Source organism: Streptomyces sp. NPDC041784 (assembly GCF_055591025.1).
This window is the reverse complement of record NZ_JBVJAB010000004.1, coordinates 257292-312341: the sequence shown is the minus strand read 5'-3', so window position 1 is coordinate 312341 and position 55050 is coordinate 257292. Positions and strand designations below refer to the sequence as shown.

Here is a 55050-nt window from a genome sequence, read left to right as displayed (position 1 = left end):
GAAGGGGGGGGGTTTCTTTTACTGGGGTGCCTTTGGGGGGGTGGGGCCGGGGCGGGGGGGACGGGGGGCGGGGGGGGAAGGGCGGGGGGGGGGGCGCCCCCGGGGCCCCCCCCACCTCTCAGGTGTGGATCAGGACTTGACGTACAGCTTGTAGAGCATGCAGCCGTCGAAGTTCGGGTCCATCTTCACGTTGCCGAGCTTGGAGCCGTGCATGTAGATGCGCTTCATGTACACGTCGGGGATGAAGGCGCCGGTCTCGGTGACCTGCTTGTCCAGGGCGGCCCACATCTTGTTGGCCTTGTCCTGGTCGGGCTCGGCGGTGGCGGCCTTGATCGCCGCGTCGACCGCCGGGTCCTTCAGGTGCGAGTAGTTCTGGCCCTGGTCGACGACGTTCTTGCTGGCGAACAGCGGGTCGAAGACCGAGTAGCCGGTCGGCCAGTCGGAGGACCAGCCGCCCCAGTAGATGTCGAACGGGTTGTCCAGCTTGCCGATCTGGTCGTACCAGGTGGTGGAGTCGACCGGCTTGGTCACGACGTCGAAGCCGGCCGCCTTCAGGGCGTTCTCGATGACGACGGTGATCTTCGACTGGGTGTCGTCCTGCTGGTAGGCGTAGACGACCTTGGCACCGGACTTGCCGGCCTTCTCCAGGATCTTCTTCGCGGCCGCCGGGTCGCCCGCCGGGTTCTTCAGCTTGCCCCAGACGTCCTGCGACTCGTAGCCGGCGACGAGCGGGCTCATGATGCCGGTCGCGTAGTCACCGCGGACCGAACCACCCTGCAGCTGACGGATCGCGGCGGTCGGCCAGGCCTTGATGAGGGCTTCGCGGACAGCCTTGTCCGTGACGCGGGAGGTGTTGATCCAGTAGCAGCTGACGCCGCTGCCCAGGGCCGAGAACACGCGGTCCTTGGCCTCGGTCTGCGCCTTCTGGACGCGCTCCTGCGGGATGGTGCGCCAGCTGACGGCGTACTGGTCGTTGCCCGTGTCGGCCAGCAGACGGTCGATGGCCGTCAGCTGCTCGATGCCGAAGCTGAACTGGAAGGTGTCCGGGTAGGCATTGCGGATCGGGTCGGTGGCCGCGTCCCAGTTGGTGTTGCGGACCAGGACCATCGCCTTGTCGGTGGTGTGCGACTGGACCTTGTAAGGACCGTTGGAGACCGGCTTCTTGTCGTACTTCTCCTTGGTGTCCTTCTTCACCGGGGTGGGCGCGTAGGTGTGCATCGCGACCACGTAGTTGAAGTCGGGGCGCGCCTCGGAGAGGCGGAAGGTGATGGTCTTGCCGCTGGTCTCGATGGACTTCAGGTGCTTGTTGCCGTACGGGCCGGGGTAGGCCTTGCGGTACTCGGCGCTGCCCGTCAGCCACTGCTGGACGTAGTTGGCGCCCTCGGTGATGAAGCTGGCGAAAGCGCGCTCGAAGCCGTGGCGGACGTCGTCGACGGTGACGTCGGAGCCGTCCTCCCACTTGACGCCGTCCTTCAGCGTGAAGGACCAGGTCTTGCCGCCGTCCTTCATGGTGCCCGTGTCGGTGGCGAGGTCGCCGACCAGGGTCATCGAGCCGTCGTCCGCGACCTTGTAGCCGGTCAGGGTGCGGGAGAGGACGATCGCCGCGAGCGAGTTCCAGGCGTAGTAGATGCGCTGCGGGTCGAGGTGCGAGAAGTCGTCGTCGTTCAGCAGGTAGACGGTGCCACCCTTCTTCGCGCCGGAGACCTCGGGGGCCGGACCCTTGGAGTCCTCGGCCGTACCGATCTTCACCGTGGTCGCGTTGGCCTTGGCGGCCTCCTGCTTGCCACCGGAACCGGTGTTGCTGCTGGAGTCACCGCTGCTGCACGCGGTCAGCACGGAGCCCGCGGCGGCGGCCACACCGGTGGCTATCAGGAAGTTTCTGCGCGAGAAGGACATCGCATCCTGCCTTGGAGTGAGAGTGATGAGAGAGAGGGTTCCGGCACCCCGGCGCCTTTGCCGTGGTTCTGAAAGGGCCGGAGTCAGCGCTTGGTCTTCGGGTCGAGCGCGTCGCGCACCGAGTCGCCGAGGAGGTTGAACGCCAGTACGAAGATCACCATGGCCAGGCCCGGGAAGAGCAGGAAGGTGATGTCGTCCTGGTAGACCTGGGCGGCGCGTCCGATCATGACGCCCCAGTCGGGGGTCGGATCCTTGATGCCGACGCCGAGGAACGCGAGACCCGCTTCCGTGGTGACCATCAGCGGCAGGTTGAGCGTCGCCTGAATGAGGATCGGAGTCCACAGGTTGGGCAGCAGTTCCTTGAAGATGATGCGTGCCGGAGACGCTCCCGTGACCTTGGCGGCCTCGACGAACTCCCGCTCGCGCAGGGCGAGTACCTGGCCACGCAGCAGTCGGGCGATGGAGGCCCAGCCGAAGACGGTGAGCAGCAGGATGAGGGAGCCGACCGTCAGCCACATCGGCGTGTTCTCGTCGGGCGCGACGAAGAGAGCGAGCACCACGGGCGTGAAGGCGACGAAGAACAGCTGCGACGGGAAGGCCAGCAGGATGTCGATGACCCGGCCGATGAACCAGTCCGTCTTGCCGCCCACGTAGCCGGCGGTGACGCCGAGCACGACACCGATGATCACCACGAGCAGCGTGATGGCGGTGGCGATCAGCAGCGAGTTGCGGATCGCGTAGAGCAGGAACGTGAACACGTCACGGCCGAGGCCGGGCTCGATGCCGAACCAGAACTCGCCGTCGATGCCGCCGTTGGGCTTCACCGGGTAACTGTTGTCGCCGAGCAGGCCCGGCGTGTTGAGCCCGTAGGTGGTGTACGGGTCCTTGCCGTACAGGCTCGCGATGAGCGGCGCCGCCAACGCGATCACAAAGAAGAAGATCACGATGAACGCCGATATGACGCCCGTACGGTCCCGCTTGAACCTGCGCCAAGCGAGCTGCCCGGGGGAGCGGCTCTCGTTGGCCTTCGGGGCGTCAGAAGTGGTCGACTTCTCGACGCTCTCGTCGGTCACCTCAAGCGGGGCAGCCGCTGATGGAGTTGGGGGGGTCATGGTGCTCCTGGCCCAAGGGAGGGTCTGATGACTCCGCAGGGCACTCCCCTACGGGCTACGCGGGACTTTTTCAACGCAATTCGTTCAAGGTCAATAAATTCTGGTCTCCCTTGGTCTTCTCTTTACCTTCTTTACCCCTGCTTGACCGTACCGTAGCTACGCGTGTAGCGCGCCGTAATCGTTCCGTGTCCGAACTCGGACCAACTGGGCAAAACGGGCAACGAGTTCGATATGCGGACGCCTCAGTGTCGGAATGCGTACATCTCGGGGTCACAATCCAACGGTTCCGCATCGGATGCCGGTGATCCGTTGCATCCGGCACCCAAGATCCATTGTGACCTGCGAAGAAGATCCTTTTCGACCCCCCAGCAGCAAGTTGCATCCGGAGTCGATCACTTTCGCGCCACTCCGCTCATGTCCCTCCAACGGCCGTCGAACGGACGCCGAACGGGCGCGGTGCGCATGCGGTATGGGCCTATTGCCTCGATATTGACCGGTAAAGGATCAGTGCTTCGGTCCGGTCGGCCCGGCGCTCAGGTAAAGAGCAAGCAAGAGGAGGCATCCATGCGTGGAGCCACGCACGCCAAGTGGGCCGCATGCGCGGCGGCGGTCGCCCTCGTGGCGACGGCCTGCGGGGGCGGGGGCGACAGTGGCGGCGGTGGCGATGCCGGTGGCGCGACGCTCAGCTCCTCCTGGGGGGACCCGCAGAACCCGCTGGAGCCGGCCAACACCAACGAGGTGCAGGGCGGCAAGGTACTCAGCATGATCTTCCGCAGCCTCAAGCGGTACAACCCGGAGAGCGGCCAGGCCGAGGACTGGCTCGCCGAGAAGATCGACACCACCGACTCGCAGAACTTCACCATCACCGTCAAGGACGGCTGGACGTTCAGCAATGGCGAGAAAGTGACGGCCCAGTCGTTCGTCGACGCCTGGAACTACGGCGCCAGCCTGAAGAACGGCCAGAAGAACGCGTACTTCTTCGAGTACATCGACGGCTACACCAAGACCCACCCGGACGACGGCAGTGCACAGAGCGCCGACACTCTCTCCGGACTGAAGGTCGTCGACGAGATGACCTTCACCGTCAAGCTCAAGCAGAAGTTCTCGACGTTCCCCGACACCCTCGGCTACCCCGCCTTCGCCCCGCTGCCCCAGACCTTCTTCACCGACCACGCGGGCTGGCTCCAGAAACCTGTCGGAAACGGGCCGTACACGATCGACTCCTACACCAAGGGCTCCCAGATGGTCCTGAAGAAGTGGGACGGCTACCCCGGTGAGGACAAGGCGCAGAACGGCGGCGTGACCCTGAAGGTCTACACCGACAACAACACCGCCTACACCGACCTCATGGCCGGCAACCTCGATCTGGTCGACGACGTGCCCGCCGCCCAGCTCAAGAACGTCAAGAACGACCTCGGCGACCGCTACCTCAACACCCCCGCCGGCATCATCCAGACCCTGGCCTTCCCCTTCTACGACCCGGACTGGAACAAGAGCGGCTCCGACAAGGTCCGCACCGGACTCTCCCGGGCGATCGACCGCGAGCAGATCACCAAGACGATCTTCCAGGACACCCGCACCCCCGCCACCGACTGGACCTCCCCGGTGCTCGGCGTGGAAGGCGGCTTCAAGGAAGGCCTGTGCGGGGACGCCTGCGACTACGACCCGGAGGAGGCCAAGAAGCTCATCCAGGAGGGCGGCGGCCTGCCCGGCGGACAGGTCAAGATCACATACAACGCGGACACCGGATCCCACAAACAGTGGGTCGACGCGGTCTGCAACTCCATCAACAACGCCCTCGACAACGAGACAGCCTGCGTCGGCAACCCCGTCGGCACCTTCGCCGACTTCCGCGCCCAGATCAGCGACCGGAAGATGAGCGGCCCGTTCCGCGCGGGCTGGCAGATGGACTACCCGCTCATCCAGAACTTCCTCCAGCCGCTCTACTACACCAACGCCTCCTCCAACGACGGCAAGTGGTCCAACGAGGACTTCGACAAGCTCGTCGACCAGGCCAACGCCGAGACCGACACCGCCCAGGCCGTCGAGACCTTCCAGCAGGCCGAGGAGGTCGTCCGGGACAACATGGCCGCCATCCCGCTCTGGTACCAGAACGGCAGCGCCGGCTACTCGGAGCGCCTCTCGGACGTCCGGCTCAACCCGTTCTCCGTCCCGGTCTACGAAGAGATCAAGGTCAGCTGACCCGCCATGGGGCGGTATGTGATCCGGCGGCTGCTCCAGATGATCCCGGTGTTCATCGGGGCCACGCTGCTGATCTTCCTGATGGTGAACGTGATGGGCGACCCCATCGCGGGCCTGTGCGGCGACCGGGAGTGCGACCCGGCGACCGCCGCCCAGCTGGAGAAGGAGTTCGGCCTCGACAAGCCCGTCTGGCAGCAGTACCTGACCTACATGGGGAACGTCTTCACCGGAGACTTCGGTACGGCGTTCAACGGCCAGCCGGTCACCGAGCTGATGGCGTCGGCGTTCCCGGTCACCATCCGGCTGACGATCGTCGCCATCTTCTTCGAGATCGTCATCGGCATCACCCTGGGCGTCGTCACGGGCCTCAAGCGGGGCCGCCCCGTGGACACCGGCGTCCTCGTGCTCACCCTCGTGGTGATCTCCGTCCCCACCTTCGTCACCGGTCTGCTGCTCCAGCTGCTGCTCGGCGTCGAGTGGGGGTGGATCAAGCCGTCGGTCTCCACCGACGCCACCTTCGGCGAGCTGATCGTGCCCGGTCTGGTGCTGGCCTCGGTCTCCCTCGCCTACGTCACCCGCCTCACCCGGACCTCCATCGCGGAGAACAAACGGTCCGACTACGTCCGTACCGCCGTCGCCAAGGGCCTGCCGCACCACCGGGTCGTCACCCGGCACCTGCTGCGCAACTCCCTCATCCCCGTGGTCACCTTCATCGGCACCGACATCGGCGCCCTGATGGGCGGCGCGATCGTCACCGAGCGCATCTTCAACATCCACGGCGTCGGCTACCAGCTCTACCAGGGCATCCTCCGGCAGAACACCCAGACGGTGGTCGGCTTCGTGACCGTCCTCGTCCTGGTCTTCCTGGTCGCCAACCTGCTCGTCGACCTCCTCTACGCCGTACTCGACCCGAGGATCCGCTATGCCTGAGCCGACCCCGGAGCCGCGCCTTCCGCAGCCGCATCTGCCGGGCCCGGCCCGCACCCCGGAGGAGGGCGTCATCGCCGACACGGGCGCGGGCGGCGCGATGGACCTGGCCACGTCGGAGGGGGAGACGCTGGAGAAGACCCCGAGCGGATCCTGGGGCGCGGGCCCCACGGAGAAGCCGCGGTCCCTCTGGTCCGACGCGTGGCGCGACCTGCGCCGCAACCCCGTCTTCATCATCTCCGGCCTGATCATCCTCTTCCTGGTCTTCATCTCCCTGTGGCCCGGGGCCATCACCTGGATGAGCCCCCTGCAGTGCGACCTCGCCAAGGCCCAGGAGGGCTCCCAGCCCGGCCACCCCTTCGGCTTCGACGGCCAGGGCTGCGACGTCTACACCCGCACCGTCTACGGCGCCCGGACGTCCGTCTCGGTCGGCGTCTGCGCCTCGCTCGGCGTGGCCCTGCTCGGCAGCGTGCTCGGCGGTCTGGCCGGCTTCTTCGGGGGCGCCGGGGACTCGGTCCTGTCCCGGATCACCGACATCTTCTTCGCGATCCCGGTCGTCCTCGGCGGTCTGGTCCTCCTCTCCGTGGTGACCAGCAATACGATCTGGCCGGTCATCGGGTTCATGGTGCTGCTCGGCTGGCCCCAGATCTCCCGTATCGCCCGTGGCTCGGTCATCACCGCCAAGCAGAACGACTACGTCCAGGCGGCCCGCGCCCTCGGCGCCTCCCACTCCCGGATCCTGCTGCGGCACATCGCCCCGAACGCCGTCGCCCCCGTGATCGTCGTGGCGACCATCGCGCTCGGCACCTACATCGCCCTGGAGGCGACCCTGTCCTACCTCGGCGTCGGCCTCAAACCACCCAGCGTCTCCTGGGGCATCGACATCTCCGCCGCCTCCCCGTACATCCGCAACGCCCCCCACGCCCTCCTGTGGCCCTCGGGCGCCCTGGCCGTCACCGTCCTGGCGTTCATCATGCTCGGCGACGCGGTCCGCGACGCCCTCGACCCGAAGCTGAGGTGAGGGGCGGATGCTGCTCGAAGTGCGTGATCTCCAGGTGGAGTTCAGGACGCGGGACGGGATCGCCAAGGCGGTCAACGGGGTGAGCTACGCGGTGGACGAGGGGGAGACCCTCGCGGTGCTCGGGGAGTCCGGGTCCGGGAAGTCCGTCACCGCGCAGGCGGTCATGGGGATCCTCGACATGCCGCCCGGGCGGATCACCGGCGGCGAGATCCTCTTCCAGGGCCGCGACCTGCTGAAGCTGAAGGAGGACGAACGGCGCAAGGTCCGCGGCGCCGAGATGGCGATGATCTTCCAGGACGCGCTGTCCTCCCTGAACCCCGTGCTCTCCGTCGGCGACCAGCTCGGCGAGATGTTCGTGGTGCACCGGGGCATGTCCCGCAAGGACGCGCGGACGAAGGCCGTGGAGCTGATGGACCACGTCCGCATCCCGGCCGCGCGGGAACGGGTCAAGGACTACCCGCACCAGTTCTCCGGCGGGATGCGCCAGCGCATCATGATCGCCATGGCGCTGGCCCTGGAACCGGCCCTCATCATCGCCGACGAGCCCACCACCGCCCTCGACGTCACCGTCCAGGCCCAGGTCATGGACCTGCTCGCGGAACTCCAGCGCGAGTACCACATGGGGCTCGTCCTCATCACCCACGACCTCGGCGTGGTCGCCGACGTCGCCGACCGCATCGCGGTGATGTACGCGGGCCGGATCGTCGAGTCGGCCCCCGTCCACGACATCTACAAGGCCCCGGCCCACCCGTACACCCGCGGTCTGCTCGACTCCATCCCCCGCCTCGACCAGAAGGGCCAGGAGCTCTACGCCATCAAGGGCCTGCCGCCCAACCTGTTGAACATCCCGCCCGGCTGCGCCTTCAACCCGCGCTGCCCGATGGCCCAGGACGTCTGCCGGACGGACGTACCGCCCCTGTACGAGGTGTCCGACGACCGCAGGAGCGCCTGCCACTTCTGGAGGGAGTGCCTGCATGACGACTGAGCCGATCCTGGAGGTGACCGGGCTGGTCAAGCACTACCCCTTGACCCAGGGCATCCTCTTCAAGAAGCAGGTCGGGTCGGTGAAGGCCGTCGACGGCGTCGACTTCACGCTCGGCCGCGGCGAGACCCTCGGCATCGTGGGCGAGTCCGGCTGCGGCAAGTCCACGGTCGCCAAGATGCTGGTCAACCTGGAGCGGCCGACGGAAGGGCGGATCCGCTACAAGGGCGAGGACATCACCCAGCTGTCGGGCAAGGCCCTGCGAACCGTGCGCCGCAACATCCAGATGGTCTTCCAGGACCCGTACACCTCCCTCAACCCCCGGATGACGGTCGGCGACATCATCGGCGAGCCCTACGAGATCCACCCCGAGGTGGCCCCCAAGGGCGACCGGCGGAGGCGGGTCCAGGAGCTGCTGGACGTCGTCGGGCTCAACCCCGAGTACGTCAACCGCTACCCGCACCAGTTCTCCGGCGGCCAGCGCCAGCGCATCGGCATCGCCCGCGGCCTCGCCCTGCGCCCCGAGGTGATCGTCGCCGACGAACCGGTGTCGGCGCTGGACGTCTCCGTCCAGGCCCAGGTCATCAACCTCCTCGACCGGCTCCAGGCCGAGTTCGAACTGTCGTACCTCTTCATCGCGCACGACCTGTCGATCGTCCGCCACATCTCGGACCGGGTCGGGGTGATGTACCTCGGACGGATCGTCGAGATCGGCCGGGACGCCGAGATCTACGACCATCCCACCCACCCCTACACCCAGGCGCTGCTCTCCGCGGTACCGGTGCCGGACCCGGAGGCGCGCGAGCACCGGGAGCGGATCATCCTCGCCGGTGACGTCCCGTCCCCGACGAACATCCCCTCCGGCTGCCGCTTCCGCACCCGGTGCTGGAAGGCCCAGGAGCGGTGCGCGGTGGAGGTGCCGCTGCTCGCGGTCCCGGAGGTGTTCCGGCATGTGAGCGGGCCGGCGGCGCACGACTCGGCATGTCACTTCGCGGAGGAGAAGCGGGTGGTCCCGCCGGACGATCACCCGGAAGGGCGGGAATAACGGCACAAACGCGCAGCAAATGCGTTAACACGCAGGCAACTTGACCGACCCGATTCCGATATACGGACGCGTCAGGGTGTACAGCGTACGGCCGTGCGGGTGCCGTAAACGGGCCGGGGCGCGCCATGTCGCCCCGGCCCGTTGCCTGCCCCCGTCACTGCCGGGCGAGCCCCAGCGACCGCTTCAGGAAGTCCACCTGGAGCAGCAGCAGGTTCTCCGCGACCTGCTCCTGCGGGGTCATGTGCGTGACGCCGGACAGCGGCAGCACCTCGTGCGGCCGGCCGGCGGAGAGCAGCGCGGACGACAGCCGCAGCGCGTGCGCGACCACCACGTTGTCGTCGGCCAGGCCGTGCACGATCATCAGCGGCCGGTGCGGCTCGGCGGGTGCGGAGAGCCCCTCGTCGGTGACGAGCGAACTCCTCGCGTACGCCTCCGGATGGGCCGCCGGGTCGCCGAGGTAGCGCTCGGTGTAGTGGGTGTCGTACAGCCGCCAGTCGGTCACCGGGGCGCCCGCGATGCCCGCGTGGAAGACGTCGGGGCGGCGCAGCACCGCGAGGCCGGCCAGCCAGCCGCCGTAGGACCAGCCGCGGATCGCCACCCGGGTCAGGTCCAGCGGGTAGGTCTTCGCGAGGTCCTGGAGCGCCTCGATCTGGTCGTCCAGGCTGACCGTGAAGTCCTGGTGGATCGCCTTCTCCCAGGCGGGGGAGCGGCCCGGGGTGCCCCGCCCGTCGGCGACCACCACCGCGAAGCCCTGGTCGGCGAACCACTGCGAGGTGAGGTGCGCGTTGTGCGCGGCGAGCACCCGGGGGCCGTGGGGGCCGCCGTAGGGGTCGAGCAGGACGGGCAGCAGGGGCTGTGCGGGCTGCGAGGCGTCACCGGGGTAGTCCGTAGGCATAAGCACGGCGCACGGGATCCGCCGTGCGCCCCCCTCGACGAGCGATACGCGCGGGGACAGACCGGGATCTTCCGCGTACGACCGGACAGTCGCCGCCGTCCCCCAGCCTCCGGCCGGGGGGACCCCCATCTCCCTGCGGTCGCCGTCCCGCAGGACCCGCGCCACGCTCCCCGGCCGGTCCGGCACCGAGGACACCAGCACGGTCACGCCCCCGGCGCGCACCGCCGCGTGCACGCCGGGTTCCTGGGAGATGCGCTCGACCCCCAGTTCGTTGACCCGGTAGACGTGCACCTCGCCGATTTCCGGGCGTTCCGCGTCCTGGCCGGCCGAGGCCGCGACCAGCACGTCGTCCGCCGTGACGTCCAGCACCGCCCGCACGTGCAACTGGGCTCCGGTCAGCGGCCGTTCGCCCACCGCGAGGACCCGGGCACCCCCCTCGTCGGCGATCCGCACCAGCTGTCCCGAGGGGCTCCAGCACGGCACCCCAGGGAAAAGATCCAGCCAAATCGGATCTTCGTCGGCGTGCACCATCCGGGTCGCCCCGGTGTCGGTGTCCACGGCCAGGAACAGCTGGCTTCGCTGATCGCGCGCCTGGACGAGCAGCAGCGGTGCCCCCGCCCCTGACCAGTGCACTCGCGCCAGATACGGGTAGCGCGCCCGGTCCCAGACGACCTCCGTGCGCACCCCGTCCAGGCCGAACACGAACAGCCGGACCTCCGCGTTGGCCGTCCCGGCAGCCGGATACGGCACGTGTTGTGGGTCACGTTTCGGCTGGGCCGGATCGGAGATCCACCACCGCTCCACCGGCGTGTCGTCCACGCGCGCGACGAGCAGCCGGTCCGACTCCGGAGCCCACCAGAAACCCCGCGAACGGTCCATCTCCTCGGCCGCGATGAACTCGGCCAATCCATAGGAAACCGACTCCGACTCGGGCTCCGCCACCGCCCGGTCGTCCTCGCCCTCGGCACCAACGACCCGCAGCGCACCCCCCGCGACATACGCGACGAGCCGCCCGTCGGGGGACGGACGGGGGTCGATCACCGGCCCCGGAACGGTCAGTCCACGCGCCGTCCCGGCCCGCAGCTCGGCCGTGAAAAGCCGCCCTGACAAGGCGAAAGACGCCAGCTCCACGGCCTCGTCGGTGGCGTACCCGACGATCCCCGCACCCCCCTCGCGGCTGCGTTCGCGGCGCGCCCGCTCCTCGGGCGAGAGGTCCTCCGAGGCGCCGCCCAGGAGGGCGCGCGGGTCGGCGGCCAGGCGCTCGGTGCCGTCCACGGGGTCGAGCACCCAGAGGGAGTTGGCACGGTCCGTGCCGGAGCCGGAGCGCAGGAACGCGACCCGGGAGCCGTCGGGAGCCACCGTGAACGAACGCGGCGCGCCGAGCGTGAAACGCTGGGTGCGCGCGTGCCGGCGGGGGAAGGAGTCGGACTCGGTCGTCATCCCCCGACCATATTGGCCATGCGCCCCCTTGTGCGGCCGTGCGCCGAGAGATGCGCACGCACTCATAGTTATGATCACTAGCGCTGTGTGGGTATGAACCTGCTGGCAGTTGTATGGATTTACAAGTTCCCTCGCTCTGTTTTCCCCCACGTTCCCGGGTTCTTGGAGGTGAGCCGCCGTGGCACTCTCGATTTCGGCGGTGGTGCTGCTGGCGATCATCGTCTTCTTGTTGATCAAGAAGTCAGGCCTGAAGGGCGGTCACGCGGTTGTCTGCATCCTGTTCGGCTTCTACCTCGCGTCCTCGACGATCGCGCCGACGATCAGCGACCTGACGACCAGCGTGGCGAGCATGATCGGCAGCATCAAGTTCTGACGCGTGCCGTCGCGGGGGCTCCGGTGGGTGGTTGACCGGGGCTCACCCCTCGCCGCCATAATCCGCGCCTTCCCCGCATCCGGATCCGTAAGCTTGACGGAGCTGGGACAAGTGCACGGCGGGAGCGGGGGCGCGTGAACGGACACAACGCTGACGATCGGCTGCGCGAGCTGGCGAAGGCCTCGCCCAACTTCGGGCGTCTCCAGGGGTAAGCCCCTTCTCGCCGTCTCGCCATCTCGCCACCGGCGGCGGGTGTGCTCAAGGAGCACGCGGTGGCTGTGTGGCGCCGGGAGGAGCCCTTCGCGTTCCGCTACGTCGGCACGGCTGCGGAAACGTACTTCCTGAACCGGGTCGACCCCGAGGCCCGCTCCCGAGGTTTCTTGTTCCATCGCCCCTAGATCGGACTCATTCATCTAGACCGTCGCCGCGTGGATGAAGCGGGCCGATGAGGAACCGGACGCGCCCCCTTCCGTGCGGCCCTCCGTGCGAGCCAGCCGCTGCTGGAGACCCACGGTCTGCGCATGGCACAGGTCGATGCCATCACGGGCCTGGAGGACTCTCTGGCGGCCGATCGGCCGCGTGCCCTCATCCAGGGGCCGCGGGCGCCGGAAAGACGTTCACGGGCCGACGCACCGGAGGCCGAGGTCGAGTAGACCGTCAGCCCTCGGACGCGTACGGCACGAAGTCGGCCCAGGCCTTTGGCGAGAGCTGGAGGCGGGGGCCGGCGGTGTGCTTGGAGTCGCGGACGTGGATGGTGCCGGGGGTGGTGGCGACTTCGACGCAGTCGCTCGGGTTGCTGGTGTCGCTGTAGCTGCTCTTGAACCACACCAGGTCCTGCATCATGTCTCTCCCAGTAGTTGTTTGATGAAGGCCACTGACTCCCGTGCGGCCAGGGCCTCGGCCCGGATGATGCCATAGCGGAGTTCGAGGATCCGGAGCTGCCTCGGGTCGTGGACAGGGCGGCCGTTGAACTCGTCGTCCATGCGCCGGACAGCCGTGCCGTCCCCGAACTTCAGCACCTGGATCCGTCCTCCCGTCCCAGGGTGGTCCCAGCGGTCCATCGGCATCACCTGAATTTCGACGTTCCGCAACTGTGCCACCTCCAGCAGGTGTTCGAGCTGCCCTCGCCACACCATCTTGCCGCCGACCGGCCGCCTGAGCGTCATCTCTTCCAGCACGAAGCTGAGTTCAGGACCGGGTGAGCGGTCGAAGACCGTTTTTCGGGCCATGCGTGCCGCCACCGCCTGCTCCAGTTGCTCCTCCGGAGGGACTGGTCGTCGTGTCCCCAGCAACGCCCACGCGTACTCCTGTGTCTGGAGCAGACCGTGCAGGGCATGGCTGCCGTACGAAAGCAACTCGACCGCCTTCGCTTCCAGGTCGGCCAGGTCCCGCACCTTCTTCGGATACCGGACCTTCTCCACGTCCTCCTTCATCGCCGAGAGCAACCCACCCGCCCCCAACACCTCGTCCGCCCGGTCCAGATACTCGGGCCGGGGGATCCGCTTCCCACTCTCGATCTTGTAGACCATGTCCTCCCCGTATCCCACGGCCTCACCGAACTCGGCCGCCCGCATCCCCACCGCCTCCCGCCGCAGCTTCAACTGCCGTCCCACGGTGGTGACGACCGCGATACCCCAGTCGTCGTCCGGGTCCACCTCCCACCCCGGCTCGTCCGCCTCGCCCGTGCTGAGCCGTCCCGCGACACTGTCCACACTCACTCCGCGCCCTCCCGTCGTACGACTTGGCAACGACGCCCCACCCGTTCGCAGCGCGTCGACCGGCCCGGGCAGCGCTGGACAAAGCCTGGACGGTCACCATGCGTGGTCGCGTCGTTACTTTCACGGTAAGCAGGCGTCGATACTCTGCGTGACGTAATCCACGAAACCGGCGCCGATGAAGGTTTCTGACGCATCTGGCTCCTTCCTGCATGGCCGAGCCCGTACGCACCGTTGAACACCCCTGTTGGGCCGCCTCGGAAGATGGTCACGAGCGGATGACGAGATGCCGGTCTTCTGGGGTCGGTGAGACGGGGGCTGAGCGGTGCTTACACGTGGCGACATGATCGCGAGTGGTGCCCGATGAGGAACGGTGTCCGTGTGCCACCGGAACCCGCCTTCTCGTGTTCCGGTGCGAGGGGCGGTCTTCTTTCCCAAGGACTACGACGGTGAAAGAACCCGACCAAGCCCCACCCCTCCCGCCCGTCGCCCAAACTCACTCCCGCGAGTGAATATGCCCAACTCCACTGGATTTGGGCCGGGTTGCCTGCCTTAGTCTCAGCGCGACAGCCGCAGAAATGCGACGGCCCCCGCCGGGACGGCAATCCCAGTGCGAGGGCCTGACCACCGAGGAAGTAGGAGCTTCCCGATGGGTACGCAGAACCCTAGCGTGCCCCCGCGCGCCCAGTCAGGCCATGCCGCCGACAACCACCCGATCCGGCGGCAGACCGCCCGCTCCGGACACGGCGGCCTCACCCACGACAACGCCCGCCACACCACCCGCTTCACGGTGATCGGCAACCACCTCGCCCAGCACGAGGAGCTGTCCCTCCTGGCGATCGGGCTCGGCGTCCACATCCAGTCCCTGCCGAAGGGCGCCCAGGTCGACATCAAGTCCCTCGCCGCCCGCTTCCCCGAGGGCGCGACCCGTATCGCCGCTGCCCTGCGCGAACTGGAGTCCCACGGCTACCTCCGTCGCGAGCGCGAACGCGTCCCCGGCGGCCGTATCGTCACTCGCACGGTCTCCTGCAACCAGCCCGGCCATCACCGCCGTACGGCTGCCGCCGGGCCCGCCCCCGAGGTGCCTGACAGGCCGAAGCGGCGCACTCCCCGCAAGCCCCTCCCCGCCGTCCCGCGCCCCGGGTACGCCGCCCCTGCCCTCCTTCAGGCGGCCACCGACCTCCTCGCCGGTCTCCGCGGCCACGACCCCCGCCTCCTGCTCTCCGCCTGCGACACGGCCCACCTCGCCCCCGGTGTCGCCGCCTGGCTGGAGCGGGACGTCAGCCCCGCCGCCGTACGCCAGGCCCTGACCGCGGACCTCCCGCCCGAGGGTCCGCGCCGCCCCGCCGCCCTTCTGGCGCACCGCCTCGCGGCGCTGCTGCCGCCCCCACCGCCGTTCCGGACCTCTGCCGCCGCCCCGCCGCCGGCCGTCCGGCACCCCGTCCGCAACTGCGACGGATGCGACCGCGGCTTCCGCTCGCCCGAGCCGGGCGGCCGCTGCCGCGACTGCCGGGCGCTGTCGGCGGCGGCTGTCTGAAGACCCGATCAAGAAAAGGTGGCCGTGGACCTCTCCTTCTACAAGTCGTCCATTTCTGAAGAGATCCGTGACGAGGGCCGAGCCCAGGGGGCTGCCGAGGACATCCTGCTTGTCCTCGAGACCCGCGGCCTCGACGTCCCCGACGAGATCCGCGAGCGCGTCACCGGCTGCGACGACCCCGGCCTCCTGCGCCACTGGCTCACCCGTGCCGTCACCGTGCCGTCCGCCGGAGACATCTTCACGGAGCCGGAAGGCGACGCCTGAGCCCAGCGGGAGCCGTCGAGCCCGAAGCCGCCCGGCTCGGCGGTTCCCAGGTCACCGGAGTGGTGCGATCCGGAAACCGAAGGACCGGAATCGGTCACCTTCCTCTGAGCAGCCTCTTCTCGCTGGGCTGACCCCGCGCCGCTCGGGAATCGTGCACGTGGATCGTGACGGAGAGTTCCCCGGAGTTACCCACGGGTGTGCCCGGACCGCAGACACGCCCGACTGTCGTCGAGCACCTGCGCGACAGACTTGGCGTTCTTCCAGGGGGCGCACCTCGCTGAACGAGAAACTCTTCGCAGTCGCTATCTGGAGATCACTCAGCGGCGCAACAAGATCGCCCACGACGCCGACCTGATCGACGGTGATCTCGAGCAGCGCCGTCCCATCGACGAGGCGGCTGTCAATGACGCCATCGACTGGATCGAGCGCATCGCGCTCGCCATCGCCCACGTACTCGACGACGAGGGATGACGGCGAGGCGGGGAGGTGACCGGACGGCGGTCGGCGCCTCGTAGGGTTGGCCCCATGACGGAACTGCCCGCCCGGCGTCTGCTGCTGGTGCACGCGCACCCGGACGACGAGTCGATCAACAACGGCGCGACCATGGCCCGCTACGCGGCCGAGGGTGCCCATGTGACCCTGGTCACCTGCACCCTCGGTGAGCGCGGCGAGGTCATCCCGCCGGAGCTGCGGCACCTGACCGGTGCCGCCCTGGGCGAGCACCGCCTGCGCGAGCTCACCGACGCCATGGCCGTCCTCGGCGTCGGTGACGTCCGGCTGCTCGGCGGCGCCGGCCGCTACGGCGACTCCGGGATGATGGGCATCCCCGACAACGACGACCCCCACTGCTTCTGGCAGGCCGACGTCGACCAGGCCGCCGGGCCGCTGACCGAGGTGATCCTGGAGGTACGGCCCCAGGTCGTCGTGGCGTACGACGACAACGGCGGCTACGGCCACCCCGACCACATCCAGGCCCACCGCGTCGCCCTGCGCGCCGTGGAGCGCGCGGCCGGAGCCGGGTGGACGGTCCCCAAGGTCTACTTCAACCGCGTCCCGCGCTCCGTCGCCGAGGCCGCCTTCGCCCGGCTCCGGGAGGAGCTGCCCGGCCTGCCCTTCACCCGGAGCGCCGACGTCCACGACGTACCCGGTGTGGTGGACGACGAGCTGGTCACCACCGAGATCGACGGCACCGCGTACGCCGCCGCCAAGGCCGCCGCGATGCGCGCGCACGCCACCCAGATCGAGGTCGGCCCCGGCGAGCGTTCCTTCGCCCTCTCCAACGAGCTGGCGCAGCCCCTCTTCACCACCGAGTACTACCAGCTCGTGCACGGGGAACCCGGTGTCGACCCCGCGCGGAACAGGGAGAGCGACCTGTTCGCCGGTCTCGAGGAGGTGGCCTGATGCCGGACCGCGGCTCGATGCTCGCCCAGCCCCTCCAGCGGCCCCCCGCCGGACGGCTCGTCGCCTATGTCGGACTTCTGCTCCTCGGCGCGGTCACCGGCCTTGCCGGGGCGCTCGTCCAGGCCGGCTGGTTCCCCGGCGGACTGCTGCTCGCGCTCCTCGGCGCGGCCGGCCTCTTCCTCGGCGGCGCACGGGCGCTGAACAGCCGGGGCGGGGCCGTCGCGCCCGCCGCCGGCTGGATGGTCGGCGTCGTCGTGCTCACCGCCGGCCGGCCCGAGGGCGACTTCCTCTTCGGCGCGGGAGGCGGCTCCTATCTCTTCCTGCTCGGTGGCATGGCCCTGGCTGTGATCTGCGCCACGCTTGCATGGGGGCGGCAACCGGTCGGCCACGACGTCCGACTTGGCAAGTGACGTACCACTTCGCCGTGGCGTGGCCGTGCGAGTCCGGTGTGGGTTTCCACGACGGCCGTGGGATACGGGCCAGAAGTGGCCAGTATGGTGGTGCGCGCCGCCGAGCCGCCCGTGAGGACGTGGTGCGCGGCGGAGCCAACCTGGAGAACCTGCCTTGAGTCGTGAAACTGACAGTCCGTCCTCCGGGCCCAACGGGCGCGGCGGAGCCGCATACCCGTCGGGTACGCCGCCGTACGGCACCCCCGTGGTGTCCGACGCCGGTGCGGACGCGGGCCGTTCGGCCGCCCAGCCGGAAGAACGCAAGACCGAGACCACGCTGACGACCCGGATCCGGATCAACATTCCCGGTTCGCGGCCCATTCCGCCGGTCGTCGTGCGCAAGCCCGTCGGGGAGACCGAGGGCGCGGGCGACGACGTCGCCGCCGCCGAGCCGCAGGCGCCCGCCGCCGCGGGTTCCGCGTCCGACACCGCCACCTTCGAGGCGCCCGCCGAGCCCGCACCCGCTCCCGGGGAGAAGCCGAGCGACTGGTTCGCGCCCCGTAAGTCCGGCGGCGGCAAGGCCGGTCCGGGCGGCGGCGGCACGAACGGCGCGGGGATGCCGGGCGGTTCGGCCGCCGGCGCCGCGCCGAGCGGCGCCGCGGCTCCCGTTGCCGGTCCCGGCGCCGGCCCGGCCGCTCCCGCGCCCACCGGTGCGCGTCCGGGTGCCGGGCGGCCCGGCGGTGTGGTCGGTTCGATGAGTACGCCGGGCTCCCGTCCCGGCGGCACCAACGGCGCGGGGCTCCCCGGCGGCGCCACCGGCGGTCCGGTCGCCCCCGGGCACGGCGGCGGCACCGGCTCCTTCGACGTCACCGAGGCGCTCGCCGCGGGCCCGCTCGGCAACGGCTCCCGCCCGCCCCAGGGCGGCGCCCCGACCGAGCCCCGCCGCGGCGAACTGCCGTACTTCTCAGACAACGGCCAGGGCGGCCAGGGCGGCCCGGGCGGCCAGAACGGGTTCGCGGGTCCGAACGGCCAGGGCGGGCAGGGCGGCCAGGGTGGCCTCGCCGCCATGAACGGCCAGACCGGTCGGACCGGCCCGGCCGGCCAGATCGACCAGCACGGCTTCGCCGGTCCGGGCGGCCCCGGCGGTCCCGGTGGCTCGTACGACTTCAACGGTCCGGACCGGCCCGGCGGCCCCGGCGGCCGAGGCGGCCCGCAGGGCCCCGCGGGTCCGACCGGCGGCCCGGTGACCGGCGACGGCCCGATCGTGCCCCCGATGGCGCCCGGCATGCCCGGCGCACCCGGTGCCCCCACGGCTCCCGGCGGTCCCCACGGCCGTGGCGGCCCCGCGGGCCCCGGCGGCCCGCGTGCCGCCGCCCCCGGCCCCGGCCCCGGCCCCACCCCCGGTACCGCCCGGCTCCCCGGTGCCGGGATGAGTGACGACACCGCGGTCCTCACCCCGCAGATCCCGGCTCCCGGTCCGGGCGCCGGCGGCTACGGCGGCCGTCCCGTGGACAACGTCTCCGGACACACCGTCACCAGCGGCATCCCCGTCGTGCCCTCCGACGGCCAGGGCGGCCAGGGCGGCCCCGGTGGCCCCGGTGGTCCGGGTGTCTTCCCGCCCGGCGGCCCCGCCACCGGCGGACCGGCGACGCAGACCCCGCCGAGGCGGCCCGAGCCGCCCACGCAGAGCACGTCCACCGGCGACTCCAAGAAGAAAAAGAAGAAGGGCCGCAGCAAGGTCGTCCTGCTCGGCGTCCTGCTGGTCCTCGGCGGCACCGGCGTCTACGGCGCCGGCCTGCTGATGAACCACTCCGACGTGCCCAAGGGCACCACCGTGCTCGGCGTCGACATCGGCGGCAGCACCCGCGACGAGGCCGTCAAGAAGCTCGACGACGCCTTCGACAAGCGGGCCGACCAGGTGCTGAAGCTGTCCGTCGACGGCGACACCGTCACCCTCAAGCCGGACCAGGCGGGCCTCCAGTTCGACATCCAGGCCACCGTCGACGGCGTCGCCAAGAGCGACTACAACCCGGTCTCCGTGATCGGCACGCTCTTCGGCCAGGAGCGGGTGGTCGAGCCGGAGATGCCGGTCGACGAGGAGAAGCTCCAGGCGGCCCTGGAGTCCGCCGCGGGCGGCTCCGGATCGGCCACCGACGGCACGATCAAGTTCCAGGGCGGCAAGGCCGTCGCCGTCTACGGCAAGGCGGGCCAGGGCATCGACGCGGCGAAGGCCGAGGACTCCGTCGTCGAGGCCTACCGCACCCAGGTCGAGACGGGCACCACGACCGCGGTGAAGGTCCCGACCGTCACCAAGCAGCCGACGATCTCCAACGCCGAGGTCGACCGGATGATGAAGGAGTTCGCCGAGCCCGCGATGTCCGACCTCGTCACCGTGCAGACCGACGCGGCGCACAGCATCCAGTTCGGCCCCGTGTCCCTGCCGAAGATCCTCGGCGTCAAGGCCGTCGACGGCAAGCTCGTGGAGACGTACGACCTCAAGGCGCTCCAGGCGGCGTACGGCAGCACCTTCGACGGCGTGCAGGTCGAGGGCGCGAGCGGGAAGCGGGACATCCTGCCGCAGGACGTCGTCTCCGCGCTGCGCCAGGCCCTGCGCGGCAAGACCACGGCGGAGCGCGTCGGGGTCATCGACACCAACCCGAGCTGACACGTCACCGGTGCCGCATGACATCTGTCATGCGGCACCGAGGACGGCCGACACTGCCGTCCGCCCGGCCCCCGGACGACGATGGCTGTCATGACGACGACAGCACCGGCCCCCCGCAGACGCCACACCACTGTCAGGTCGACATCGCTCGACCACCGTCAGTTCAACATCGCGCGCGCGGCCCGAGCCTCCCCCCGCACCCGCTCCGCCGTCGACTCGTCGACGACCTCCACCAGCTCCGCGTACTCCTCCAACTCGACCGCACCGCCCACGAAGTCACCCCGCCGCACCAGCAACTGCCCCTTCTCGTGCCGCAGGCGGGCCGGATGATGCGGCACCAGCAGCGACAACTCGACCGCCCACAGGGCCACATCGGACCGCTCCGGGCGAGCCGCGGCCCACGACCGGATGTTGTTGAGGATCCGCGTCACCACCTCCAGGGGCTCCGCGGGCACCAGCATCGACGGATCCACCCGGGCCGAGCCCGTCGCCCCGGCCACCAGCGCCTCCGCCTCCCCCTCGCCCAGTACCCGGCCCCCGTCGAACGGATCCACCAGCACCTGCCCGTCCGACGGCCCGAGCCCCACCACGAAGTGCCCCGGCAGCGCGACCCCGTACACCGGAGCGCCCGCCCGCCGGGCGACCTCCACCCACACCACCGACAGCAGGATCGGCAGCCCGCGCCGCCGTACCAGCACCCGATGCAGCAGCGAGGACTCCAGGCGCTCAAAGTCCGGGCCCGCGCCGTGGAACCCGTACCGCCCGCCGAGCAGCTCGCGCAGCGCCACCGCCCAGTCCCGCGGCCCGCCCGGCCGGTACGGCATCTCCCCGGCCAGCCGGTCGAGTTCCGCCTGCGCCGCGTCCAGCCCGGCCGGGCCCAGCCGGGGATCCGCCTCCGCGCCCACCAGCAGACACAGCACGGCGAGGTCGGGCCGCTCGGCCCGCGCCTCCTCGGCGAACAGCCGCCGCACCTCACCGGCTTCGAAGCCGCTCACGAAATCGCTCACGAAGCCTCCTGCGGTCCCTGCGGTCCCTGCGGTCCCTGCGGTCCCTGCGGTCCCTGCGGTCCCTGCGGTCCCTGCGGTCCCTGCGGTCCCTGCGGTCCCTGCGGTTCGCGGTAGTGGTGGTACGCGTGGTGCGCCCCGAACCCCATCCGGGTGTACAGGGCGCGCGCCCCCGCGTTGTCCTCCTCGACCTGCAGCCAGGCGGCCGACGCGCCCTCCTCCAGCGCCCGCCCGGCCAGCGCGGCCATCACGGTCGTGGCAAGCCCCCGGCGCCGCTGCGCCGGATCGACCTCGACGGCGGCGAACCCGGCCCACCGCCCGTCCACCACACACCGCCCGATGGCGGCGGGTGCGCCGCCGGACGCGCCGGGGACGGTCGCGAACCACACCGACGGCCCTCTGCCGAGCACCTCCAGGGCCACCTCGCTCACTCCCTTGCGCTGGTACCGGGCCAGCCACGCCGCGTCGGCCTCCCGGGCCAGTACGACCCCGGAGGCCGTGGCCGCGTCGGCCGTGTCGGCGATCGGCGCCAGCGCCCCGATCCACAGCTCCGCGGTCACCTCGCGCACCCATCCACGCCGTTCCAGCTCCGCGCAGAGCAGCTCCTGGGTGCCCTCGGCGCCGGTCGCGGTCTGCACGTACGCGGGCAGACCACGCTCCGCGTACCAGCGTCGTACGACACCCAGCGCCTCGTCGAGAGGGAGGCCCGGGTCGCCGAGCGGCAGCACCGAATTGGCCCGCCGGGTGAACCCGGAGGCGGCCCGCAGCTCCCAGCCGCCGAGCCGCTCGCTCTCCACGGGCCGCCAGGCGCGCGCGCAGACGAGGGAGAGCTCCTCGTACGAGGCGGCGGGCCCCCGGCGGCGGGCCGGGGCGGCCGGTACGGTCTTGCCCGCGACCAGCAAGGACTCGTCAATCCGGACGCTCTCCCCGCTCTTCCGTGTGATCACCAGCACACCGTCGTCCCATGATGTGAGAACACCCACCGTGTCGGTGAATTTCCCCTCCGTGACGCCCGGATCGGTCAAACGCCGCACGGAGACACGTTTGCCCACGTCAGCACTGGTGATTCGGACTTCGAGGCGTCCAGCGGCCGAGATTTCCACGGGTCGGTTCACCCCTCCTGTTCGGATCATGCCCAAGAACGGAGATACTAGGGGCGGGCATCGACGACGCCGCGCTCCCGCGCGCCAGGCGGCGGAGCCTACGGAGGCCCGCCAGCGCCCTATCGAGGAGGAACGACAGCGTGACCTACGTCATCGCGCAGCCTTGTGTAGACGTGAAGGACAAGGCGTGCATCGAGGAGTGCCCGGTCGACTGCATCTACGAGGGCTCCCGGTCCTTGTACATCCACCCGGACGAATGCGTCGACTGTGGCGCCTGTGAACCGGTCTGCCCGGTCGAGGCCATCTTCTACGAGGACGACACTCCGGAGGAGTGGAAGGACTACTACAAGGCGAACGTCGAATTCTTCGACGAGCTCGGTTCTCCGGGCGGCGCCAGCAAGCTGGGCGTGATCGAGCGCGACCACCCGTTCGTCGCCGCGCTGCCGCCGCAGAACCAGTAGGCGACCCGGTACGCAGTCCGCATCCGTGCCGCCTCGGTCCCGTACGGCCCGATCACCCTTGATCGCCGTACGGGACCGAGGCGTTTGCCGTATCAGAAAGTGAGCCAGAGCCCGTGTCCGCAGTCTCCGACCGTCTTCCCACCTTCCCCTGGGACAAGCTGGAGCCGTACAAGAAGACGGCCGCAGCGCATCCGGACGGCATCGTCGACCTCTCCGTCGGCACCCCGGTCGACCCGGTCCCCGAGCTGATCCAGAAGGCCCTGATCGACGCGGCGGACTCCCCGGGCTACCCCACGGTCTGGGGCACCCCGGCCCTGCGCGACGCGATCACCGGCTGGCTGGAGCGCCGGCTGGGCGCCCGTGAGGTCACCCACCGCCACGTCCTGCCGATCGTCGGCTCCAAGGAACTCGTCGCCTGGCTCCCCACCCAGCTGGGCCTCGGCCCGGGCGACCGCGTGGCGTACCCGCGGCTGGCCTACCCGACGTACGAGGTGGGCGCCCGCCTGGCCCGCGCGCAGTACGAGGTCTACGACGACCCGACCGAGCTGGACCCCGAGGGCCTGAAGCTGCTCTGGCTGAACTCCCCGTCCAACCCCACCGGCCGGGTCCTGTCGAAGGCGGAGCTGACGCGGATCGTCGCCTGGGCCCGGGAGCACGGCGTCCTGGTGTTCTCCGACGAGTGCTACCTGGAGCTGGGCTGGGAGGCCGACCCGGTCTCCGTCCTGCACCCGCACGTGAACGGCGGCTCGTACGAGGGCATCGTCTCGGTGCACTCGCTCTCCAAGCGCTCCAACCTGGCGGGCTACCGCGCGGCCTTCCTGGCCGGCGACCCGGCGGTCCTCGCCCCGCTGCTGGAGATCCGCAAGCACGGCGGCATGATGACGTCGGCGCCCACCCAGGCGGCGGTGGTGGCCGCGCTCGGCGACGACGCCCACGTCCACGAGCAGCGTGAGCGCTACGCGGCCCGCCGCACCCTCCTGCGCGAGGCCCTGCTCGCCCACGGCTTCCGCATCGAGCACAGCGAGGCGAGCCTCTACCTCTGGGCCACCCGGGACGAGTCCTGCTGGACCACGGTCGCCCACCTCGCCGACCGAGGCATCCTCGTGGCCCCCGGCGACTTCTACGGCGCGGCGGGCGAGTCCTTCGTCCGCGTGGCCCTCACGGCGACGGACGAACGCGTCCGCGCGGCGGTGCACAGGCTCGCCCTGTAACCACGTAACCACGCGCCACGGCTGCGGCTACCGCCGTGGGGCCGCACAGAGCGACGGGGCCCAGGGGGGAACCCTGGACCCCGTCAGCGGCGGGCCGGCGTCAGCCGATCGGGAGCGTCCCGGCTCCCGGCAGCCCGCCCTTGGTGAGCCCCTCCGTCGGCAGCCCACCCTTCGTGGCCGTCTTGGCGGTGTCCCCGAGGAGGTCCCCGGCGGAGCCCGCCGCCTCCCCGGCCGTCTTCTGTGCCGCAGGCGTCGCCTTCTTCACGGCCTTGCCACCGGTCTTGCCCGCGGCCGGCACCGTCTGCTGGACCGCCTTGCCGCCGGCCTCACCCGCGAGCCCGGTCGCGTTGCGCGTCGCGCCGTCGAGCGTGTTGCCGACGTTCGCGCCGTCCAGGGCGGTCAGCCCGGCGAGGTTCGGGGTGGCGGGCAGGGTGGAGGGGGCCGCACTGGCGGAGCCGGCCGCACCGACCCCGGCGGCCGCTCCCGCAGCGACAAGCAGCGCGGCACGGGCGATCCGGCGGGTCAGGGGGAGGGACATGATGCTCCTTCGACGGGAGAGAACAGAGAACGGAGATCAGAAACTGTCTGTCCGGGCCCGGACGCAGTGACTACCGCTCGAAGCCCACGAAGGTTGCGGACGTCCGACGTAAAGAGTTGGCAATGTGTCGCATTATCGGCTGTGGATAAAAACGGGCAAAAAGCGCCCGGTGTGAAAGTCCGTCAAACCCTCGGATCCCTTTGGCCCCAAGGGTTTCGCCGGACACGAGGGTGACGGCGCGAAAACCTGAGCACACCGCCATCCGGGCCCCCGCGCACTACCCGCCAGGGTGAACCCCCGCACCCCTGTCCGCGTCCGCCTACCGCACTACCGCGCGGTGACGATCCGCACGCTCCCGGCACCGCCGCCCGCCCCCGCGGTGCCCGCGGCCTCCGTGCTGGGCGACGTCGCCGCCCGCCACTGGCTGTCGGTGTTCCCGGCGGTCCACACCCGGCCCGCGTACGACACGTTCTGGATCCGCAGCGCCGAGGCGTTGGCCACCGCCCAGTGCGCCAGCTGCCACCCGCGCTCCCGGACACTGCGCCCGTCGGCGGTGGTGTCCTCGGTGACGGGCAGTATCACCGTCCGCCCGACCGTCACCGCGTCCGGCCCGACCGTCGCGTCCGCCCCGTCGGTCCCCTCCGCCCCGTTCTCCGTGGCCGTCGAGGACGTCGAGGACGACCCGTCGGCGTCCGCCTCCCGTGCCGCGTCCCGCCCGAAGTCCCGCAGCAGCGCCGCGCGCACCCCGTCCGGGCCGCTGGTCGCCGCGGCGTCCGGGGTGCCGTCGCAGGTCAGCGTGGCCGCCGAGGACCCGGTGAGCGCGGCCGCCAGCAGCGTCGCGTCCGGCTCGTGCTTGGCGTACGCCTCCGGGTAACCGCTGCGCTGCACGCGCTGCGCGGCGACGGTCAGGGGGAGTTCGGTGTAGTCGGGCACCTTGGCGAGGTGCTCGTAGAAGATGTTCGCCGCGTACGCCGGGTCCGTGACCTGTTTCTCGGTGCCCCAGCCCTGCGAGGGCCGCTGCTGGAACAGGCCGAGCGAGTCCCGGTCGCCGTGGGCGAGGTTGCGCAGCGCCGACTCTTGGAGGGCCGTCGCCAGCGCGATGGTCACCGCCCGCTCGGGCATGCCCCGGTTGGTGCCGACGGCCGTGATCGTGGCCGCGTTCACCGCCTGCTCCGGCGTGAACTCGTACGTCGTCCCGTCGGCCTTTCCAGAAACGACTCTGCAATCGGGATCACCCGGGCCACCGGTGACGTACTGGACCACCACATAACCGGCGACCGCGGACAGGACCACACAGGCCGCCGTGGAACGGAACAGGCGGCCACGGCGCTTCGAGGAGGGGGACGGCTCTGGCACGCGTACAAGGTACTGGACGGTAGTGAGACGCGGGAGACGTGTGTGCGACGGAGGAAAAAGCGAGGGCGGACATCCGGCGCGTTAGGGTCGACGCCATGGCCGACACCCCGCTTGACCTCACTCTGGACGCCGCCGCGCTCACCGCCCAGCTCGTGGACTTCCCCTCGGAGAGCGGCACCGAGAAGCCCCTCGCGGACGCGATCGAGACCGCCCTGCGCGCGCTGCCCCACCTGACGGTGCACCGGTACGGCAACAACGTGATCGCCCGCACCGAGCTGGGCCGCCCGCAGCGCGTGATCCTCGCCGGGCACATCGACACGGTCCCGATCGCCGGCAACGTCCCCTCGCGCCTCGACGAGGACGGGGTCCTGTGGGGCTGCGGCACCTGCGACATGAAGTCCGGCGTGGCGGTCCAGCTCCGCATCGCGGCCACCGTCCCCGACCCCAACCGGGACCTGACCTTCATCTTCTACGACAACGAAGAGGTCGCCGCCGACCTCAACGGACTCAAGCACGTCGCCGAGGCCCACCCGGAGTGGCTCCAGGGGGACTTCGCGGTGCTGCTCGAACCCTCCGACGGCCAGGTCGAGGGCGGCTGCCAGGGCACGCTCAGGGTGCTGCTGAGGACCAAGGGCGAGCGGGCCCACTCCGCGCGCGGCTGGATGGGGTCGAACGCGATCCACGCGGCGGCGCCGATCCTGGCGCGCCTCGCCGAGTACCAGCCGCGCTACCCCGTGATCGACGGCCTGGAGTACCGCGAGGGCCTCAACGCGGTGGGCATCCGCGGCGGGGTCGCCGGCAACGTCATCCCCGACGAGTGCGTGGTCACCGTCAACTTCCGCTACGCGCCGGACCGGAGCGAGGAGGAGGCGATCGCCCACGTACGGGAGGTGTTCGCCGACTGCGGGGTGGTGGAGTTCGTGGTGGACGACCACAGCGGCGGCGCCCTCCCCGGCCTCTCCCACCCGGCCGCGGCCGCCTTCATCGAGGCGGTGGGCGGCACCCCGCAGCCCAAGTACGGCTGGACGGACGTCAGCCGCTTCTCCGCGCTGGGCGTCCCCGCCGTCAACTACGGCCCCGGCAACCCGCACTTGGCGCACAAGCGGGACGAGCGGGTCGACACGGCGAAGATCCTGGCCGGCGAGGAGCGTCTGCGCGCCTGGCTCACCGGCTGAACCTGCGCGCTTCGCACCGGACACGCCGACGTCCCCCCTCCGTAACCCGCGTAGATCTACGCTGAGGTGGAACAACCGCAAGCGGAGGGAGTCCACATGGCTACCGGCAACCCCGAGGGCAAGAAGCAGCCACCGGAGGAACAGCGCCTGGGACCGGTCCTCCGGAGGCGGAGTCAGGTCACGGCGAGCACCACCGACCAGCGGCTGCTGGACGCGGGCGGCCCCTCCGACTGGGTCCACACCGACCCCTGGCGGGTCCTGCGCATCCAGTCGGAGTTCATCGAAGGCTTCGGCACCCTCGCCGAACTCCCCCCGGCGATCAGCGTGTTCGGCTCCGCCCGTACGCCCATCGACTCCCCGGAGTACGAGGCGGGCGTACGGCTGGGCAGCGCTCTCGTCGACGCGGGCTGGGCGGTCATCACGGGCGGCGGCCCGGGTGCGATGGAGGCGGCCAACAAGGGCGCCTGCGAGGCGGGCGGCATCTCGGTCGGCCTGGGCATCGAACTGCCCTTCGAGCAGGGGCTCAACCCCTACGTCGACATCGGCCTGAACTTCCGCTACTTCTTCGTCCGCAAGATGATGTTCGTGAAGTACGCCCAGGGCTTCGTCGTCCTGCCCGGCGGCCTCGGCACCCTGGACGAACTCTTCGAGGCCCTCACCCTCGTCCAGACCCAGAAGGTCACCCGCTTCCCGATCGTCCTCTTCGGCACGGAGTACTGGGGCGGCCTCATCGACTGGCTCAGGAACACGCTCATCGCCCAGGGCAAGGCGACGGAGAAGGACCTCCTGCTCTTCCACGTGACGGACGACGTGGACGAGGCGGTCGCACTGGTCTCGAAGGAGGCGGGCCGCTAGCGGTCACCCCCGCTGGGGGCTCCGCCCCCCAGCGGCGTGGCGGTCTCCAGCGGCGTGGCGGCCCTCGGCGGATGGGCGGCTTACGCCAGTCCCCTCCGTGCCACCGCCGGAGGACGGTGACCCGCGATGGACGCCACCATGTCGAGCACCTGCCGCGTCTCCGCCACCTCGTGCACCCGGTACACCTGTGCCCCCAGCCACGCCGACACCGCGGTCGTGGCCAGCGTGCCCAGCACCCGCTCCTTCACCGGCCGGTCCAGCGTCTCCCCGACGAAGTCCTTGTTGGACAGGGAGACCAGCACCGGCCATCCCGTCTCCACCATCTCCCCCAGCCGCCGCGTCGCCTCCAGACTGTGCCGGGTGTTCTTCCCGAAGTCGTGCCCGGGATCGATCATCACCGACTCCCTCGGCACCCCCAGCTCCACCGCCCGCTCCGCCAGCCCCACGGTCACCCGCAGAATGTCGGCCACGACATCGTCGTACGTCACCCGGTGCGGCCGTGTCCGAGGCTCCGCACCGCCCGCGTGCGTGCACACCAGCCCCACCCCGTACCGCGCGGCGACCTCCGCCAGCCCCGGGTCGACGCCGCCCCACGCGTCGTTCAGCAGATCCGCGCCCGCCTCGCAGACCGCCTCCCCGACCTCGGCCCGCCAGGTGTCCACGCTGATGATCACGTCCGGGAAGCGCCGCCGCACCTCGGCCACGAAACCGACCGTGCGCCGCGCCTCCTCCTCGGCACTCACCTCGTCGCCCGGCCCGGCCTTGACCCCGCCGACGTCGATGATGGCGGCACCCTCCGACACCGCCCGCTCCACGCGCGCGAGCGCCGGCTCGTCGCCGAAGGTGGCGCCCTGGTCGTAGAAGGAGTCCGGGGTCCGGTTCACGATCGCCATGATCACCGGCTCGTGGGGCCCGAACTCACGCCTGCCCAGCCTGAGCATCGCCTGTGACCTCTCCTAGTACGTCCCGTACATCCACCGCCTGCGACCCTAACTGTCGGACCCGCATGGCACGATCGGACCCACACACAGTTCGAGATCGAGCACTCCGAGCGTGAGGGCCCACCGATGGTTATGTTCTTGTTCCTGGTCATCGCGCTCGCCGTGGTGGTCGCCGCGGTGACACTCGCCGTGGTGGGCGGCGGCGAGGGCGGCGGCCCGCTGCCCGAGGCGGCGCCGGAGCGGCTGCACGACCCGCTGCCCCCGGACCGCCCCCTCGACCGGGCCGACATCGACCGGCTGCGCTTCCCGCTCGCCGCCCGCGGCTACCGCATGGCCGACGTCGACGACGCCCTCACCCGCCTCGCCGCCGAACTCGACGAGCGCGAGGCCCGCATCGCCGACCTGGAGTCCGCCCTGGCCGGCGCCCAGGCCCCGTCCGACTCCCAGGTCTCCTTCGAGAAGCCGGAGCCGGAGGACCACCAGTGAGCGACGGCACCGCCCTCGCCGGTCCGGACGGCGCGCTGCGCTGCCCCTGGGCCCTGTCCACGACGGAGTACGTGACGTACCACGACGAGGAGTGGGGCCGCCCGGTCCACGGCGACGACGCGCTCTTCGAACGCCTCAGCCTGGAGGCCTTCCAGTCCGGCCTGTCCTGGATCACCATCCTGCGCCGCCGCCCCGGGTTCCGTACGGCCTTCGCCGACTTCGACATCGCGTCGGTCGCCGCCTTCACCGACGAGGACCGCGAACGCCTCCTCGCCGACGCCGGCATCATCCGCAACCGCGCCAAGATCGACGCCACCTTCGCCAACGCGCGCGTGCTCGCCGCGTGGGCCCCGGGCGAGCTGGACGAGCTGATCTGGTCCCACGCCCCGGACCCGGACACCCGCCCGGCCCCGAAGACCCTCGCCGACGTCCCGGCGGTGACGGACGAGTCGACGGCCCTGTCGAAGGCCCTGAAGAAGAAGGGCCTGCGGTTCGTGGGGCCGACGACGGCGTACGCGCTGATGCAGGCGTGCGGGCTGGTCAACGACCACCTGGAGAGCTGCGTCAGCAGATAGACGGCGCGACCGCCGCGCTCCTACCGGCCCAGGTACTTGGGCTTCTCCTTCTGGACGAACGCCCGCACGGCGATGCCGTGGTCCTCGGACGCACCCGCGCGCGTCTGCAGTTCGTCCTCCTTCTCCAGCGTCTCCGCCAGAGAGTGCGAGAGCCCGAACGCCACGGCCTCCTTGATCGCCGCGTACGCCACCGTCGGCCCCTCGGCCAACGCCCGCGCCACCTTCTCGGCCTCGGCGCGCAGCTCGGTCGCCGGCACGAGCCGGTTCGCGATCCCCAGCTCGTACGCCTCCTTCGCCGAGATGCTGCGCGGGAAGAGAAGCAGGTCTGCGGCGCGCCCGGGGCCGATCACGCGCGGCAGGGTCCAGGAGACGCCGGAGTCGGCGGTGAGCGCGACCCCCGCGAACGAGGTGTTGAAGGACGCCGTGTCGGCCACGACGCGGTAGTCCGCGGCGAGCGCGAACCCGAAGCCCGCCCCCGCGGCGACCCCGTTCACCGCGGCGACCACCGGCTTCGGCGCCTCCGTCAGCGCCCGCACCACGGGGTTGTAGTGCTCCTTGACCGTGCTCATGACCTGCCCCGAGCCCTCGGTGAGCAGCCCGATGTGCTCCTTGAGGTCCTGGCCGACGCAGAACGCCCGGTCCCCGGCGGCGGTCAGCAGCACGGCCCGTACGGCGTCGTCGCCCGCCGCGGCGCGTGCCGCTTCCCGCAGGGCGACCTTCGTCTCGACGTTCAGCGCGTTCATCGCCTCGGGGCGGTTCAGGGTGATGGTCGCGAGCCCGTCGCTCACCTCGTAGAGCACGGTGTCGGCCATGGCGTATCCCCTCCGTGTCGCGGCTCGGGCGTACTACTGGTCGGTACGTCCGGTGTACGAGGAAAGCATGGCGGAGATCGCCGTCCGAGGACCGGACGTGACGTGTGACCTGCGTCAAAGAATTCGGACCGGTTTCCGGGCGACGGGCGTCCGCGCGGCGGCGCAGTATCGCAGTCACATCGCCGAATTGGGTGGTTTTGCTCGCGCGCGTTGCGCAAGCGATGCCGACCGATGTTGGTCATCGGGTCCTGAGATGCGGGATAATGGCTTGGAAGCAATGTGTTCGATGCCGGTGACGCGTGTCCCACGCTGGAGCGCGCGTGCCCTCCCAGGGGCCGTCGGCTTTGACGTGAGCTGGTTTCAGGAAGGGGAACGAGCATGGCGGCCATGAAGCCGCGGACGGGCGACGGCCCGCTCGAGGTGACCAAGGAGGGGCGGGGCATCGTCATGCGCGTTCCGCTCGAAGGCGGCGGTCGGCTCGTCGTCGAGCTGACCCCTGATGAGGCCGACGCGCTCGGCGACGCCCTCAAGAAGGTCGTCGGCTGACGCGCAAGCGACCATACCCCTTCAGTCGTCCCGGCATCCTCCAGGGTGCCGGGGCGACTGCTTTGCCGCGTGCCCCTCGCCCGGACGGCCCAACGGTCACCGTTTGACGGCGCACAGCAGGCCGTCGCCCACCGGCAGCAGCGACGGCACCATCTCCTGGCTCTCGCGCACCGCCCGCAGCAACTCCCGGATCCTGGTGACCTCGGTGGGCTGCGGACCGGAGTCGACCGTGCGGCCGTTGGCGAAGACGCCCTCGAAGACCACCAGGCCACCGGGGCGCAGCAGGCGCAACGATTCAGCGAGGTAGTCGAGGAACTCGAGCCGGTCGCCGTCGCAGAAGACGAGGTCGTAGCCGGCGTCCGCCAGCCGCGGCAGGACGTCGAGCGCGCGGCCGGGGATGAAGCGCGCCCGGTTGCTGGCGAAGCCGCACGCCCGGAAGGCCTGCCGGGCGAACTGCTGGTGCTCGGGCTCGGGGTCGACGGTGGTCAGGACGCCGTCGGGGCGCATGCCGTGCAGCAGGTGGATCCCGGAGACGCCGGTGCCGGTACCGATCTCCGCGACCGCTTTCGCGTCCACGGTGGCGGCGAGCAACCGCAGGGCTGCGCCCGTGCTGGGCGACACCGAGCGCAGCCCTGCCTCGCGGGCCCGGTCACGGGCCCAGCGCAGCGCGTCGTCCTCGGCGGCGTAGGCGTCGGCGAACGCCCAGCTTGCCTGCCGGTTGCCGGTAATGACCCTCTCCTGTCCCCGTGGTTGCCTCGGCGTGACTGTATCCGCTGCCGCCGGGAACCCGCAGATGGGACCGGGCGTTTGAAGGGGTGGGAACGACGACCGGGGGACACAGTTGGATCACGATGACGGGCGGGAGCCCGAGCAAGTGCTGACGCAGCCGTATGAGCCGTATCAGCACAGATCAATTTCTCGTAAAACCGCTTATCCGGAGCTAACGGGCGAGGTGGCTATGGTAGGGGCTCCACTGGACACCACCAGAGCCGACAGGGGAGGTGCGGCTGCGCCTGTGGATCGGGGAGGGGCGCTGCGGCGCTTCTTCGGATCGGCGGGCAGGCCGAAATCCGTGAACGACACCGCTGCTGACCACAGCCAGGCCGCTGGTTTCACCACCGGCCCAGCCCAGACCGCGACCTTCTCCACCGACGCGGACGGGCAGGCGTGGACTCCGCCCACGTGGGAGGAGATCGTCAGCATGCACAGCGGCCGGGTCTACCGGCTCGCCTACCGCCTCACCGGCAACCAGCACGACGCGGAGGACCTCACGCAGGAGGTCTTCGTCCGCGTCTTCCGCTCCCTGTCGACGTACACGCCGGGCACCTTCGAGGGCTGGCTGCACCGCATCACCACCAACCTCTTCCTCGACATGGTCCGCCGCAAGCAGCGCATCCGCTTCGACTCGCTCGGCGACGACGCGGCCGAGCGGCTGGCCAGCAAGGAACCCACCCCGCAGCAGATCTTCAACGACGCCCACTTCGACGCGGACGTCCAGCAGGCCCTCGACACCCTCGCGCCGGAGTTCCGTGCCGCGGTCGTCCTCTGCGACATCGAAGGACTGTCCTACGAGGAGATCGCCGCGACCCTGGGCGTCAAGCTCGGCACGGTCCGCTCGCGCATCCACCGGGGCCGTTCGCAGCTGCGCAAGGCCCTCGCGCACCGCTCGCCGGAGGCCCGTGAGAAGCGCCGCTCCTTCGTGGCCCGTGTTCCCGCTCTGGGAGGAGGGGGCGCGACCGCGTGAGTGGAACCCGACGCAACCCCGGCGAGGGGCTCCTCGCAGAGCAGCACCTGGGAGACCGGCTCTCCGCCCTGGTGGACGGTGAGCTGGGTCATGACACGCGTGAGCGTGTGCTGGCGCACGTGGCGACCTGCCCGAAGTGCAAGGCCGAGGTCGACGCACAGCGTCGGCTGAAGAACGTGTTCGCGGAAGTGGCCCCGCCCGCCCCCTCCGAGAGCTTCCTGGCCCGTCTCCAGGGGCTCCCCGGAGGAGGTGACCCCGACGGCGGCACGCCGCTGGGCGGGTCAGGCTTCGGCGGCGGAGTCGGCGGAGTCGGCGGAGTCGGCGGAGTCTTCGGAGCGAGACGCGACGAGCCGTTCGAGTTCGGCTATGTACCGGCTCGTGGCCATGGCTCCGTCCTGCCGTCCGCCGACCGCGGCTTCCGTATCCACCCGGTGGGGCGCGCCGACCGGCACGACCCCGACCGCTCCCGCGGGCTGCGGTTCGCCTTCGTCGCCGCCGGCGCGGTGTCGCTGGCCGCGATCGCCCTGGGCGGTATGAACACCGGCGCGCCGGTGGACACGGCCGACGCCCGTGGCGGCTCCGGCAACGGCAGCAATGTCACCCCGGCCCGCTCCCCGGGCTCGGGCTCCGCGACGACTCCCGAGAGCCAGCGGCGCCGTACCACCGGCCCGCTGCTCGCCCAGGGCGGTCAGTTGCTCGGGGACACCCCGGTCGCCCCGACCGAGGTGTCCGCCCCGCTGCTGCCCGGCGTGCCCTCCCCGGCCGTCGGTCACGCGCTGCACCCGCTCACCGCGCCCATGGTCGCGGGCGCGGCCGCGATGTCCCCGCTGATACGTCCGCTCGCCGCCGCCCAGCCGATCTCCCTGACCGCCCGGACGACCGCCCCCGAGGTCACCGGTCCCGGTCTGCTCGCCGCACCCGTCCCCGACGCCACCTCCTCCTCGCAGCACGCCCGCTGATCCGGTGCCTGCGCCGGTCACTGCGCCGGTCCGCCGCGAACCTGGTTGAATCCAGGAAGGGACCGCCAACTGTGGGGAGAGCATGGACGAGGGGAAGCCCACGAAGGCGAAGTGGTGGAGCCGGCCTCGACCGCAGACACCTTCGGGGCCGGCGCAGTCACCCGACGGCGACTTCGAACTGGCCCGCCCGGCCCCGAGCGGGGAGGCCGCCGACAGCGCCGGCGCGGGCGACGGCGACTATGAGCTGAGCCGCCCGGCGCAGACGGCGATACCGGCGCCGGACGGAACGACCCCGTCGGACGGAACGACCCCGCCGGACGGGGCCGCAGTCGCCGATGGCGAGGACGCCGATCACCCCAGGGAGGCCGATCACGCCGAGGACGCCACCCACCCCCAGGACGCGTTCGCGCCGGGGCGGGGTGCCGTCCCGGCGCCCCTGGGGTCCGCCCCCACCGGCGGCGCCGACGTGACCCCCGCCGACGCGCCCCCGGCCGCCCCGGCCCCGGCCGAGCCCCTCCCGCCCGTCGACGGGCGTCCCAAGCCGCTGCACGACCCCGACCCCTACAGCACCCCGCCGTACGGCGAGCCGGGCCCCTGGGCGCCCGCGCCGCCCGTGCAGCACCCGGCGGTGGCCACACCCGCGCCCGGTACGGCCATGAGCGCCCCTGCCCCCGCCCCCATGCACGCGACGCACGCGTCCCCCGCGCCGCTCCCCCCTTACACGGACACCCCGCCCGTCCCCGCGCCTCCGGCCGGACCGGCACCCGGCACCGCCCCCACCCCCGGACCGGCGGCCGAACCCACCCCGACGCCCCCCGCCGACCCCTGGCACCGTTACGACCCCTGGTCCCCCACCCCCCTCGCCGGAGCCGGGTCCGCAGGGGTCCCGGGCGCCCCCGGCACCCCCGTCGGCGGCGCTCTGCACCAGACCGGCGCGGCCGTCCTCACCGAGGCCCAGCGGCGGCGCAAGGTGCGCAAGGGCATCGCGGGAGGAGCCCTGGCGCTCGCGTTGGCCTCCGGGGTGCTGGGAGGGCTCGTGGGGGCCCATCTGGAGCGCAACGGAGGCCTCGACCCGGTGGAGCTGCCGCAGGCCTCCGCCGAGCCCACCGGACGTGCCGCGGACAGCGTCGCCGGGATCGCCGCCCGGGCCCTGCCCAGCGTGGTCACGCTGCATGTCTCCGGAAGCGAGGAGTCCGGCACCGGTACCGGATTCGTGCTCGACACCCGGGGCCACATCCTCACCAACAACCACGTCGTCGAGCCCGCCGGGGACGGCGGCGAGATCACCGTCGTCTTCAACGGGGGCCAGACCGCGCAGGCCGAGGTCGTCGGCCGGGACAGCGGATACGACCTCGCCGTCGTGAAGGTCGGCGGGGTCAGCGGCCTCAAGCCGCTCACCCTCGGCAACTCCGACGGCGTCCAGGTCGGCGACCCGGTCGTCGCCATCGGCGCCCCGTTCGACCTGGAGGGCACGGTCACCTCGGGCATCATCAGCGCGAAAGAGCGGCCCATCACGGCCGGCGGCGAGAGTGGCGACGGCAGTGACGTGTCGTACGTCGACGCGTTGCAGACCGACGCGCCCATCAACCCGGGCAACTCCGGAGGCCCCCTGCTCGACGCGCGCGGCCGGGTGATCGGCATCAACTCCGCCATCCGCTCCGCCGCCGACGGCGGCGACTCCGAGAGCGGCCAGGCCGGGTCCATAGGCCTCGGTTTCGCCATCCCGATCAACCAGGGCAAGCGGGTCGCCGAGGAGTTGATCAACACCGGCCGGGCGACCCACCCGGTCATCGGCATCACCCTCGACCTGGACTACGCCGGCGACGGCGCCCGGGTCGGCACCAAGGGCAGCGACGGCGGCGCCCCGGTCACCCCGGGCGGCCCCGGCGACCTGGCCGGCATCGAGGCGGGGGACGTGATCACCGAGGTCGACGGGCAGCGCATCCACTCCGGCGACGAACTGATCGTCAAGACCCGTGCCCACCGCCCCGGCGACCACCTGGAGCTGACCGTCGAGCGCGACGGCGAGGAACGCACGCTCTCCCTGGTCCTCGGCTCCGCCGACGGCAGCTGAGCGCGGCCTGTGCACAATGATTGACGGAAACCTCACAGGCCGGGCCCCGAAACCCGCTCCGACTAGGCAAACAACGCGGAAAAACGGCCGCGTGCGCCTACTCGGACACGGCGGGACGGTACCGATCGGACAGGTGCGACAGGTACCGTGGACCCGGCCCGGACCACGGAAGACCCGAACCGACCGAGGGCCGAGGACCGCGGACATCGCAAGGAGCTTCAGGTGTTCAATGACATAGGACTGCTCGAGCTGGTGACGCTCGTCGTCCTGGCCGTGGTCGTCTTCGGTCCGGACAAGCTCCCGAAGGTCATCCAGGACGTGATGCGCACGGTCCGGAAGATCCGCGAGTTCTCCGAGAGTGCCAAGCACGACATCCGGCAGGAACTCGGCCCGGAGTTCAAGGACTTCGAGTTCGAGGACCTCAACCCCAAGACGTTCATCCGCAAGCAGCTGGACAACGACGAGCTGGGGCTCAAGGAGATCCGCAACGGCTTCGACCTGAAGAAGGAGATGGCCGAGGTCAGCGACGCCGTCCACGGCCGTGACGCGGAGACCTCCGCCGGTTCCTCCGGCTCGTCGAGCGGCGGCCGGATCGACATGACGAAGAAGCCCGAGGACCAGGGCAAGGACGACCGCCCGCCCTTCGACGCGGACGCCACCTGAGCCTCCTGCGTGATTCCGACCGCCCCCTGAACGACTCCGACCGCCTCCCCGGCGCGACCTGCGCACCGGGCGGCTGCCACCTCGTCCCTGACGGGGTGGCTATGCTGCCTGGTTGTTGTGCGGAGCGGACGAGTACGCCCGAAGGGGGGCGGGCCGGACCACTCCGCCGAGAGCGAGGAGGCGTCCGGGCACATGGAGACGACGAGTCGGGCAGTCGAACAGGCGCCGGCCGCGGAGGGTGGACAGCAGGTCCCCTCCGCCCGGCGCACGGTCGACGGCTACCTTGAGGCGCCCTTCCCCTGGTACGGCCTCGACGAGGCATTCACGGGCGCGCGCTGGCTGATGCAGGTCGGGGCGGCCGCCGACGGGGCCGTCGAGCACGGTTCCGTGGGACACGGCGACGAGCCCTCCGTACGGCACGAGACGGCGGGTGAGGACCGGGGGCGGTTCGCGGTCGTGGTGACCGTCGCGGCGAACCCCGTGCGGCGCAGTGCGGACGGCACGGGTCTGATGGAGGCCACCTCGGTGTCCTCGGCGGCCTGGCTGGCGGGGGTCGGCCTGCTGTCCTTCACCTGGCCGGGCCAGATGGACCACAGCCTGCGCGACGACTGGCTGGACCAGCAGACCGAGACCGCGTGGGTACTGGCCGACGACCTGTCCGGCCCGGACTGGTCGACGCTGTCCCTGCCGGTCGACGGCGTGCCGACGTCCTTCCACTACCGGGAGTCCGAGTTCGGCTGGGTGCTGGCCGGCTCCACCCAGGAGGGCGTGCACCTGGGGGCGTACGGCAGGGGCATGAGCGCGTACGGGCTCGGCTTCTCCGTGATCAAGGACATCGCCGAGTACGCCTAGACACGACGCACGACGAAGGGTGCCCCCCAGCCGGTGGGCACCCTCACGGTCGTAGCGCTAGAACTTGTTCTTCGGGGTGATCCCCAGGGACAGTCCCGACAGTCCGCGCTGGCGGCCGCCGAGCTTGCCGGCGATCGCCCGCAGTGCGGAGCCCGCGGGGGAGTCGGGGTCGGTGAGGACGACCGGCTTGCCCTCGTCGCCGCCCTCGCGCAGGCGGACGTCGATCGGGATGCTGCCGAGGACCGGGACGGTCGCGCCCGTGGTGCGGGTCAGGCCGTCGGCGACCGACTGACCGCCGCCCGTGCCGAACACGTCCACCATCTCGTCGCAGTGCGGGCAGGGCAGGCCGGACATGTTCTCGACCACGCCGACGATCTTCTGGTGGGTCTGGACCGCGATGGACCCGGCGCGCTCGGCCACTTCCGCGGCCGCCTGCTGCGGGGTCGTCACGACCAGGATCTCCGCGTTCGGGACCAGCTGGGCGACGGAGATCGCGATGTCGCCGGTGCCGGGCGGGAGGTCCAGGAGCAGGACGTCCAGGTCGCCCCAGTACACGTCCGCGAGGAACTGCTGGAGCGCGCGGTGGAGCATCGGGCCGCGCCAGACGACCGGGGCGTTGCCGGGCGTGAACATGCCGATGGAGATGACCTTCACGCCGTTCGCCGACGGCGGCATGATCATGTTCTCGACCTGGGTGGGACGGCCGTCCGCGCCCAGCATGCGCGGCACGCTGTGGCCGTAGATGTCGGCGTCGACCACGCCCACCTTGAGGCCGTCGGCCGCCATCGCCGCCGCCAGGTTGACCGTCACCGACGACTTGCCGACGCCGCCCTTGCCGGACGCGACCGCGTAGACCCGGGTGAGGCTGCCGGGCTTGGCGAAGGGGACCTCGCGCTCGGTCTGGCCGCCGCGCAGGGCGCTCGCCAGCTCCTTGCGCTGTGCGTCGCTCATCACGTCCAGCGTCACGTCGACGCGGGTGACGCCCTCGACCGCGGAGACCGCGTCGGTGACGCGCTGCGTGATCGTCTCGCGCATCGGGCAGCCGGAGACCGTCAGGTACACGGTGACCGCGACCGCTCCGTCCGCACCGATCTCCACCGACTTGACCATCCCCAGTTCGGTGATCGGTCGGTTGATCTCGGGGTCGTTCACCGTCGCCAGTGCCTCGCGCACCGCGTCTTCGCTAGCCATAAGGACGATGGTACGGCGCCCACCGGGGCACCCGGCCAGCCCCTCAGCGGTCGTCTGCGTCACGTCCCGGCGACCGATCTGCCGGGAATACGACAGGACCGCCCTGACCACCGTGACTGCCGTGGCCTCCGTGACCACCGTGGCCGCCGTGCCCTCCGTGACCGTCCCGTCGTTCCTCCAGTTCCTTGACGATGTCCTGGAGCTCGGAGCGGATCCAGTCGCGGGTGGCGACCTCGCCCAGTCCCATCCGCAGGGCGGCGATCTCCCGGGTGAGGTACTCGGTGTCCGCGATCGACCGCTCGTTCTCTTTGCGGTCCTGTTCGAGGTTGACGCGGTCACGGTCGTCCTGCCGGTTCTGCGCGAGGAGGATCAGGGGGGCCGCGTAGGACGCCTGGAGGGACAGCATCAGGGTCAGGAAGATGAACGGGTAGTTGTCGAAGCGCAGGTCGGAGGGGGCGAAGATGTTCCACACCACCCACAGGATGATGACGATCGTCATCCAGACGATGAACCGTCCGGTGCCCAGGAACCGCGCGATGCGCTCCGACAGCCGCCCGAACGCCTCCGGGTCCCATTCCGGCAGCAGCCGCCGGCGCGGCGGGCGCGGCTGGTCGAGCCGGGCGCGCGGGCGGGTGGTGGCGGTCGCGCCGGAGAGCGTCCGCTCGCGGGTCGTCTCGCGCTCAGGAGCCATGCGGTGCCACCCCCTCGGCGTCGTCGGTCTCCTCGTCCAGGTGGAACTCCGTCTCGCGCCAGTCCTCCGGCAGCATGTGGTCGAGGACGTCGTCCACGGTCACCGCGCCGAGCAGCGACCCCGCCTCGTCGACGACGGGCGCCGCGACCATGTCGTACGTGGCGAAGAACCCGGCGACGACGGGCAGCGCGGCCTCCGGGTCGAGCGCCTGGAGGTCGTCGTCGAGGACCGCGCTGACCAGCGTGTACGGCGGTTCCCGCAGCAGGCGCTGGAAGTGCACCGTGCCGAGGTACTTGCCGGTGGGCGTCTCGTCGGGCGGGCGGCAGACGTAGACCTGGGCGGCGAGCGCGGGGGAGAGGTCGGGGTTGCGGACGCGCGCGAGGGCGTCGGCGACGGTGGCGTCGGGGCGCAGGACGATCGGCTCGGTCGTCATCAGACCGCCGGCCGTGTGCTCCTCGTAGGACATCAGACGCCGCATGTCGGCCGCGTCGTCGGGCTCCATCAGGCTCAGCAGCCGCTCCTGGTCCGCCGTCGGCAGTTCGGCGAGCAGGTCGGCCGCGTCGTCGGGGTCCATGGCCTCCAGGACGTCCGCGGCGCGCTCCTCCTTCAGCTTGCCGAGGATCTCGATCTGGTCGTCCTCCGGCAGCTCCTCCAGGACGTCGGCCAGCCGGTCGTCGTCGAGGGCGGCGGCGACCTCGGCGCGCCGTTTCGGGGAGAGGTGGTGCAGCACGTTGGCGAGGTCGGCGGGGCGCAGCTGCTCGAAGGTGGCGAGCAGGCTCTCGGCGCCCTGTCCGTGCTCCTCCAGGGAGAACCCGGTGACCGCCGACCACTCGACGGTCAGCGTCTCGCCCTTGGCCCGGCGGAAGGCGCTCGCCTTCCTTCCCTTCCGTACGAAGACCCGGTCGATCTCCCAGTCCCGGCGGGCCGGCAGCTGCTGCACCGACAGGTCCAGCACGGTGACCTCCTCGCCGGTCTCGCCGAGCGTGACCCGCCGGTCGAGCAGCTCACCGAAGACGAGCCGCTCGGTGGGACGCTGCTCGAAGCGCCGGACGTTGAGCACCCCGGTGGTGATGACCTGGCCGGACTCGATGCTCGTCACACGGGTCATGGGCAGGAAGATGCGGCGCCGGGTGGAGAGTTCGACGACCAGCCCGAGCAGCCGCGGTGGCCGGCGGCCGACGCGCAGCATGACGATCAGGTCCCGCACCCGGCCCACCTGGTCGCCGTTCGGATCGAAGACCGGGACGCCGGAGAGGTGCGAGACGAAGATCCGGGGGACACCGGCTGCCATGGCTGTGGTTCCCTGCTTCCTTTGCTTCCCTTTGCTTCTCTGCTTCTTTCCGCGTACTGCGGTGCCGCTGGGTTCCTTATCCGGATTGCCCGCTCCTGCGGGCTTCAGGCTAGCCCGTCCCGATCGGATACGCCCTGGTGAGCGCTCCGGACGGACCCGTTCCGAACGCCCCCCGCGACACCGGTACGCTGCGGTACGCCGCTCAGCACACCCCCGCAGAAAGGCACCTGTCTCCGTGACTGCGATTCCCCTGGGCCGTACCCGCCGGGCCGCGCTGGTGAGCGCCGTGTGCGCACTGGTCGTGGGCCTGGGAGCGACGGGATGCAGCGAGGATCCGGACGCGGGGACGAACGGCGTGGGCAAGTTGTCCGCGCAGCAGATCCAGGCGAAGACGAAGACGGCCGCGGGTTCCGTGGACGCGGTCCGGCTGGCGGGGACCGTCGTCACCAGTGGCAAGACGTACACGCTCGACATGCGGCTGAAGGCGGACGGCGGCAGCGGGTCGGTGACCGCGGAGGGCAGCACCTTCCATCTGCTGCGGGTCGGCGAGCAGCTGTTCCTGAAGGCCGACGCGGCGTTCTGGAAGCACGAGGACGGCAAGTCCGGCGACGCGGACACCGCCGCCGCCGAAAAGCTCGACGACAAGTATGTGAAGGTGCCGACGGCGGACCCCTCGTACAAGAAGTTCAGCGGCTTCACGGACAAGGACCTCCTCCTCGACGGTCTGCTGACCCTGCACGGGTCGGTGAAGACGGACGGCCACCACGAGCAGTCCGGTGTGCGCACGATCCGCATCACCGGCGACGGCGGCTCGGGCGGCACGCTGGACGTCTCCCTGGAGGGCGAGCCGTACCCGCTGCGCCTGGTGCGCGGGGGCGGCGCGGGCACCCTGAGCTTCTCCTCGTGGGGCCAGGACTTCGCCCTGAAGGAGCCGGCGGAGGACGAGACGGTGGACTACGGCAAACAGCTGCCGACGTCCTGACCTGACCTGACCTGACCTGACCTGACCTGACCTGACCTGACCTGACCTGACCTGACCTGACCTGACCTGACCTGACCTGACCTGACCTGGCCTGACCTGGCCTGGCCTGGCCTACTTGCGTCGCTTCCGCAGGAGCAGCTTCGGCAGCCCCGCGGGGATCGCCCGACGGGTCGTGGCCGGTGACGGCGGCGGGGCCGCCGCCAGATCGCCGTCGGGCAGCGGCAGCACGCCTCCGGCCGGCTCCAGCCGCACCACCCGGCACTCGCGCGCCCACCGCTCGGGCATGGCCTCGCCGTCGTGCGCGTTCAGCCGTTTGCCCTTCAGTTCGGCGACGGCCGCGTCCCACTCCGCGGAGCCGGGTGTGAGCTGGACGACCTTCGCGGTCCAGGCGACCAGCCGGCCGCCCTTGTCCTTGCTGCGCACGGTGACCTCGGCCGTGCCGCCGTCGGCCAGCCCGGGCAGCGGCTGCTCGCCGGGGCCGTCGCCGAGGACACAGGCCGCGCCCTCGTGCCACACGTGCCACAGCGCACGCGCCGTCGGCGCTCCGGCGCCCCGGACCCAGATGAGGCCGGACTTCTTGGTGGCCTCCTCGACGAGGGCCTGGTCGAGCAGCTCGCTTGTCATGCCGCCCAGCCTATCCAGGCGCTCTCAGAGCCAGCCGTTGCGCTTGAGCGTCCGGTGGATGCCGACACACAGGCCCACCATCACCGACATGATCACGGGGTAGCCGTACTTCCAGTGCAGCTCCGGCATGTAGTCGAAGTTCATGCCGTAGACCCCGCACACCATCGTCGGTACGGCGATGATGGCCGCCCAGGACGTGATCTTGCGCATGTCCTCGTTCTGCGCGACGGAGGCCTGCGCGAGGTTGGCCTGGAGGATCGAGTTGAGCAGTTCGTCGAAGCCGATGACCTGCTCCTGGACGCGGGCCAGGTGGTCGGCCACGTCCCGGAAGTACTTCTGGATGTCGGGGTCGACGAGCCGCATCGGCCGCTCGCTGAGCAGCTGCATGGGGCGCAGCAGCGGGGAGACGGCCCGCTTGAACTCCAGCACCTCGCGCTTGAGCTGGTAGATCCGGCCGGCGTCGGTGCCGCGCGGGGTGCCCTTGCGGCCGGGCGAGAAGACCTCGGTCTCGACCTCGTCGATGTCGTCCTGCACGGCGTCGGCGACCGCGATGTAGCCGTCGACGACGTGGTCGGCGATGGCGTGCAGCACCGCCGAGGGGCCCTTGGCGAGCAGCTCCGGGTCGTCCTGGAGGCGGTGGCGCAGGGCGCGCAGCGAGCCCTGGCCGCCGTGCCGGACGGTGATGAAGAAGTCCTTGCCGGTGAAGCACATGACCTCACCGGTCTCCACGACCTCGCTGTTGGCGGTGAGCCGGTCGTGCTCGATGTAGTGGATCGTCTTGAAGACGGTGAAGAGGGAGTCGTCGTAGCGCTCCAGCTTGGGGCGCTGGTGGGCCTGGACCGCGTCCTCCACGGCCAGCGGGTGCAGCCCGAACTCGCTCGCGATACCGGCGAATTCGGCCTCGGTCGGCTCGTGCAGCCCGATCCACACGAAGCCGCCGTCGCGCCGCACCTGGCGCATGGCCTCCTGCGGGGTCAGCGGGTGCGTGAACTCCATGCGCGAGCCGCCCCGGTAGACGGCGCAGTCGACGACGGCGGACGGGGTCGCGGGGTCGCGGGTGGTGTCGTAGGCGCCGCTGTCCGTGCGGACACCGCCCTTGCGCAGGGAAGGGCGGGCGGGACGGACGACGGCTCGCAGGTCGCGGATCATCGACATGGCAGGCTCCTTCGCGTCGGGCAACGAAAGGCCGCTGCGACGGGTGGAACTACCCGGAATGAGGACGTCCTGACTGCGGATGTTTGGCGCGTCCACAAAGCGGGGAGCACCGCTCCGTCGCGGTGGCGAACTTCGCTACTGATTCAGATCAGACGGATCAGACAAAAACGAAACGAAGTGCTCTTCCGCATTCCGAGTGAAGACGAGCGCGAGAGGTGGCGACCAGCCCGGGGCCAAGAAGCCGGAGCAGCTGTATCAGCGGCCGGAAGAGCGAGTGGTACTGCACGGGTGACTTCGATCCATGACAGCCCCACCTCCTCCAGCCGGTCCCTCGTAAGGGAGTCCCATCGGCGTCGAGGCAAGATCGCGACGCTTCTGCGTGCTGCCCCGAACCACCGGCCAAGAGTATCAGCCGACTGAAGTGTCAAGGCGCTGCTTTGCCCGGTACTGACGAGTTCTATGCTCGCGGCATGGCTGATGTTCTTCCTCTTGTCGAGGCCCGGTTGCGCACCGCGCTGGGTGAGCCGGGCGCCCGCGCGGCGGTCACGTTCCTGGGCACGGACCGCATCGAGGTGCTCCGTTTCCAGGAGGGCGACATCGTCCGCTACGCCACACTCGGCATGTCCGCGCAGCCGATGGCGGATCCCACGGCGGTGCTCGCCGACCCGGTCAAGGGGCCCCGCGCGGAGCTGGTCCTCTCCGTCCGGAGCGGGCTCGCCGACACCGACAAGGTGCTCCGCCCGCTCGCCGTCCTCGCCGCGTCCCCGCAGGTCGAGGGTGTGGTGGTGGCCCCCGGCGCCTCGCTCGACGTCGGTGAGCCCCTGTGGCCCGGCGCCGCGTTCACCTCGGTGCTGGTCGCCGAACCGGGCGGTCTGGTGGCGGACCTGGAGCTGGACGAGCCGCTCGACCCGGTCCGCTTCCTGCCGCTGCTGCCCATGACGCCGAACGAGGCCGCCTGGAAGCGCGTGCACGGCGCGCAGGCCCTCCAGGAGCGGTGGCTGACGCACGGGACGGATCTCCGGGATCCGTCCCGCAGGTCCGTCCCGCTGGAGTGACTGACGTCACCAACCGGTGGCCGAAAACCGCCAGTTGGCGAAGGCGGCCTCCAGGTTGCCGGCGAAGGCCGCCCGCCAGTCGGCGGACAGCGCCTGTCGGTCGGCTGACGTAGCCCGCCAGTCGGCGGACGCAGTTCGTCAGCCGGCGGGTGTCGTCCGTCAGTTGGCCAAGACCGCCACACCGTCCTCGGTCGCGTGCCTCGGCTCCAGCTCCTCGGCCTCGTGCACAAGTGCCGTGCGCCGTACGACGACCACGGCCGCGCCGATGACGGCGGTGACCGCCGCGACGACGAACGGGACATGGACGTCGGTCCACTCCTCGATCTTCGGCGCGAAGTAGGGCGCGGCCGCCGCCGCGAACCAGCGCACGAAGTTGTAGCCCGCGCTGGCCACCGGACGCGGGGCGTCGGACACGCCGAGCGCCAACTCGGTGTAGACGGTGTTGTTCACACCGATGAACGCGCCGGACAGGACCGTGCAGACGACCGCCGTGGTGTGGTCGCCGTAGCCGAGGACGAGCACGTCGGCCGCGAGCAGTACCAGCGAGCCGCCGAGCACCTTCAGCGAGCCGAACCGCCTCTGGAGCCGCGGCGCCACGACCACCGAGAAGACCGCGAGCAGCACGCCCCACGCGAAGAACACCGCCCCCGACGCGTACGGGGTCATGTCCAGCACGAACGGGGTGAAGGCCAGCACGGTGAAGAACGTGTAGTTGTAGAAGAACGCGGAGACGGCTGCGGAGGCGAGCCCGCCGTGGCCGAGCGCCTTGAGCGGGTCGAGCAGCGAGATCTTGCGGGCCGGCTTCGGCTGCTCCTTGAGGAACGCCGTGATGCACAGGAAGCCGACCGCCATGAGCGCCGCCGTGCCGAAGAAGGGGTAGCGCCAGCTGGCGTCGCCGAGCAGCGCGCCCAGCAACGGCCCGCACGCCATGCCGAGGCCGAGGGCGGACTCGTACAGCAGGATGGCGGCCGCGCTGCCGCCGGCCGCAGCGCCCACGATGACCGCGAGCGCGGTCGACACGAAGAGGGCGTTGCCCAGGCCCCAGCCGGCGCGGAAGCCGACCAGTTCGGCGACCGAGCCGGAGGTGCCCGAGAGGCCCGCGAAGACCACGACGAGGGCGAGGCCGAGCAGCAGCGTCCGCCGGCCGCCGACGCGGCTGGAGACCCAGCCGGTCACCAGCATGGCGAACGCGGTGATCAGGAAGTAAGAGGTGAAGAGCAGGGAGACCTGGCCGGGCGTGGCGTCCAGTCCCCGGGCGATCGACGGCAGGATCGGGTCGACCAGGCCGATGCCCATGAAGGCGACGACGGACGCGCCGGCCGTCGCCCATACCGCCTTGGGTTGCCGCAGCAGACCGCCGGTTCCGGCGTCGAGGGGGTCCGTGCGGTCGTCCGTGCGTTCGTCAGCGGGATCGTCCGCGGGGTCGTCCGTGCGGTCCATGCGTACTCCGATCCGGACCTAGAAGGTTGGTATTTACATACGATAAGTTAGATCGGCTAATTAATGCAAGCTGCATCTAATTGTTCCCGGTGAAACGCCTCCGCCCGGACGGGTGATCGTCCTTGACGTGGGCGGGCTCGGGTAGGACCGTGGGGCTCTATGAGGGGCGAACCCAGTTGCCCGAAGTGTGGTGGCCGGGTCAGGGCTCCCGGACTCTTCTCCGACTCCTGGCAGTGCGATGTGCATGGGACGGTGCATCCGCTGCAGCCCGTGATCCCGCCCAGCGTCGAGGCCCTCAGTGTCGTGGTGCACCGCACGCAGGTGCCGGTGTGGATGCCGTGGCCCCTGCCGGTGGGCTGGCTGTTCACGGGAGTGACGTACGCCGGTGACGACCGCAGCGGCGGTCGCGCCACCGTCGTGGCCTGCTCCGGACCCGGGCCGCTCGGCGGCATGGGCGAGCTGATCCTCGTCGCGGAGGAACTGGGCGTCGGCCTCGGCGCGCGGTACGCGGGCGTCGACGGTCCGGACCCGGGGCCGTACATGAGCGTCGAGAAGCCGCCGCAGGCCAAGGTGCTCGCCGCCGGGCGGCCCACACCGCTGTGGCATGTCTCCGCGACACCGGACGACCGGGCCGTCTTCGCCGGCGAGGCGCGGGGCCTGTGGCTGTGGGCGGTGGTCTGGCCCGAACAGTCGGGGCTGCTGATGTACGACGAGCTGGTGCTGACGGATCTGCGGGACGCGGGGGCGGAGGTGGAGCTGGTGCCGTGCGGGGCGTTGTCGCCGCGCTTGCTCAAGCCGTAGGCCCCCTGGGGGGTGCGTGGAGGCGGTGCGTGTAGGGGGTGACCCCGGCCTGTGGGTGTGACATCGGGCGTTCGAATTGCCGCTATGCTGAAGCGTCCCCTCCGCCCCGTCCCCGCTGGGAGTCCGCGTCGTGCGCATCGATCTGCACTGCCACTCCACGGCTTCCGACGGTACGGACACCCCGGCCGAGCTGGTGCGGAACGCCTCCGTCGCCGGTCTGGACGTCGTGGCGCTGACCGATCACGACACCACCCGTGGGTACGCGGAGGCGATGCGCGCCCTGCCGGCGGGGCTGACGCTGGTCACCGGGGCCGAGCTGTCCTGCCGTATCGACGGCGTCTCCATGCACATGCTGGCCTACCTCTTCGATCCCGAGGAGCCCGCGCTGCTCGCCGAACGCGAGCTGGTGCGTGACGACCGGGTGCCCCGGGCGCAGGGGATGATCGCCAGGCTCCAGGCGCTCGGTGTGCCGGTCACCTGGGAGCAGGTGGCGCGGATCGCGGGGGACGGGTCCGTCGGGCGGCCGCACGTCGCCACCGCGCTCGTCGAGCTGGGTGTGGTGCCGACCGTGAGCGACGCGTTCACCCAGGAGTGGCTGGCCGACGGCGGCCGGGCCTTCGTCGAGAAGCACGAGACCGACCCGTTCGAGGCGATCCGGCTGGTCAAGGGCGCGGGCGGGGTCACCGTCTTCGCGCACCCGGGTGCCAGCAAGCGCGGCCGTACGGTGCCGGAGTCCGCGATCGCCGAGCTGGCCGCCGCCGGGCTCGACGGCATCGAGGTCGACCACATGGACCACGACGACGCCACGCGCGCGCGACTGCGCGGACTGGCCGCCGATCTGGGCCTGCTGGTCACCGGTTCCTCCGACTACCACGGCAGCCGCAAGACCTGTGTGCTCGGCGAGTACACGACCGACCCCGAGGTGTACGGGGAGATCACCCGGCGTGCGACCGGGGCGTTCCCGGTGCCCGGGACCGGCGGAGCCTGAGCCGCACCGTCTCGGCGTCCCCCTTCACCCTCTTTCCCGCAAGGCCTCTGCACTGATGTTCGACGTTGCCGTCTTCGGCTCTCTCTTCCTGACCCTTTTCGTCATCATGGATCCCCCCGGGATCACCCCGATCTTCCTCGCGCTGACCGCCGGGCGCCCCGCCAAGGTGCAGAAGCGGATGGCCTTCCAGGCCGTGTGCGTGGCGGGCGGTGTCATCACCGTCTTCGGGCTCCTGGGCCACCAGATCCTGAACTACCTGCACGTCTCCGTGCCCGCGCTGATGATCGCGGGCGGACTGCTGCTCCTGCTGATCGCGCTCGACCTGCTCACCGGCAAGACCGACGAGCCGAAGCAGACCAAGGACGTGAACGTGGCGCTCGTGCCGCTGGGCATGCCCCTGCTGGCCGGGCCGGGCGCGATCGTCTCGGTCATCCTGGCCGTACAGAAGGCCGACAGTGCCGCCATGCAGGTGTCGGTGTGGGCGGCGATCCTGGCCATCCATGTCGTGCTGTGGCTGGTGATGCGCTACTCGCTGCTGATCATCCGTGTCATCAAGGACGGCGGCGTGGTCCTGGTGACCCGGCTCGCGGGCATGATGCTCTCCGCCATCGCGGTGCAGCAGATCATCAACGGGGTCACCCAGGTGATCCAGGGGAGCTGAACCCCTGGTACGCGTAGGCACGATTAGGTACGTGCAGAGCCCCCGTCCGGCGTCGATGCCGGGCGGGGGCTCTGAAGCCACTGCGGTGATCCGCGTCTGTTACGAGGCCGTGGTGTCGGCCGGACGGATCCACAGCCGCTGCCCGATGGCGGCGGCCTGCTGAACGATCCGGTTGACGGAGGCGGCGTCCACGACGGTGCTGTCCACGGCCGTGCCGTCGACGTCGTCGAGTCGCATGATTTCGAAGCGCATCGCTTCTCCCTTCGTCTGGTCATCCTCCTGGAGGATTACTCACTGCGTGTCGTGCTACATGAGGAGTCAACGGGGTGCGTGTTACAAACATTCCCTACGCTAAGGAAATTTTTCGAACGGCTAATTACTAACGAGTAAGAGAGCCTGCGGAGACTGAACGGGATCGGTTGTGTTCACAGCGTGACCGCCGGGACAATGGACACGATGAACGACGACCACGCGGCCCTCGCCGCCCGCATCGACCGCACGAACGAACTCCTGACGCGCATGCTCGCCGAGGTGGCGAAAACGCCCTCGACCCATGCGATCTTCGTCGACGCGGGATATCTCTACGCGGCCGCGGGACGGCTGATCGCCGGCACCGAGGACCGCAGGGCGTTCGATCTGGACGCCGAGGGTCTCATCGAGGCGCTCATCGACCGCGCCCGCACGATCTTCGCGGACAGCAGGCTCCTGCGCGTCTACTGGTACGACGGCGCCCGCCGCCGCATCCACACCGCCGAGCAGCAGTCCATCGCCGAACTCCCCGACGTGAAGATCCGGCTGGGCAACCTCAACGCCAACAACCAGCAGAAGGGCGTCGACTCGCTGATCCGGACCGACCTGGAGTCACTGGCCCGCCACCGCGCCATCAGCGACGCGGCGCTCCTCGGCGGCGACGAGGACCTCGTCTCGGCCGTGGAGGCCGCCCAGGGGTACGGCGCCCGCGTCCACCTCTGGGGCATCGAGGCGCCCGAGGGCCGCAACCAGGCCGAGCCGCTGCTCTGGGAGGTCGACAGCCAGCGCACCTTCGACCTCGACTTCTTCAAGCCGTACGTCGCCCGCCGCACCCCCCAGGCCTACGACGCGACCGGCACCGGCCGGCCCACCCGCGAGGACGTCCGCTTCGTCGGCGCGCAGATCGCCGCGAAGTGGCTCGCGGCGCGCGGCCGCGACACCCTCGTCGAGCTGCTGCCGGGCCACCCCTACCTGCCCGGCTCCGTCGACCAGGACCTCCTCGTGGAGGCCGAGGGGCTGCTCCAGTACTCCCTGCGCGGCCAGGCCGACCTCCGGCGCGCCCTGCGGGACGGCTTCTGGGAGCACGTGCAGGCGCAGTACTAGGGGTACTGGCTCGGGGTACTGGCCAGGGGTGCCGGCCAGGGGTGGTCAGGGGTGCTGCGGCAGGTCGTCGTACCGTGCCGCCCGGGCGTCCCAGAAGTCCGCGAGGGCGGTGGCCGTCGCCTCGGGCCGGTCCAGGTTCGGCGAGTGCTCGGCGCCCGGGATCACGCTCCGGTGCGCGCCCAGCTGTACGGCCATCTCGTCCAGGAGGGCCACAGGCCAGGTGTCGTCGCGGGCGCCCGACAGGACGTGGAACGGCAGCGGGACGGCGGCCAGTTCCTCGACCCGGTTCGGCTCGACGCACAACTGGCGGCCCGTGGCGAGGAGTTGGGCGGGCTTGTGGTTCAGCCAGCGCAGGTGCAGCTGTTCCAGGCTGCCGAAGCCGCGGGCCGGGCCGCCGACCTCCTCCGGCGGGCCCATCGCCAGGATCGCCCCCCACACCTGCGGCATCGTCATCACCGCGAGCGCGTCGTGCAGCAGCTTCACGCGCTGCTTCTGGGACTCGGAGATCTCGGCCGGGCCCGAGGCGATGAGCGTGAACGACACGAAGGGGGAGTGGTCGAGCAGTACGGCGGCACGGGCGATCTGGCCGCCGAGCGAGTGCCCGACCAGGTGCAGCGGAGTGTCGAGCGCGGCCGCCTGCGCGAGCACGTCCCGCGCCAACTCCTCTCGGGCGTACGGGGATTCGTCCTCGTCCGGTCCGTCGCTCTCGTTCTGTCCGCGGCCGTCCACGGAGATGATCCGGTAGCCGCGCGCCGCGAGGGGCTCGTGCAGCAGGTGGAAGTCCTCCTTGCTGCCGGTGAACCCGGGCAGCAGCAGGGCGACACCCCGCGGCTCGACACCGGCGGCCCCGGGCGAGTCGACGACGGCGAACTCGCCCCGCGCGGTCCGCAGCGGGTACGCGCGAGCACCGGGGGGCGGGGGGAACGGGGACGAGGTGCTGCTGGTCGGGCTGGTCACGTGCCGAGGCTACCGGGAGGGCCGGGGGCCGGGGAACGGCGACCGGTGCGGCCGAGAACGCCGACGGCCCGGCTCCTCCGGGGGGAGGGGCCGGGCCGTCGGGTCGTTCTGCCGGTCGATCAGCCGTCCGCGGGCTCCGCTGCGGCCGTCGCCTTACGGGTGCGGCGCACCCTCGGCTTCGGCTCCTGAGCCGCGTCGGACGCGGCCGGGGCCGCAGCCGTGGCAGCGGCCTTGCGGGTGCGGCGCGGCTTCGCCTCCGCCTCCTGCGTGGCCTGGGCCGGGATCTCGGCCGTGGCCGTGGCGGCGGTCTTGCGGGTGCGGCGCGGCTTGGCCTCGGCGGCCTCCGCCGTGTCCACGGCCGCTTCGGCCGCCGCGGCGGTCTTGCGCGTACGGCGCGGCTTGGCCGCCGTCTCCGTGCCCTCGGCCGTGTCGACGGCCGACTCGGCGGCGGCCGCCGTCTTGCGGGTGCGGCGGGGCTTGACCGCCACCTCCGTGCCCTCGGCCGTGTCGACCGCGGTCGTGGCTGCCGTGGCGGCCGTCTTGCGCGTACGGCGGGGCTTGGCCTCGGTGGCCTCGGCGGTGTCGACGGCCGTCTCGGCGGCCGTCGTCGTGGCCTTGGCCGCGGTCTTGCGGGTGCGGCGCGGCTTGGCCGCCTCCGGCTCCTGCGTGGCCTGGGCCGGGATGTCGGCCGTGGCGGCGGCCGTGTCGGCTGCCGTCGCGGTCGTCTCCGGTGCCTGGACGGCCTTGCGGGTGGTCCGGCGGCGGGGCTTGGCCTCGGTGGCCTCGGCGGTGTCCACGGCCGTCTCGGCGGCCGTCGTCGTGGCCGTGGCCTTGGCGGCGGTCTTGCGGGTGCGGCGGGGCTTGACCGCCACCTCCGTGCCCTCCGCCGTGTCGACGGCCGTCTCGGCAGCCGCCGTCGAGGCCGTGGCGGCCTTGGCGGCCGTCTTGCGGGTGCGGCGCGGCTTGGTCTCGGCCTCGGTGGCCTCCGGGGCCGTCGGGGCCTCGACGACCGCCGCGGCCTCGGCCGAAGCCGTCGCCTTACGGGTGCGGCGACGCGGCGTGGCCTCCACGACCTCCGGCGTGTCGACCGCGCTCACCGCGCTGACCGTGTCGACGACCGTCTCGGCGGCGGTCGGCTGCGCCTGCGCCGTCGGTGCGGCCTCCGGGACCTCCACGGCCTCCGCGGTCCTGCGGGTGCGGCGACGACGCGGCTTCGCCGCGGTCTCACCGGTCTCCGGGGTGTCGAGGGCCGGGCCCTCCGCCGTCGTCACGGCCGCTTCCGCGGCCTCGGGGGCAGCGGACTCACTGACGGCCGTCACCGCGGCGGCGGCCGTCTCGGGGCCCGCTCCACCGCGCGTACGGCGCCGGCGGCGCGGGGTGCGCGGCCCGCCGGTCTCCTCGGCGACGGGCGTCGAATCGGCTGTGGGAGCCGGGGAGTTGACCTGCTCCGGCACCCCGTCGAGCACCGCTCCGCCACGCGTACGACGACGGCGGCGCGGCGTACGCGCCGGACGCTCGTGCTCGCCGGAACGCTCGGACGAACGCTCGGCGGAACGGGACTCGCCCCGGCCGCCCCGCTCGCCCCGGCCACCGCGAGCGCCGCGTCCACCGCGGCCGCCCGGCTCACCGAGGTCCTCCAGCTCCTCCGCGTCGAGCCCGGCGCGGGTGCGCTCCGCCCGCGGCAGGACACCCTTGGTGCCCGCGGGGATGTTCATCTCCTCGAAGAAGTGCGGGGAGGTGGAGTACGTCTCCGGCGGGTTGTTGAAGTTGAGCTCCAGCGCCTTGTTGATGAGCTGCCAGCGCGGGATGTCGTCCCAGTCGACGAGGGTGATCGCGATGCCCTTCGCACCGGCGCGGCCGGTACGGCCGACGCGGTGCAGGTACGTCTTCTCGTCCTCGGGCGTCTGGTAGTTGATGACGTGCGTGACGCCCTCGACGTCGATGCCGCGCGCGGCGACGTCGGTGCAGACGAGGACGTCCACCTTGCCGTTGCGGAAGGCGCGCAGGGCCTGCTCGCGGGCGCCCTGGCCCAGGTCGCCGTGGACCGCGCCGGAGGCGAAGCCGCGCTGCTGGAGCTGGTCGGCGAGGTCGGCCGCGGTGCGCTTGGTGCGGCAGAAGATCATGGCGAGGCCACGGCCGTCGGCCTGCAGGATGCGCGCGACCATCTCGGGCTTGTCCATGTTGTGCGCGCGGTACACGTGCTGCGAGATGTTCGCGACGGTCGCGCCCTCGTCGTCCGGCGCGGTGGCGCGGATGTGCGTGGGCTGCGACATGTAGCGGCGGGCGAGTCCGATGACCGCGCCCGGCATGGTCGCCGAGAACAGCATGGTCTGGCGGCGCGCCGGCAGCATGTTGATGATCTTCTCGACGTCGGGCAGGAAGCCCAGGTCGAGCATCTCGTCGGCCTCGTCGAGGACGAGCGACCGGATGTGCTTCAGGTCGAGCTTCTTCTGGCCCGCGAGGTCCAGCAGTCGGCCCGGGGTGCCGACGACCACGTCGACGCCCTTCTTCAGGGCCTCGACCTGGGGCTCGTAGGCCCGGCCGCCGTAGATCGCGAGAACGCGTACGTTACGGACCTTGCCCGCGGTCAGCAGGTCGTTGGTGACCTGGGTGCACAGCTCGCGCGTGGGGACGACGACGAGCGCCTGCGGGGCGTCGGTGAGGTCCTCGGGCTTCGCGCGGCCGGCCTCGACGTCGGCGGGGACGGTCACGCGCTCGAGGAGCGGGAGGCCGAAGCCGAGCGTCTTGCCGGTGCCCGTCTTGGCCTGGCCGATGACGTCCGTGCCCGACAGGGCCACGGGGAGCGTCATCTCCTGGATGGGGAAGGGGGTGATGATGCCGACGGCCTCCAGGGCCTCGGCGGTCTCGGGAAGGATTCCGAGCTCTCGGAACGTCGTAGTCAGGGTGCTGCCTCTTCTGTGTACGCGGTGCGAGGCGAGCGCGGGGGTCGTTTGACGGACCGTGCCGGGGGACGTCGGCTGCCGTACGGGCGAGCCGTGAAAGGCAAGCCGTAAGACACGGGACCACTGCCGACGCTCTAGCTCTCGTACCGCTGAGGGGTTCCCTCCGGTTGTCGTACGCGATGTGGCGTACGGTCAAGGAGGGCTGTCGGGTCGGAGCCGATCGGGCCACCGACCGGGCATCCTCATACGTGCGGCCCGTCGAATATTCGGCAGGCGCATTACCACCATACCCCGGAATCGCGCACACGCGATGGCCGATTCGGTCACGTTGTGGTTGTCACAGTGTCGGGACCGGTCCCGTGCGACGTGGTGGTCACACTGATTGACCAGGGACTTCCGTCGCGCGGCGGGCGGGCTATTGTGCGCTTCATGACGACCTCTGACAAGCCTGACAACGCGTCCGACGAGCCTGCCGAGTCCGCCGAATCCGCCGCGCCCACCGGCATCGCCGCCCAGGACTGGGCCCAGGCCTCCGCCGATCCGCAGTACCGGGCCGCGGTCGTGGACCTGCTCGGCGCCCTCGCGTACGGCGAGCTGGCGGCGTTCGAGCGGCTCGCGGAGGACGCCAAGCTGGCGCCCACGCTGGAGGACAAGGCCGAGCTGGCGAAGATGGCGTCCGCCGAGTTCCACCACTTCGAGCGGCTGCGTGACCGGCTCACCGAGATCGGCGAGCAGCCGACCCTGGCGATGGAGCCGTTCGTCGCCGCGCTCGACGGCTTCCACCGGCAGACGGCCCCCTCGGACTGGCTGGAGGGCCTGGTCAAGGCGTACGTCGGCGACTCGATCGCCAGCGACTTCTACCGCGAGGTCGCGGTACGCCTGGACACCGACAGCCGTGCCCTGGTCCTCGCCGTGCTCGACGACACCGGGCACGCCGGCTTCGCCGTGGACCGGGTGCGCGCCGCGATCGACGCGGACCCGCGCGTGGGCGGACGGCTCGCGCTGTGGGCGCGGCGGCTGATGGGCGAGGCGCTGTCGCAGTCCCAGCGGGTGGTCGCGGACCGGGACGCGCTGTCGACGATGCTCGTGGGCGGTGTCGCGGACGGGTTCGACCTCGCCGAGGTCGGCCGGATGTTCTCCCGGATCACCGAGGCGCACACCAAGCGGATGGCGGCGCTGGGGCTGGCCGCGTGACCCGCCCGCCCGCGGGGGCTCACACCCGCCGCGGGCGCCTCACACCTGTGCCGGTGCCGAATGCCGCCGGAAGCGGCCGGCCGGGCGCAGCAGCAGGGAGAGGGACGCGGCGGAGACGACCACCGCTCCGATCAGACTCACCAGGACGGTGCCGGGGCCCAGCGCGCTGTGGGTGACGAAGTCACCGAACAGGGCTCCGGCGACGCCCGTCGCGAGGACGAGGGTGCGCATCGGCAGGCGGTGCGGCAGGCGGTGCAGCGCCGCCCACGCGAGCGCGAGACCGAGCACAGCGGAGCCGAGCGCTTCCAAGATCATGTGGGGGTCCCTCCCGGACGGCGGGGCGGTGCACCAAGGTCGTAGCCCGTCATACCCGTGACCTGCGGAATGCAATCCTCCCCCGTGGAGGACTTGTGCGCTGTTTGTGAACGCGGAGGATCCGTGTGTGAACACGGCGAAGGGGGGGGGGGGGGGGGGGGGGGGGGGGGGGGGGGGGATGGGGGGGGGGGGGGGGGGGCGCTCTTCATCACCCCCCCCCCCCTTCGTGA

At 71.1% G+C, this 55050-nt stretch carries 53 protein-coding genes; 31 read left to right on the top strand and 22 right to left on the bottom strand.

From position 1 onward, the window contains the following. Nucleotides 1-129: 129 nt before the first annotated feature. Together ACZ6D7_RS10845 and ACZ6D7_RS10840 are read right to left on the bottom strand one after the other, a co-directional pair. Entirely contained in the window at nucleotides 130-1896 is a 1767-nt protein-coding gene (locus ACZ6D7_RS10845) for an ABC transporter substrate-binding protein (protein WP_469486947.1), read from the bottom strand. 83 nt (nucleotides 1897-1979) lie between these two features. Beyond that, nucleotides 1980-2969, bottom strand: a complete 990-nt coding sequence (locus ACZ6D7_RS10840) for an ABC transporter permease (RefSeq protein ID WP_469486943.1) — start codon at nucleotides 2967-2969, stop codon at nucleotides 1980-1982. Between the two features lie 603 nt (nucleotides 2970-3572). On the opposite strand from ACZ6D7_RS10840, the gene ACZ6D7_RS10835 reads away from it, so the two are divergent. From ACZ6D7_RS10835 to ACZ6D7_RS10815, 5 genes are read left to right on the top strand one after another with little or no spacing between them, the layout of a single operon-like run. Continuing rightward, on the top strand, nucleotides 3573-5210 hold the full coding sequence (locus ACZ6D7_RS10835; protein WP_469486940.1) for a peptide ABC transporter substrate-binding protein: 1638 nt from the start codon (nucleotides 3573-3575) through the stop codon (nucleotides 5208-5210). Between the two features lie 6 nt (nucleotides 5211-5216). Then, the gene (locus tag ACZ6D7_RS10830) at nucleotides 5217-6140 is read left to right on the top strand and encodes an ABC transporter permease (RefSeq protein ID WP_469486936.1); all 924 of its coding nucleotides are present in this window, start codon (nucleotides 5217-5219) and stop codon (nucleotides 6138-6140) included. After that, on the top strand, nucleotides 6133-7158 hold the full coding sequence (locus ACZ6D7_RS10825; protein ID WP_469486934.1) for an ABC transporter permease: 1026 nt from the start codon (nucleotides 6133-6135) through the stop codon (nucleotides 7156-7158). The genes ACZ6D7_RS10830 and ACZ6D7_RS10825 overlap by 8 nt, the downstream gene beginning before the upstream one ends. 7 nt (nucleotides 7159-7165) lie before the next feature. Beyond that, the gene (locus ACZ6D7_RS10820) at nucleotides 7166-8143 is read left to right on the top strand and encodes an ABC transporter ATP-binding protein (protein WP_469486931.1); all 978 of its coding nucleotides are present in this window, start codon (nucleotides 7166-7168) and stop codon (nucleotides 8141-8143) included. After that, nucleotides 8133-9185: an ABC transporter ATP-binding protein gene (locus tag ACZ6D7_RS10815; RefSeq protein ID WP_469486927.1), complete on the top strand. Its 1053-nt coding sequence runs from the start codon at nucleotides 8133-8135 to the stop codon at nucleotides 9183-9185. The genes ACZ6D7_RS10820 and ACZ6D7_RS10815 overlap by 11 nt, the downstream gene beginning before the upstream one ends. 154 nt (nucleotides 9186-9339) lie before the next feature. On the opposite strand, the gene ACZ6D7_RS10810 is transcribed toward ACZ6D7_RS10815, so the two are convergent. Beyond that, nucleotides 9340-11520, bottom strand: a complete 2181-nt coding sequence (locus ACZ6D7_RS10810) for a S9 family peptidase (RefSeq protein ID WP_469486922.1) — start codon at nucleotides 11518-11520, stop codon at nucleotides 9340-9342. Between the two features lie 178 nt (nucleotides 11521-11698). Between ACZ6D7_RS10810 and ACZ6D7_RS10805 the strand changes: the two genes are divergently transcribed. After that, a complete protein-coding gene (locus ACZ6D7_RS10805) occupies nucleotides 11699-11893 on the top strand; it encodes a hypothetical protein (RefSeq protein ID WP_469486919.1) in 195 nt (64 codons plus the stop codon). Between the two features lie 657 nt (nucleotides 11894-12550). Here ACZ6D7_RS10805 and ACZ6D7_RS10800 read toward each other — a convergent pair. Then, a complete protein-coding gene (locus ACZ6D7_RS10800) occupies nucleotides 12551-12736 on the bottom strand; it encodes a DUF397 domain-containing protein (RefSeq protein ID WP_469486916.1) in 186 nt (61 codons plus the stop codon). Continuing rightward, on the bottom strand, nucleotides 12733-13611 hold the full coding sequence (locus ACZ6D7_RS10795) for a helix-turn-helix domain-containing protein (protein WP_469486914.1): 879 nt from the start codon (nucleotides 13609-13611) through the stop codon (nucleotides 12733-12735). The genes ACZ6D7_RS10800 and ACZ6D7_RS10795 overlap by 4 nt, the downstream gene beginning before the upstream one ends. A 646-nt stretch (nucleotides 13612-14257) precedes the next feature. On the opposite strand from ACZ6D7_RS10795, the gene ACZ6D7_RS10790 reads away from it, so the two are divergent. The 6 genes from ACZ6D7_RS10790 to ACZ6D7_RS10765 all read left to right on the top strand — a co-directional run bounded on the left by ACZ6D7_RS10790 (nucleotide 14258) and on the right by ACZ6D7_RS10765 (nucleotide 19864). Beyond that, entirely contained in the window at nucleotides 14258-15145 is an 888-nt protein-coding gene (locus ACZ6D7_RS10790; RefSeq protein WP_469486910.1) for a helix-turn-helix domain-containing protein, read from the top strand. Nucleotides 15146-15163: 18 nt separating this feature from the next. Further along, nucleotides 15164-15409 (top strand): hypothetical protein, encoded by a 246-nt coding sequence (locus tag ACZ6D7_RS10785; protein WP_469486908.1) that lies wholly within the window; start codon nucleotides 15164-15166, stop codon nucleotides 15407-15409. A gap of 249 nt (nucleotides 15410-15658) precedes the next feature. Then, nucleotides 15659-15880 (top strand): hypothetical protein, encoded by a 222-nt coding sequence (locus ACZ6D7_RS10780; RefSeq protein ID WP_469486905.1) that lies wholly within the window; start codon nucleotides 15659-15661, stop codon nucleotides 15878-15880. Between the two features lie 54 nt (nucleotides 15881-15934). Next, on the top strand, nucleotides 15935-16810 hold the full coding sequence (gene mshB, locus ACZ6D7_RS10775; protein ID WP_469486900.1) for an N-acetyl-1-D-myo-inositol-2-amino-2-deoxy-alpha-D-glucopyranoside deacetylase: 876 nt from the start codon (nucleotides 15935-15937) through the stop codon (nucleotides 16808-16810). Continuing rightward, nucleotides 16810-17220: a DUF6113 family protein gene (locus ACZ6D7_RS10770; protein WP_469486897.1), complete on the top strand. Its 411-nt coding sequence runs from the start codon at nucleotides 16810-16812 to the stop codon at nucleotides 17218-17220. Before mshB ends, ACZ6D7_RS10770 begins: the two co-directional genes overlap by 1 nt. A gap of 154 nt (nucleotides 17221-17374) precedes the next feature. Continuing rightward, nucleotides 17375-19864: a peptidoglycan binding domain-containing protein gene (locus ACZ6D7_RS10765; protein WP_469486894.1), complete on the top strand. Its 2490-nt coding sequence runs from the start codon at nucleotides 17375-17377 to the stop codon at nucleotides 19862-19864. 158 nt (nucleotides 19865-20022) lie between these two features. Here ACZ6D7_RS10765 and ACZ6D7_RS10760 read toward each other — a convergent pair whose 3' ends face one another. After that, the gene (locus tag ACZ6D7_RS10760) at nucleotides 20023-20871 is read right to left on the bottom strand and encodes a transglutaminase family protein (protein ID WP_469486890.1); all 849 of its coding nucleotides are present in this window, start codon (nucleotides 20869-20871) and stop codon (nucleotides 20023-20025) included. Next, nucleotides 20868-21971, bottom strand: a complete 1104-nt coding sequence (locus ACZ6D7_RS10755) for a GNAT family N-acetyltransferase (RefSeq protein ID WP_469487936.1) — start codon at nucleotides 21969-21971, stop codon at nucleotides 20868-20870. The genes ACZ6D7_RS10760 and ACZ6D7_RS10755 overlap by 4 nt, the downstream gene beginning before the upstream one ends. Before the next feature lie 140 nt (nucleotides 21972-22111). Here ACZ6D7_RS10755 and fdxA point away from each other — a divergent pair, with 140 nt between their 5' ends. Then, the gene (gene fdxA, locus ACZ6D7_RS10750; RefSeq protein ID WP_189708151.1) at nucleotides 22112-22432 is read left to right on the top strand and encodes a ferredoxin; all 321 of its coding nucleotides are present in this window, start codon (nucleotides 22112-22114) and stop codon (nucleotides 22430-22432) included. Nucleotides 22433-22545: 113 nt separating this feature from the next. Continuing rightward, the gene (locus ACZ6D7_RS10745) at nucleotides 22546-23643 is read left to right on the top strand and encodes a bifunctional succinyldiaminopimelate transaminase/glutamate-prephenate aminotransferase (RefSeq protein ID WP_469486887.1); all 1098 of its coding nucleotides are present in this window, start codon (nucleotides 22546-22548) and stop codon (nucleotides 23641-23643) included. 100 nt (nucleotides 23644-23743) lie between these two features. On the opposite strand, the gene ACZ6D7_RS10740 is transcribed toward ACZ6D7_RS10745, so the two are convergent. Next, the gene (locus ACZ6D7_RS10740; protein WP_469486885.1) at nucleotides 23744-24181 is read right to left on the bottom strand and encodes an ATP-binding protein; all 438 of its coding nucleotides are present in this window, start codon (nucleotides 24179-24181) and stop codon (nucleotides 23744-23746) included. Between the two features lie 327 nt (nucleotides 24182-24508). Further along, nucleotides 24509-25537, bottom strand: a complete 1029-nt coding sequence (locus ACZ6D7_RS10735; protein ID WP_469486881.1) for a VldE C-terminal domain-containing protein — start codon at nucleotides 25535-25537, stop codon at nucleotides 24509-24511. 95 nt (nucleotides 25538-25632) lie between these two features. Here ACZ6D7_RS10735 and dapE point away from each other — a divergent pair, with 95 nt between their 5' ends. Both dapE and ACZ6D7_RS10725 read left to right on the top strand, forming a co-directional pair. Then, nucleotides 25633-26712 (top strand): succinyl-diaminopimelate desuccinylase, encoded by a 1080-nt coding sequence (gene dapE, locus ACZ6D7_RS10730; protein WP_469486877.1) that lies wholly within the window; start codon nucleotides 25633-25635, stop codon nucleotides 26710-26712. 96 nt (nucleotides 26713-26808) lie between these two features. After that, nucleotides 26809-27567 carry an LOG family protein gene (locus ACZ6D7_RS10725; RefSeq protein WP_469486872.1) on the top strand — a complete coding sequence of 253 codons (759 nt, stop codon included), beginning with the start codon at nucleotides 26809-26811 and terminating at the stop codon, nucleotides 27565-27567. 80 nt (nucleotides 27568-27647) lie between these two features. Here the strand turns inward: ACZ6D7_RS10725 and folP are convergent, their stop codons facing one another. After that, nucleotides 27648-28508: a dihydropteroate synthase gene (gene folP / locus ACZ6D7_RS10720; protein WP_469486869.1), complete on the bottom strand. Its 861-nt coding sequence runs from the start codon at nucleotides 28506-28508 to the stop codon at nucleotides 27648-27650. Nucleotides 28509-28634: 126 nt separating this feature from the next. Between folP and ACZ6D7_RS10715 the strand changes: the two genes are divergently transcribed. Together ACZ6D7_RS10715 and ACZ6D7_RS10710 are read left to right on the top strand one after the other, a co-directional pair. Further along, on the top strand, nucleotides 28635-28994 hold the full coding sequence (locus ACZ6D7_RS10715) for a DivIVA domain-containing protein (protein WP_469486867.1): 360 nt from the start codon (nucleotides 28635-28637) through the stop codon (nucleotides 28992-28994). Next, entirely contained in the window at nucleotides 28991-29569 is a 579-nt protein-coding gene (locus tag ACZ6D7_RS10710; protein WP_469486865.1) for a DNA-3-methyladenine glycosylase I, read from the top strand. Before ACZ6D7_RS10715 ends, ACZ6D7_RS10710 begins: the two co-directional genes overlap by 4 nt. Nucleotides 29570-29589: 20 nt before the next feature. Here ACZ6D7_RS10710 and chcB read toward each other — a convergent pair whose 3' ends face one another. Next, a complete protein-coding gene (gene chcB / locus ACZ6D7_RS10705; protein ID WP_469486860.1) occupies nucleotides 29590-30381 on the bottom strand; it encodes a 2-cyclohexenylcarbonyl CoA isomerase in 792 nt (263 codons plus the stop codon). A 378-nt stretch (nucleotides 30382-30759) separates the two neighbouring features. On the opposite strand from chcB, the gene ACZ6D7_RS10700 reads away from it, so the two are divergent. Beyond that, nucleotides 30760-30927 (top strand): DUF3117 domain-containing protein, encoded by a 168-nt coding sequence (locus tag ACZ6D7_RS10700; protein WP_003966491.1) that lies wholly within the window; start codon nucleotides 30760-30762, stop codon nucleotides 30925-30927. A gap of 96 nt (nucleotides 30928-31023) precedes the next feature. Here ACZ6D7_RS10700 and ACZ6D7_RS10695 read toward each other — a convergent pair whose 3' ends face one another. After that, nucleotides 31024-31722 (bottom strand): O-methyltransferase, encoded by a 699-nt coding sequence (locus ACZ6D7_RS10695; protein WP_469487934.1) that lies wholly within the window; start codon nucleotides 31720-31722, stop codon nucleotides 31024-31026. 163 nt (nucleotides 31723-31885) lie between these two features. Here ACZ6D7_RS10695 and sigE point away from each other — a divergent pair, with 163 nt between their 5' ends. The 5 genes from sigE to ACZ6D7_RS10670 all read left to right on the top strand — a co-directional run bounded on the left by sigE (nucleotide 31886) and on the right by ACZ6D7_RS10670 (nucleotide 37219). Further along, on the top strand, nucleotides 31886-32671 hold the full coding sequence (gene sigE, locus ACZ6D7_RS10690) for an RNA polymerase sigma factor SigE (protein ID WP_469486855.1): 786 nt from the start codon (nucleotides 31886-31888) through the stop codon (nucleotides 32669-32671). After that, nucleotides 32668-33630 (top strand): anti-sigma factor family protein, encoded by a 963-nt coding sequence (locus ACZ6D7_RS10685; protein WP_469486849.1) that lies wholly within the window; start codon nucleotides 32668-32670, stop codon nucleotides 33628-33630. The genes sigE and ACZ6D7_RS10685 overlap by 4 nt, the downstream gene beginning before the upstream one ends. 82 nt (nucleotides 33631-33712) lie before the next feature. Beyond that, a complete protein-coding gene (locus ACZ6D7_RS10680; protein WP_469486843.1) occupies nucleotides 33713-35704 on the top strand; it encodes a S1C family serine protease in 1992 nt (663 codons plus the stop codon). A 222-nt stretch (nucleotides 35705-35926) separates the two neighbouring features. Further along, nucleotides 35927-36367: a sec-independent translocase gene (locus ACZ6D7_RS10675; RefSeq protein ID WP_469486840.1), complete on the top strand. Its 441-nt coding sequence runs from the start codon at nucleotides 35927-35929 to the stop codon at nucleotides 36365-36367. 192 nt (nucleotides 36368-36559) lie between these two features. Beyond that, nucleotides 36560-37219: a hypothetical protein gene (locus ACZ6D7_RS10670; RefSeq protein ID WP_469486836.1), complete on the top strand. Its 660-nt coding sequence runs from the start codon at nucleotides 36560-36562 to the stop codon at nucleotides 37217-37219. Between the two features lie 57 nt (nucleotides 37220-37276). On the opposite strand, the gene ACZ6D7_RS10665 is transcribed toward ACZ6D7_RS10670, so the two are convergent. From ACZ6D7_RS10665 to ACZ6D7_RS10655, 3 genes are read right to left on the bottom strand one after another with little or no spacing between them, the layout of a single operon-like run. After that, a complete protein-coding gene (locus ACZ6D7_RS10665; RefSeq protein ID WP_469486829.1) occupies nucleotides 37277-38410 on the bottom strand; it encodes an Mrp/NBP35 family ATP-binding protein in 1134 nt (377 codons plus the stop codon). A gap of 43 nt (nucleotides 38411-38453) precedes the next feature. Next, the gene (locus tag ACZ6D7_RS10660; RefSeq protein WP_469486824.1) at nucleotides 38454-39101 is read right to left on the bottom strand and encodes a DUF1003 domain-containing protein; all 648 of its coding nucleotides are present in this window, start codon (nucleotides 39099-39101) and stop codon (nucleotides 38454-38456) included. Beyond that, nucleotides 39091-40392 (bottom strand): magnesium transporter MgtE N-terminal domain-containing protein, encoded by a 1302-nt coding sequence (locus ACZ6D7_RS10655; protein WP_469486819.1) that lies wholly within the window; start codon nucleotides 40390-40392, stop codon nucleotides 39091-39093. Before ACZ6D7_RS10655 ends, ACZ6D7_RS10660 begins: the two co-directional genes overlap by 11 nt. Before the next feature lie 235 nt (nucleotides 40393-40627). Here ACZ6D7_RS10655 and ACZ6D7_RS10650 point away from each other — a divergent pair, with 235 nt between their 5' ends. Then, on the top strand, nucleotides 40628-41374 hold the full coding sequence (locus tag ACZ6D7_RS10650) for a hypothetical protein (protein WP_469486816.1): 747 nt from the start codon (nucleotides 40628-40630) through the stop codon (nucleotides 41372-41374). Nucleotides 41375-41485: 111 nt separating this feature from the next. Here ACZ6D7_RS10650 and ACZ6D7_RS10645 read toward each other — a convergent pair whose 3' ends face one another. After that, on the bottom strand, nucleotides 41486-41998 hold the full coding sequence (locus ACZ6D7_RS10645) for a hypothetical protein (RefSeq protein WP_469486812.1): 513 nt from the start codon (nucleotides 41996-41998) through the stop codon (nucleotides 41486-41488). Between the two features lie 24 nt (nucleotides 41999-42022). Next, entirely contained in the window at nucleotides 42023-43153 is a 1131-nt protein-coding gene (locus ACZ6D7_RS10640) for a magnesium and cobalt transport protein CorA (protein ID WP_469486809.1), read from the bottom strand. 470 nt (nucleotides 43154-43623) lie between these two features. Between ACZ6D7_RS10640 and ACZ6D7_RS10635 the strand changes: the two genes are divergently transcribed. Next, nucleotides 43624-44208 (top strand): suppressor of fused domain protein, encoded by a 585-nt coding sequence (locus tag ACZ6D7_RS10635; RefSeq protein ID WP_469486806.1) that lies wholly within the window; start codon nucleotides 43624-43626, stop codon nucleotides 44206-44208. 159 nt (nucleotides 44209-44367) lie between these two features. Here the strand turns inward: ACZ6D7_RS10635 and ACZ6D7_RS10630 are convergent, their stop codons facing one another. Then, complete coding sequence (locus ACZ6D7_RS10630) at nucleotides 44368-45648, bottom strand: MFS transporter (protein ID WP_469486803.1); 1281 nt, start codon at nucleotides 45646-45648, stop codon at nucleotides 44368-44370. A 159-nt stretch (nucleotides 45649-45807) separates the two neighbouring features. Here ACZ6D7_RS10630 and ACZ6D7_RS10625 point away from each other — a divergent pair, with 159 nt between their 5' ends. The 3 genes from ACZ6D7_RS10625 to ACZ6D7_RS10615 all read left to right on the top strand — a co-directional run bounded on the left by ACZ6D7_RS10625 (nucleotide 45808) and on the right by ACZ6D7_RS10615 (nucleotide 48098). Next, a complete protein-coding gene (locus ACZ6D7_RS10625; RefSeq protein WP_319347657.1) occupies nucleotides 45808-46449 on the top strand; it encodes a DUF6758 family protein in 642 nt (213 codons plus the stop codon). A gap of 130 nt (nucleotides 46450-46579) precedes the next feature. Then, a complete protein-coding gene (locus ACZ6D7_RS10620; protein ID WP_469486799.1) occupies nucleotides 46580-47437 on the top strand; it encodes a PHP domain-containing protein in 858 nt (285 codons plus the stop codon). A gap of 55 nt (nucleotides 47438-47492) precedes the next feature. Next, nucleotides 47493-48098: a MarC family protein gene (locus tag ACZ6D7_RS10615; RefSeq protein WP_469486796.1), complete on the top strand. Its 606-nt coding sequence runs from the start codon at nucleotides 47493-47495 to the stop codon at nucleotides 48096-48098. Between the two features lie 99 nt (nucleotides 48099-48197). Here ACZ6D7_RS10615 and ACZ6D7_RS10610 read toward each other — a convergent pair whose 3' ends face one another. Next, entirely contained in the window at nucleotides 48198-48350 is a 153-nt protein-coding gene (locus ACZ6D7_RS10610; protein ID WP_469486793.1) for a hypothetical protein, read from the bottom strand. Between the two features lie 195 nt (nucleotides 48351-48545). Between ACZ6D7_RS10610 and ACZ6D7_RS10605 the strand changes: the two genes are divergently transcribed. Further along, nucleotides 48546-49451, top strand: coding sequence for an NYN domain-containing protein (locus tag ACZ6D7_RS10605; protein WP_469487931.1), 906 nt, complete (start codon nucleotides 48546-48548; stop codon nucleotides 49449-49451). Nucleotides 49452-49496: 45 nt separating this feature from the next. On the opposite strand, the gene ACZ6D7_RS10600 is transcribed toward ACZ6D7_RS10605, so the two are convergent. Together ACZ6D7_RS10600 and ACZ6D7_RS10595 are read right to left on the bottom strand one after the other, a co-directional pair. After that, nucleotides 49497-50408, bottom strand: coding sequence for an alpha/beta fold hydrolase (locus ACZ6D7_RS10600; protein WP_469486790.1), 912 nt, complete (start codon nucleotides 50406-50408; stop codon nucleotides 49497-49499). A 119-nt stretch (nucleotides 50409-50527) separates the two neighbouring features. Continuing rightward, nucleotides 50528-53218 (bottom strand): DEAD/DEAH box helicase, encoded by a 2691-nt coding sequence (locus ACZ6D7_RS10595; protein WP_469486782.1) that lies wholly within the window; start codon nucleotides 53216-53218, stop codon nucleotides 50528-50530. 513 nt (nucleotides 53219-53731) lie between these two features. Between ACZ6D7_RS10595 and ACZ6D7_RS10590 the strand changes: the two genes are divergently transcribed. After that, nucleotides 53732-54505 (top strand): ferritin-like fold-containing protein, encoded by a 774-nt coding sequence (locus ACZ6D7_RS10590; protein ID WP_469487925.1) that lies wholly within the window; start codon nucleotides 53732-53734, stop codon nucleotides 54503-54505. A gap of 39 nt (nucleotides 54506-54544) precedes the next feature. On the opposite strand, the gene ACZ6D7_RS10585 is transcribed toward ACZ6D7_RS10590, so the two are convergent. Beyond that, on the bottom strand, nucleotides 54545-54820 hold the full coding sequence (locus ACZ6D7_RS10585; protein ID WP_469486777.1) for a hypothetical protein: 276 nt from the start codon (nucleotides 54818-54820) through the stop codon (nucleotides 54545-54547). Nucleotides 54821-55050: the final 230 nt, after the last annotated feature.

Bases quoted from the DNA above. Each gene is read 5' to 3' on its own strand.
- dapE (WP_469486877.1), top strand. From the start codon at position 25,633: ATGGCCGACACCCCGCTTGACCTCACTCTGGACGCCGCCGCGCTCACC.
- ACZ6D7_RS10655 (WP_469486819.1), bottom strand. From the start codon at position 40,392: ATGGCAGCCGGTGTCCCCCGGATCTTCGTCTCGCACCTCTCCGGCGTC.
- ACZ6D7_RS10810 (WP_469486922.1), bottom strand. From the start codon at position 11,520: ATGACGACCGAGTCCGACTCCTTCCCCCGCCGGCACGCGCGCACCCAG.
- ACZ6D7_RS10665 (WP_469486829.1), bottom strand. From the start codon at position 38,410: ATGGCTAGCGAAGACGCGGTGCGCGAGGCACTGGCGACGGTGAACGAC.
- ACZ6D7_RS10800 (WP_469486916.1), bottom strand. From the start codon at position 12,736: ATGATGCAGGACCTGGTGTGGTTCAAGAGCAGCTACAGCGACACCAGC.
- folP (WP_469486869.1), bottom strand. From the start codon at position 28,508: ATGCTCAGGCTGGGCAGGCGTGAGTTCGGGCCCCACGAGCCGGTGATC.
- ACZ6D7_RS10725 (WP_469486872.1), top strand. From the start codon at position 26,809: ATGGCTACCGGCAACCCCGAGGGCAAGAAGCAGCCACCGGAGGAACAG.
- ACZ6D7_RS10660 (WP_469486824.1), bottom strand. From the start codon at position 39,101: ATGGCTCCTGAGCGCGAGACGACCCGCGAGCGGACGCTCTCCGGCGCG.
- ACZ6D7_RS10625 (WP_319347657.1), top strand. From the start codon at position 45,808: ATGAGGGGCGAACCCAGTTGCCCGAAGTGTGGTGGCCGGGTCAGGGCT.
- ACZ6D7_RS10680 (WP_469486843.1), top strand. From the start codon at position 33,713: ATGGACGAGGGGAAGCCCACGAAGGCGAAGTGGTGGAGCCGGCCTCGA.
- ACZ6D7_RS10815 (WP_469486927.1), top strand. From the start codon at position 8,133: ATGACGACTGAGCCGATCCTGGAGGTGACCGGGCTGGTCAAGCACTAC.
- ACZ6D7_RS10640 (WP_469486809.1), bottom strand. From the start codon at position 43,153: ATGTCGATGATCCGCGACCTGCGAGCCGTCGTCCGTCCCGCCCGCCCT.
- ACZ6D7_RS10845 (WP_469486947.1), bottom strand. From the start codon at position 1,896: ATGTCCTTCTCGCGCAGAAACTTCCTGATAGCCACCGGTGTGGCCGCC.
- ACZ6D7_RS10830 (WP_469486936.1), top strand. From the start codon at position 5,217: ATGGGGCGGTATGTGATCCGGCGGCTGCTCCAGATGATCCCGGTGTTC.
- ACZ6D7_RS10585 (WP_469486777.1), bottom strand. From the start codon at position 54,820: ATGATCTTGGAAGCGCTCGGCTCCGCTGTGCTCGGTCTCGCGCTCGCG.
- sigE (WP_469486855.1), top strand. From the start codon at position 31,886: ATGGTAGGGGCTCCACTGGACACCACCAGAGCCGACAGGGGAGGTGCG.
- ACZ6D7_RS10645 (WP_469486812.1), bottom strand. From the start codon at position 41,998: ATGACAAGCGAGCTGCTCGACCAGGCCCTCGTCGAGGAGGCCACCAAG.
- ACZ6D7_RS10820 (WP_469486931.1), top strand. From the start codon at position 7,166: ATGCTGCTCGAAGTGCGTGATCTCCAGGTGGAGTTCAGGACGCGGGAC.
- mshB (WP_469486900.1), top strand. From the start codon at position 15,935: ATGACGGAACTGCCCGCCCGGCGTCTGCTGCTGGTGCACGCGCACCCG.
- ACZ6D7_RS10610 (WP_469486793.1), bottom strand. From the start codon at position 48,350: ATGCGCTTCGAAATCATGCGACTCGACGACGTCGACGGCACGGCCGTG.
- ACZ6D7_RS10740 (WP_469486885.1), bottom strand. From the start codon at position 24,181: ATGTCCCTCCCCCTGACCCGCCGGATCGCCCGTGCCGCGCTGCTTGTC.
- ACZ6D7_RS10615 (WP_469486796.1), top strand. From the start codon at position 47,493: ATGTTCGACGTTGCCGTCTTCGGCTCTCTCTTCCTGACCCTTTTCGTC.
- ACZ6D7_RS10825 (WP_469486934.1), top strand. From the start codon at position 6,133: ATGCCTGAGCCGACCCCGGAGCCGCGCCTTCCGCAGCCGCATCTGCCG.
- ACZ6D7_RS10630 (WP_469486803.1), bottom strand. From the start codon at position 45,648: ATGGACCGCACGGACGACCCCGCGGACGATCCCGCTGACGAACGCACG.
- ACZ6D7_RS10635 (WP_469486806.1), top strand. From the start codon at position 43,624: ATGGCTGATGTTCTTCCTCTTGTCGAGGCCCGGTTGCGCACCGCGCTG.
- ACZ6D7_RS10605 (WP_469487931.1), top strand. From the start codon at position 48,546: ATGGACACGATGAACGACGACCACGCGGCCCTCGCCGCCCGCATCGAC.
- ACZ6D7_RS10770 (WP_469486897.1), top strand. From the start codon at position 16,810: ATGCCGGACCGCGGCTCGATGCTCGCCCAGCCCCTCCAGCGGCCCCCC.
- ACZ6D7_RS10670 (WP_469486836.1), top strand. From the start codon at position 36,560: ATGGAGACGACGAGTCGGGCAGTCGAACAGGCGCCGGCCGCGGAGGGT.
- ACZ6D7_RS10715 (WP_469486867.1), top strand. From the start codon at position 28,635: ATGGTTATGTTCTTGTTCCTGGTCATCGCGCTCGCCGTGGTGGTCGCC.
- ACZ6D7_RS10595 (WP_469486782.1), bottom strand. From the start codon at position 53,218: ATGACGCTCCCCGTGGCCCTGTCGGGCACGGACGTCATCGGCCAGGCC.
- ACZ6D7_RS10700 (WP_003966491.1), top strand. From the start codon at position 30,760: ATGGCGGCCATGAAGCCGCGGACGGGCGACGGCCCGCTCGAGGTGACC.
- chcB (WP_469486860.1), bottom strand. From the start codon at position 30,381: ATGGCCGACACCGTGCTCTACGAGGTGAGCGACGGGCTCGCGACCATC.
- ACZ6D7_RS10835 (WP_469486940.1), top strand. From the start codon at position 3,573: ATGCGTGGAGCCACGCACGCCAAGTGGGCCGCATGCGCGGCGGCGGTC.
- ACZ6D7_RS10790 (WP_469486910.1), top strand. From the start codon at position 14,258: ATGGGTACGCAGAACCCTAGCGTGCCCCCGCGCGCCCAGTCAGGCCAT.